The following is a 57,671-nucleotide window of genomic DNA, read 5'->3' on the forward strand; positions in this document are numbered from 1 at the left end:
GGCCCAAACAGGACCCGCGCTCACAGAACCTACCCAGGCCCAGTCTTTGGCGGGCATAACAGGGCCCATAGTCCCTGCCGAGGCTTGACTGGCCAACACACCAGCTCCTACTACAGAAATAAAGAAACGACAATTCATCAATGCTCCTTGCATAATAAAAACGAATGATTTAATGGAAATGAACAACAGTTAGCAGCAATTGATTGCAATCTCAAAGGAATGAGTGCGCTAATAAATTGCTCATTCCCTGTAGCGGCATCCTGTATATTATTTGATATTGAAAAACCATTTCATAAGATAGTACTTTGTTGATGATTTAAAAGCAAAAAATTTTGTCTATTTTATTCCGCAAGCTAATCCCAATTTTCGCGACACTGACAACTCCTATGGGCTATTGAAACTAGCGGTACTCTCGCTCTATTGCTTCAATTTCTTTAATAATCTGCTCACCCTCTTCATCGGTTTTAGTATTAAACCAGGCATCTAAAATTTCTTTTGCTAAATCTTGAGTTAACAGCCGATTGGATAAAGCTAAAACATTAGCTCGATTCCATATTCTTGCACCTTTTGCCGTTTGAGCATCCACACATAAAGCAGCTCTTATACCAGGTATTTTATTTGCCACAATTGAAATGCCCGTTCCAGTCCAACAAAAGAAAATACCTTCGTCACATTCTCCTTGATGAATCGCCTCAGCAGCAATTTGAGCGGTTTGAATCCACGGTTCACTGTGTCGTGATTTAATTGCGCCAAATAGAATAACCTCATGCCCTAACCGCTTTAGTTCTTCCACAACATAATCATTAACGGGATAGAGTGCATCGCTGCATACTGCTATTTTCATCGATTTACTACTCCTTGCATAAAAAAAGTCAAATTCTTATCAATACAGCTTATATTAAAAATTCACCAGACCAAAAACCGCTACTGAATACCAAACCAACCTCCGGTATCGCCTCCCGCCCAACACGCATTATTTTTACAGTCCTTAAATTTCTCAGAGCAGAGAAATTTGAATTTGTCTGCTTTACTGATGTCCATTCCCTTATATCCTTCAGGCTGGCAAATTCGTGCTACATATTCGCCCTTAACACGAATTTGCCCCATTACGTAAATATCTTCAGCAACAGGATAAATACCATGGTTATTATGCGAATAACATGCGATATAACATCCAGGGGACATAGTGTAGCTGTTATCTGTTGGTAAAAGCGCGCGTTCTGCACCAGGATAAGGATGATTAATGACCCCCTTATTTCCTAAAACATAAACAGGGTAAGGGGATGGCAATAAGGATTTATTTTCATCTGAATTCACTATAGGTGAGTTAAGTGCCAAAGTTTGTGTAACAAATAAGAATCCAATACTACTTAATAGTATTTTTTTCATTTTTGATTTCCTTGAGGGTTAGCTATTTAAAGTATAGGCAAATAAAACCATTTCCCGGTTTTATACTTACTTAATCCCCTTTAGCAAAAAACAGAAAAAGTCGAAATAAAATTTATTTCGACAGATTTTCAATTCCATTAAAATCAATGTCATAAGTTGATGCAGGATAAAACCCTTTCTTCACTCTGATTGCTCTACAAAGTACATTAAGCATCATCAATGTACTTTTTAATCGAAGCCAAGGATACGCTTTATGCTTTAATACATCATGTGCCCTTTGATAGTCTTTAATAAATTGACGTGGATTTTTTGGTATATATTTCAAGCAATGAAGCACCATTCCTTGCCCCAGCATGTGAGGCTGCATATTTTGCATATTGGGTATGTCATATTGCCTTTGCCCACTTAAAATAGTATGCCAGTCAATTTTATCTGTAAGTAAATGGAAGCCACTGGTTACTCTTGGGTTACACTCCAATACATAAGCTTTATCATTCGCCAAAATAAAATCAAAAGCAATTTGGCCACTGAATTCGAAACGTTTACAAAAAATCTTAATAAATTCACTGATTGGTTTTATTTCCGCAGGTTCAAAATAAATTCCAGTTGAACGACCCGCCTGATATTTGGAGTGATAACACGATTGAATCAGTACGTCGCCTTTATGGGCGATAGCATAAGTACTGTATTCTTTTCCTTGAATAAAGTGCTGCGCAATATAAGGTTCACTAATAGTAAGGTCGGAAATGATTTTTTGCGAAGGTTTAATTAACGTACGTGAACCAAAACGAGAAAACACAGGTTTTAAAACAAGCGCTTCATCCTTAGGAAGAATTTGTTTGTCCTCATCAGTATTCATTAACCAACTTTTAGGCGCGGTCAAACCATATTCACTGACAAGCTGATTAAACGCATATTTATTATGTAATTGACTCAAACGTTCAAAAGGCTCGCATAACAACTTAGTATGCTTCGACAATTCTTCATAGCCCTGACTTATATGAAAAATTTCTTCACATGTAGGAATAAGTAGATCAATTTTATATTGAATCACTATGTCTTTAATTGCTTTTAAAAATGCAGCCAAATCATCATTCGGTTTAGGAATAACAAAATGCTTTTTTATTCCTTTAACACATCGCGCAAGCGGATAAAGCATACTCTCAGCACCATAAACCTGATATCCCTGATTAATGAGACTACGTATAATATCCATGGTGGCCGGCGCCCTACCTCCAGTAACTAAAATGTTCATTTACATATTCCTTAAAAACCAATACCTACTTTAAAATCATGCAATCGTTAAGAACAGAATTTCCTTTTCTTAAATAATTTTTGACAGATGCTCATAAAAATTAAGCGGTGTTGCACTAACTAATAGTCGCTCCAGTCCATTGGCAAAAGCATAATGGTGCTCAGCAGAAATCATTTTTACAAGCAGTTCATTAATCATGTAAGCCATTTGCATGGAGTCACCTCCCATGTCGCCAAAAGTAACATGATTATCAATAACTTCAAGGGGTAATGATAGTACGCTTGCAAATAATTGACGAATTTGTGTTAATAAATCTTCATGCTTATCTATCTTAGGTAAAGTCGATTCAAAACTAGGTTTTGGTAGTTTTTTATAATCGATTTTCCCATTCACTGTGAGGGGCAACTCAATCAAAAAAATAAAATATCTTGGTACCATATAATATGGAAGTGTTTCAGATAATTTTTTCTGCAAATCAACTGCCTGTTCTTTTGAGTTCGATACCACATAGGCAATTAACTCGTTCTTTTCTCCCCCTATGGGGTAATTCAGTTTGATTAGCGTTACTACTGCTTGTGATATGTTATCCATTGCTAATAAAGCATTTTCTATTTCCGATAACTCAATACGATGACCACGAATTTTTATTTGTTGATCCTTTCTTCCTAAATAAATTAAGAGTCCATCTTCTCTATGTTTCGCTAAATCACCACTTTGATACATACGCTGGCCAGGGAAAAATGGATCACTCATAAAACGTTTATTGGTTAGTTCAAGATCGTTCAAATAACCAACCCCAACATTGCTCCCGGCAATATAAATTTCACCTTCTTCTTCAAGTCTGACTGGCTTAAATTGGCTATCAAGACAATAAATACGTGTATTTGCCATGGGAATACCAATAGGTACACTGCCGTGAAGATCATGTTTCGTATCATATTGATAAGTCATACAGCCTACTGTAGTTTCTGTAGGACCATATTCGTTAAATATTCGAGCGCCAGGTATTTTTTCCACAACTGATTTGGCCAACTTACAAGACAACTCTTCACCACCCACAACTAAAGTTACTTGGTGTTGCGCACTCATGGGTAAACTGCTTATCATTCTCAAGTGCGATGGGGTGAGCTTTAAAAAGTTGATCGCTTGATTTGCAAGTATTTTCTTTAATATCAGAGGGTTAATAGACTCAGGAATGAGCCTCATGCTGCCCCCCGTGAGTAAAGGCAAGTATAATGTTGTCACCGTCAAATCAAAAGCGATACTTGTAAATAACGCTGTATAATAAGGTTGATCATTATTTCGATATGCATCAACTGCCCAGGATAAATAATTCAACAATTGGCCATGACTAATCATTACTCCTTTGGGCTTACCTGTAGAGCCCGAAGTATAAATAATATAAGCCAACTGAGTGAGTAAATTTACACTTCTCTTTGGCATATTGGTACTCATGATGTGTAATGGAATGTGTGTACATAATCCCGAGTAACTTTTCCTTAGCTCTGCATACTGCTCCTGAACAACTAAAGTAGGTTGTGCATCTTCTAATAGAGTGAGAACCCAACCAACGGGTGATTTTATATCAATGGGAATATAAGCAGCACCTAAATACCAACAAGCCAGCATGGAGCAAACCATATCTTCATTTCTTGATAAATAAAGAGCAACATTATCTCCGCGGCATACACCTAAATCGGCAAAATAGCTGGCAATTTCCAAAACACGGTGACTCAATTGTTGATAAGTCAAAATCTGTTTTTTGGAAATTAAAGCATGTTCACAAGAATGTTCTCGTGCTTTCTCCCATATCTTTGTAAAAATAGTTTTTTCTTGAGAGTAGGCAATATCAGTTTGGTTATATACCGGCCATAGTGTGTCGCAATAGGCCCGATCATTATCTAAAGCGAACTCAGTTTCATTAACCAATTTTTTCAATTGATCAACTAAATGGGTACATTCTTCAAGTGTAGCGTGTGCGTTGGATACAGAGAAGCAGATTGTTGTTGCATCGTTGTGCTCTGTCACAATAAGGACAATAGGAGCAATAGGAACATTAATTGGCAAAAAATAACCATCAATGGCCTTGCTATCCTGTTCCGAATTGAAATTCGATAAATTAATTGATAGTTTCGATACGATTCCAGACATCATGTATCGATTTTTTTTGTTTTGATAATAAATCAGTGCATTAAGCAGGCCTTTTAACAAAGACAAAGGCAAATGACGCAAACAAGAATCATACTTCCCAACGTGTAGTTCATTTTGGTTACTGAGTTGCTTTACTATATCACTATAAATGACTGGCCAACTCGCCCCTTTTTTCGCCTCAATAAAAATTGGGTTTGCAAAATTAGCTGTGGTATTCCCATTAGGTACATGATGACGTAAATCTACCGGAAGCATGAAGCGAGCCTTTTCAGCACCTCGAGCCGTGCTGGCAGATAACAATATTTGGCAAATCTTGGCGGTTATGGCATTGATTTTTCCGGGAAGCGTTACCTTATGCCATAAATAATGAGTATGAGCAAAACCAGTATTTCCTGTTGGTGTAATACAATCCAATGGGAAATTTGGACGGCGTTTCATTTTTCTTTTTTGACTAAGGAATTCATAATCGGTCATCGCCAGATTCGTACCAATTAAAGGCTGTTTTCTCCATGCACGAAAAACATCGCTCGCCCAATGATATAAGCCCATACCATCCATTACCCCATGAAAAGCACGAAATACCAAAAAATGACGTGCTCCCTTTACATAAGTAACATGTGAAGCAGAATGTCCAGCATTAAATTGATGCCCATGGAAAAATGAGGCAGATTGAATATTATGACCATCCCATTCCATCTCTAAAATTTGAACAGGCTCAGAATTTATTGAAGTTTTTGAGGGGGCATACCAAATCGGATTAATATATTTTAACTTTGCGCATAAATGAACGTATGGATTCAATGCGTTCGTTTGAATAATAGCCTGACTGAGGGAAGATACATCCACTTCTGAATCCATTTCAAGCACCAGCTGCAGTGAAAAAGAATGATTCATCGTATCGCCAATAAGATACAGCTTTTCATTAGGTGTTATTGGGCGCTTAATTTTTTTATTGTATTGATGTGGCATAAATTAAGAGATGAGATGCATTTGTGTTCATAATCATACAAGATAGAGTGATAATTATACACTAAAAAGCCTTTTTAATGCCACAGGTTACCCCTCAGCCTACCTTATTAGTCCTTGTTCATTCCAAACAGGACTTGAGGTGATGACCTTCCTGAAGTTATAGCAGATACTGAGAAAACAAAAAAACGAGACATCGCCCGAGTATTGTCTTTACTGAATACCCAGGCTAAAAGTCGCATAGAATTGAATGTTTATGATGATTTTCTACGTTGCATAATTTGCGAAAAAAACTCAGGTTTATTGAGACCCATGGACGCAAAAATTTGAGGAACTCTATCCCAAGATCCTTCTTCCTCAATACTTGCGACAATTAACTCAAAACCCGTCTTCTTATCTGCTTCCAATCCCCATCCATTAATGAAACTAAGTCCCCTTAATCGTTTTGCAGCAATATGATTTAATGCGATTGCGGCTAATAAATATGCATGCGCTTCTTCAAAAAGCTGATTGCATTTCTTCAAATTAGCTTCACTTTTAAAAACACCTTCTTTTTCCAAATTCTGTCTGAATTTAGCTTCTTCAAGAATCATTTGTCCTAATTGATAATTCGCTTCTGCATTATCCAGCATTGCTGCTGCTCTATAACACTCCATGTACATGAGGTGTGCAAAAGGAAATTTTTTATTTCCTTTCAATTTGCTGTAAATGGCTGCCAATTCAAAATAATAGGCACTTTCTTTTTTCACCATTTCATCTCCGGGTTGATTATTTACCCGATTCGCTTGCATGGCTTTTATTTTCTTAACAATTCTTCTAATCTGCCAACGTTTTAAAAAGGCCATAAACTCTCCTGCCACTTATTATGATGTTGCTTGGATAAGATATTGTAATAAAAAAATCACGATTACAATGAGGATCATTAAACCAAGAATTTTTAGTCCAAAACCAGCGGACTCTTTTATTTCTTTACCAATTTGTTTACTGGGAGGATTTTCTGACTCTCCCTCCACGTACAATTCAGACTTGTAAAGATTGTTATCAATATAATTGGATACAAAATAGGAAATCAATCCAGTAATCACGCAGGGAACAAAAAATATTAACCAAACTATAAGTTTGCTTGCTCCCACAGTGTAGTTATAATCATCCTGCAATGAACTCAGCATGGTCAAAACCATATCAGGAACATTATAGTTCAATCCCCAAACAAGATAAGGTAAAATATATAAACTAAAGAAAAACAAGCCCAGAGAAAGTACTAAGCAAATCATACCCAAAATATAGAGCTTACTATTACTTCCGAATCGATCTTGTTCCATATTACCCCTATAATATCCTTTTCTTTAATTTAAGATAGCAGATGGATTTAAATAAGTACACTTACTGGTGATATTAACTAATTCATTTTAAAATAGAATATAGAGCATTTTTCTTATAAGGCAACTCATGAAACGTTATGTTTTTATGATCTCTGATGGTACAGGGATTACCGCTGAAACTTTAGGCCATAGTTTGATTACTCAATTTGAAAATACACAATTTGAACGGCTCACGATTCCCTACGTTGATTCTTTAAAAAAAGCAGAAGATGCCCTTCAACAAATTAACCATGCCTTCGAGGAACATGGAATCAAACCATTAGTATTTATGACGTTAATTGATCCCGAAATCAGAAATTACTTTAAAAAAGCACATGCTCGTGTATTTGACTTATTTAGTACTTTTATTGGTCCCATGGAAGAAGAGCTTAATGAAAAATCTTCTTATACAGTCGGAAGAACTCATGGTGTGGGTAACAGTAAACTTTATTTGCACCGACTTGAAGCAATAGATTTTGCATTATCTCATGATGATGGCGTGAAAACTCGAGGTTATGACAAGGCAGATATTATTCTCATTGGCGTTTCACGTTGCGGAAAAACACCAAGCTGCTTGTATATGGCACTTCAATATGGAATTTTGGCTGCTAATTATCCTTTTACTGAGGAAGATATTATTGGCTTTAGATTACCTGAGGTGTTAAAGCCTTATAAAAACAAACTGTTTGGATTAACCATTGACCCTCAGCGCCTGCAACACATCAGAGCAGAACGCAGACCCCATAGTAAATATGCTTCACCAGAACAATGTCGCCTGGAAGTAAATGAAGTTGAAGCCATGTACCAAAAGGAAAAAATTCCTTACATTAATTCGACAAAATATTCTATTGAGGAAATATCAACCAAAATACTGGCCGCGTCAGGTTTACACCGTAAAATATAGACAGGTACATTTTCCTTTCAATGTAGCCTGGGTGCAGCACAGCGGAACCCGGGTTTCGCTGTGCTGCACCCAGGCTACCGGAGCACTAGTTGGCAGCACTAGGAAAATCCGCATTACAATCATATCGGCTATCATTAGCTAAAAAAGTTTTGCAACTTTGACGAATAGTATATTTTACAGCAGTAGCATCAGGCACAGCAGCATTTTGCTGCTCAGACCATTGGAGAACTACGATACAACCCATAACTGCATAAAATCATGCACTTTCATTGCTGCAAGTGCATTCGTATCACTCATTGCCTGCATGATTCGTTCCACCTGCTCTACAGAAAACTGGGTGCTTAAGTTCTTTTTAAACTTGGATAATAAAACAGGAATACCTTCTTCACGTCTACGTTTGTGACCAATTGGATACTCTATGGTAATCAAATCACTCTCAGTACCATCTTTGAAAATTATTTTGATGCTGTTTGCAATTGAACGCTTTTCTGGATCATGGTAATCACGAGAAAAACGCTCATTTTCAGTAACATGCATTTTTTCACGTAGTAAATCGATTCTGGGATCTGCTGCAACATCATCTTCATAATGTTCGGCTTTTAAATCACCAAATAATAAGCCTATAGCAACCATATACTGTAAACAATGATCTCGATCAGCAGGATTATGCAGAGTACCTTGCTTACTAATAATTCGAATTGCCGACTCATGGGTCACTAAATCAATTCGTGTTATATCATCAAATCTGTGTTTGACAATAGGATGTAACATCACAGCACACTCAACCGCAGTTTGCGCATGAAACTCGGCAGGATAAGATAACTTAAACAAAACGTTTTCCATCACATAACTGCCATAAGGACGCTGAAATTTAAATATTTTTTTATCAAAAAGAACATCATAGAAACCCCAGGTCGGAGCACTTAATGCGCTTGGATAACCCATTTCTCCTGTTTTAGCAATTATCGCTAAGCGAACTGCTCTTGAGGTAGCATCTCCTGCCGCCCATGATTTTCTTGATCCAGCATTAGGTGCATGCCTATATGTTCTCAGACTTTGACCATCTACAAAAACTTGAGATAAAGTTCTTAACATCATGTCTTTATCAGCGCCAAAAAGCTGAGCTGCAACAGCAGCACTGGCAACTTTCACTAAAAAGACATGATCCAGCCCTACCCGGTTAAAACTGTTTTCCAATGCAAGGCAACCTTGAATTTCATGTGCCTTAATCATAGCGGTAAGCACATCCTGCATTAAAATTGGCGCATTACCCTTGTTGGCATAATTTTGTCGGGACATATAATCCGCTACAGCAAGAATGGCCCCTAAATTATCAGAAGGATGACCCCACTCTGCCGCAAGCCAGGTATCATTGAAATCCAGCCAACGTATCATAGCACCTATATTGAAGGCTGCCTGTACAGGCTCTAATTCATATGCTGTACCTGGAACTCGTGCCCCACCGGCCAGAGTAGCACCGGGAACAACTGGGCCTAAGAGCTTAGTACATTCAGCAAAATTTAACGCCAAAATACCACAACCTAGTGTATCCATAAGACATAAACGTGCCGTCTCATAGGCTAAAGCGCTATCAATTTTCTTGTTTAGCACATAATCCGCAATATCAATCATAACCTGATCGTAATCAGGTTTAATGTTATCTTCTACATAGCTGTGCATAATAACCTCTGTGCATTATTTATCTAGGTATTTGTTTCTCATCAGATTAACTCACTCAATCTTAGAAACTATCATTTAACAAATTACATCGTATCCTACCTCCCGCGGACAAGCCGCGGGAGGTTGATAGAGTGCTTTGCTCCTTAACTTAATGGCAGTACCACTCCGCCTTTCCCACTACTTTAATTTCATTCATCATATTAATGTTATAGACTGAACAATTACCCTCTCGTCTCAATAGCTGGGAATTTTTGGGGTTCAGGTCCAGTATACTCAGAGGTGGGTCTTATCAACTTATTATTCTCTCTTTGTTCAAATACATGTGCTGACCATCCTGTAATACGTGACATAACAAAAACTGGCGTGAACAAGAACGTAGGAATGCCACAATAGTGGTATGCCGAAGCACTATAAAAATCTAGATTTGGAAATAATTTTTTTTCATTCCACATGACTTCTTCAATGCGCTCTGAAATATGATATAAAAGAAGCTCGCCCTTCTCCTCACCCAAACGGAATGACCATTTTTTGATAATATCAGAACGTGGATCACTGGTCGTGTAGACTCGATGTCCGAATCCCATAATGAGTGCTTTATTAAGCAACATGTTCCTCAATTCAGTTTCAGCTTGATCAGGACTATCAAAACGTTCTATAAGCTCCATTGCTGCCTCATTAGCCCCTCCATGCAAAGGACCTCTTAAAGTACCAATAGCACTTGTGATTGCAGAATAAAAATCAGCCAATGTTGCAGCAGTAACTCGTGCAGCAAAAGTTGAGGCATTAAATTCATGCTCAGCATATAAAATCAATGATACATTCATCATTTGAGCTTCTAATTTGCTTGGCTTACGCCCATGTAATAATGCAAGAAAATGTGCCCCGGTTGTTTGCTCATCACTTAAACCAGAAATTTCTTTATTATGAAAATGCCATGCATACCAGTAGCACATTATTCCTGGGAATAAAGCGAGTAATCTATCTGCAATGTCATATTGTTGTGAAAAACTATTTTCTGGTTCGATTGTTCCCAAAAATGAACAACCCGTTCTCAGAACATCCATCGGATGTGTGTTTTTGGGAATTAGTTTAAGTACAGTCTTTAAAGTATCGGGTAATGCTCTAAGACTAACTAATTTTTTTGTATATGCATCCAATTCTTTTTGGGTAGGTAATCGTCCATAAAGTAATAAATAAGCTACTTCCTCAAACGTGGCATATTCTGCTAAATCATCAATTGAGTAACCTCTATAATTCAACCCTTTACCTGCTAGTCCAACTGTACAAATTGCTGATTGGCCAGCAACTACACCGGCTAAACCGCCGCTTTTAACACTCATTGTCTTCCTCCATCAATTGGTCTAGTTTTTGTTCGTATTGATAATAACCAAGCACCTCATAAAGTTCTTCCCGAGTTTGCATTTTATCGATCATGGACTGTTGTGTACCCTCTTGAAGAATTGCTTTATAAGTATTTAGCGCTGATTGGGACATCGCTCTAAATGCACTCAATGGGTACAAAATTAACGAGACACCAACCTGTTTCAGTTCTTCGCGATTAAATAAAGGGGTTTTGCCAAACTCAGTGATATTCGCCAATACAGGCACAGGAATTGCCTGAGTAAAGGTTTGATACTCCTCCAGACGAGTCATCGCCTCAGGAAATATCATATCAGCCCCTAATTCGACACAAAGCAATGCTCTTTCTATAGCTGCACTCATTCCTTCAACAGCATAGGCGTCCGTTCTCGCCATGATGACAAAATCAGGATCCTGACGTGCATCAACTGCTGATTTAATTCGGTCACCCATTTCTTTCAAAGACACAATCGCTTTATTGGGTCTGTGCCCACATCGTTTTGCCAGTACCTGATCTTCAATATGAATGGCTGCTACACCTGTTTTCTCCATAAGTTTTATGGTTCTAGCAATATTAAACGCATGCCCCCATCCTGTATCCACATCAACAAGAAGTGGTAAAGAACACGCTTCGGTAATTCGGCGTGCATCCTCAAGAACTTGCGATAGATTGGTCATACCAAGATCGGGTATACCATAAGAGGCATTCGCAACACCAGCTCCTGAAAGATATATTGCCTTAGCCCCAGAAAACTGCGCGAGCATAGCAGAATAAGCATTTATGGTTCCCAATACCGGTAGTGGTTTATTTTCTTTGACTGTCTGTTTGAAGGCTTTGCCCATGGAACTCGCCATTAGCTGTCACTCCTTGATCTTAAATATGATATGTGAACTATAGTAGCCTGGGTGCAGCGCAGCGGAACCCGGATTTCTTGCGTGGATTCCGGTATCTTGCTTCGCTCAAACTACCGGTTTAGTATTATGCTCTAATGAGAACCTCATCTCAATCGATTTTAATATCACCCCGAATTATATTTTTACGTAAGAAACGCGCGGGAGATAAAGCATAATGCAAATTTCTGGGCAAACAGCTTATTTCGTTATTGATTATCGAGGCGAGCCATTCTGCGCACAAAGGAATTGTTGTAAGGCCTCGAGAACCAAATCCGGCACAGGCATAAAGCCCAGGATAATAGGGACCACATTGAGCTATCCAACGCTTTGCATTCGTTTCCAATCGGATAAATTGCTCTACAAATTGTTCTGCTTTTGCAATTTTTCCAACTAAAGGAAGGTAATCAGGAGTTGATGCCCTGACTCCCGCCCAATGATTACTCACTTCATCAGACCATAAAATCTCTGGGGCTAATTGTTGAAGCTTAGCCAAATTACTCCGATCGTCCTGAGGTTTTATTTGAGATTCTGCTGATTTTAACTCATAGGTAGCGCCTAGATGATGAATACCCTCTATTGCAGGAAGCACGTGTCCCTGGCCACATAAAGGCAATTTTAAACAAGCGCTTTGTTCTGTTGACAAAATTGCTGTCATTTGCCCCCGAATGGGTTTAACAGGCAAATACTTTGTCTCTTTAAACGAATTGATTTTATGACCATTAGCTAAAATGAGAACATCCGTTTCCAAATCATTCACAACCCATCGCTTATCAAAAATCAATTGGTCAATTACCGTATTAGTCAATAAAGAAATACCTTCCGTATTAATTAAAAATTGACATAATTCTGGAGAGTTAATCCATCCTGATAGAGGAATATACAGACCAGGTTTATCTAACGCAAATCCTGCTAATTGCGAAGCGAGTTCTACATCTACGAGTCTACCCAACTCTGGATAATGAGCCAGCCAAGTACGTAAACTGGATTGAGCAGCTTTTTCCTTGTCAGAGTAAGACAGTAATAAAGAGCCACTCAACTCACCAATTTTTGTTTGCTTTAAGATGCATTGATAAGTTCGTACAGCATATAAAAATGCAGCTAACATAAATTGAGTCAAAGGAGAACTGTAAGCGGATAGTTTAGGAAATAAAACCGCTTGCTGATTCGCTGAGCCGCCGCTCCCTATTTGACTTAGCTCATCAATAATCGTTACGTTCCACCCTCGCTTATTAAGAGCATGCGCTGTAAAACAACCTGCAAGGCCAGCGCCTATAATTACAGCTGATTTGCTGGAGTACTTTTCTGGTTTCCCTACATGCCACGGAGTGTGACGCTTTGCAGCATTTTGTACTGATATCTGTGTAAAACGAGCGCAAACCATATGACGTTTTGGACCAAATCCTTTTCTTTTTTTAACAACAAATCCGTGCTGGCTTAAACTTGTTTTAACAGAACCTGCAGCTGTATAAGTTGCTAGAGTTGTTTCTTCTTTAGATAACAGAGCAATTACTTTCATTAAAGCATCAGACCACATATTTTGATTTTTGGCTGGAGCAAAACCATCAAGGAACCATGCGTCAATAAAAGCTGTTCTGAGTTGACTCTCAAGCGAGGACTCGCCACAAATTAATAGCTGTTCATAACATTCTAGTGCGTCTCCTAACATTAATGTCAGAGTCACTCTCCCATCACAAAATGAAAGATTATGATATCCGGGAGTTAATACAGGATAACTTGCTATGAGTTGCTGAGCTTGCTTTTCCAATTGTGGCCAGGAAGCAAGACTTTTCGTTAAGTCTGCACGTGACAAAGGATGCTTTTCACTGGAAATAAAATGTAATTGACATGATTTAGGAGCATATTGCTCCCACAAACTCCAACTTACAAGAAAATTCAAGCCAATTCCAAAACCAGTTTCTGCTATGGTAAATCGTTGCGGCGCATCAGGAGAAAAAGATTGCCAACGCTTGGTTAAGTCATTTCCCTCAATAAATACATAGAGTGCTTGCTCAATCCCACCTTCGGAAGAGTGATAAATATCATCATATTGTGTTGAGAAAGGCAGAGTTCCATGCCACTCTAACTCTGCCGTATTAATCGGTACAAAAAAATTACTCACATACAACCACTCGATTCGTAGCCATCCCGTTGGCTTCTTGTAATTCAATTGGCTTTTTTTCCTGGAGTAACTCCCGTAACTTGGGAACCATGATAAAAAGTACAATTGAAGAACCAATTGCAAATAAACCTAACATTAAAAACACATGGCTGTAACCATCATTAGTGACTAAAGGTGAAACACTCTCTTGTCCTTCAATCATCATGTTTGAACTGTAGCTAGACAAAGCAGCACCCACGCCCGTATTTAACATCCACATTCCCATCATCACACCTTGTAACGATGAAGGGGCTAAATATCCTATCATAGCATAACCAATTGGAGATATTAAAAGCTCGCCAATGCTCTGCAAAACGTAACTCAAGACAATCCAGCTGGGATTCACCAACCCTTCATAGTTGGCATAAGCGATACCAATAGGTAATATTGCAAAAGCAATACCAATAAAAAGCAATGCTAATGCAAATTGAGTAGGAATATTAATTTGCACCCCATTTTTGCGCATCCTATGCAGCAAAATACCTAATAATGGCCCCCCAATAACAATAGCTACTGTATTAATATTTTGAAACCATTGCGGTGGAATTACCCAGCTTGCATAATCACGCTGTACATTATGGTCGATAAAGACCGTAAGACCCATGGGCGCTATTTGATAAAGCATCCAAAAGACAGTCCCCACAATCATAAGTACAGCAAAAGCAACTATTTTATCTCTTGCTTCTTTTGTTGGTTGTTGTCTTGCCAAATACAAAATTACACCCAGCATTAAAAAGCCTGTTACCAATACCAATTTTTTAGCCCAATCTGCATATTGAAGCATTTGGCTTAAAAGAAATGGGAGCATCATTATCAGAAAAATACCTAAAAGAACGGCTTTTTTTTGGGACATCTTGTCTTTTCTAGAAAAAATCGTTTCTTTATCTGATAATTGTTGCCAACAATACAAACAAATAATCAATGCAATCAAATTTCCCAAGCTGCTAAGAAGGAAGAGTCGTTCATAGTTCTGAGTCAACTGAAATAATCCACTTAAGCTAAAACCAACAAAAAAACCAATATTCATACCCGCATAATTCATGAGAAATGCTGTTTCACGTCGAGTATCTTCTGGAGTGAAACGTTGGGTTAGCATGCAATTTAAACACGTCACGTTCAACCCAGAACCCGTTAAGAACGCTGCCAAGCCATAATAAAGAAATGAAATATCACCAAATGACAATAGGACACAACCTATAGTTTGTGCCACCATTCCTGCGCAAAACAATGCGCGATTAGAGAGCAACCGCCCTCCCCAAAAACCACCAAGCAAATGCAACCCGTAATTAAAAGCAATAAAAACGCCCATGACGCTGTTCGCAGTGCTGATTTGAAGCCCTAACCGCCCTTCCATGTACAAAACAAGCGTTGAATAAAGAACACTGAAGCTTAACGTAGAAACAATCTGAATAAAAAAAAGAGGAACAATTCCTTGCGGCATTGATTGTATAAATTCCTTTTTGTTTGCCATGCTCGACATCGTATTACTTCCTTGTTAAAGAACGTCTCTGAATATGACATGTGAAAAAATTACTGTCTAGGCATTTTAAAAAATTTATTTTTTATCTCTTTTTGTTCCATATTGTAGCCTGGGTGCAGCGCAGCGTAACCCGGGTTTGATAGGCTTATTCATATGTAGAAACCCGGGTTACGCTGCGCTGCACCCAGGCTACAAACACCTCGAAACTATTATTTTCTTAATTGAGTAAGAACTTCCTCAGCAGCCATTTGTGTTTTAATAATTTCGTTTTCTCCATGTGCACTGGAAACAAATCCAGCTTCATACATGGAAGGAGCAAAATAAACACCTTTTCCTAACATTCCATGATAAAACTTTTTAAATAAAACCTCATCTGACGCAGCAATGTCCGCATAATCAGCGATATGTTTTTTTTCTGTAAAACAAAAGCCAAACATTCCCCCTAATGAAGCACTAAAAAATGGGATATTTAGTGTTTCAGCGACAGATGCCAATGCCAGAGTTAACGCTTGAGTAGTCTGACTTAATTTGGCAAAAAATCCTGGCTTTTCAATTTCAGATAAAGTTGCAAGACCTGCAGCCATGGCTAATGGGTTACCAGATAGTGTGCCTGCTTGATATACAGGTCCCTCAGGAGCCAAAAAGGACATGATCTCTGCTCTGCCGCCCAACGCACCTACTGGCATGCCGCCACCAATCACTTTACCAAGGGTAGTAATATCAGGAGTAATTCCGAAGACCCCTTGAGCCCCTGTTAGTCCCACTCTAAATCCAGTCATTACCTCATCAAAAATCAATAAAGCGTTGTATTGATCACATAATTGACGCAATCCGTTCAGGAATTCGGGTTCAGGTAAAACAAACCCCATGTTTCCAGCTACAGGCTCCAATATTACTGCAGCAATATCATCAGGAAACTTTTCAAATAATTGTTCTGTTTGTTTTAGATCATTAAAATTCGCGGTTAGGGTATGCTCTGTAACACTTTGTGGAATTCCTGGAGTTGAAGGAATACCTAATGTAAGGAGACCAGATCCTGCTTTAACCAATAAACTGTCGCTATGCCCATGATAGCAACCATTAAATTTAATAAATTTATTTTTCTTGGTTACTCCGCGAGCCAGTCTGATCGCAGTCATTGTTGCCTCAGTACCGGAATTCACCATGCGTACTTTTTCAATCGAAGGAATTAAAGAGATAATTTTTTCAGCCAATTGTACTTCAAGTTCAGTAGGTGCTCCAAAACTCATACCACTATGAAGCACTTTACTCACTGCTTCAATTACAGCTGGATGGCAATGTCCAAGGATTAATGGTCCCCAAGATCCAACATAATCGATATATTCATTATTATCTACATCAACAAGATAAGCACCTTTACCTTGTTTAAAAAAAATAGGATCGCCGCCGACACCTTTAAACGCTCGTACTGGTGAATTAACGCCTCCAGGGATAAGCTTTTGGGCTTGATGAAATAAATCAGTTGAACGAATCATAAAAAATCTCCATAATTTTGCTGTATAATATTACAGTCATTCTTAAAAATTGGCAAAAAAAACACTTTATCTTTACATCGAAGCCCACAATAGCTAAATTACGCCCTTTTAAACGAGTATTATTATGCAAGAATATAAAAAATATATTTGTGTCATCTGTGGTTTTATTTATGATGAAGCCGAAGGATGGCCTGAAGATGGAATTGAACCTGGTACGCGATGGGAAGATGTACCAGAAAACTGGTTCTGCCCAGATTGCGGTGCTGGTAAAGAAGATTTTGATATGGTTGAAATGGAATAAGACATACGTAGGCTGGGTGCAGCGCAGCGGAACCCGGGTTTCTGATGTTTTATCAAGTCACAAGACCCGGGTTCCGCTGCGCTGCACCCAGGCTACAATTTTTACGGCTTTACCACAATTAAGATCACAATCCCTATCAACAACAAAGTCGGCAATTCATTATAAATACGAAAAAAACGAGTGCTTTTTTGATTTTTATCCTGGGCGAATGCCTTTAAATAATGCCCACATAGCACATGATAAATCCATAAAATAACTACAAGGCTCAATTTGGCATGCATCCATCCTGCTTTTAGGTAATAAGATGGATTATAGCTGAGAAGCCATAATCCCAATAAAGTTGTCCCTATTGCAGCAGGCCACGTTATTCCATAATAAAGTCTTTTTTCCATTATTTTAAAACGATTAAGACTTGTCTCATCATGAGTATCAGCATGATAAACAAATAATCTAGGTAAATAAAATAATCCGGCAAACCAGGCAACCATCGCAATAATATGAAATGCTTTAATATACAACACTGTTAATTTCCTGAACGCTGCTTTCGTTTTTTCCGGGCATGTTTTACCAAATTCAAAGCCTCTACTCCCAACGAAAAACCCATAGCAAAATAAATATATCCCCGTGGAATATGGAAAGCAAATCCATCAGCAACGAGTACCATACCAATTAGAATTAAGTAACTTAGCGCAAGCATTTTGATTGTAGGATATTCTTTAATGAATGCACTTACTGCTTCACTGGCAAAAACCATAATGAGAATAGCGCATGTAATCGCGACAGCCATTACCCAAAAGTGTGACGTTAATCCCACTGCAGTCAAGACACTATCTAAAGAAAAGATAATATCCATTAATGCAATTTGGAAAATAACCGCCTTAAAGGTTGTTTTAAATGCAGCAGTCTTTTCACCCGTTAATACCGGCTCCGAAGTCACATCTTGATGAATTTCTTCCGTTGCTTTCCAAATTAGAAAAGCACCGCCAGCTATGAGAAAAAAATCACGCGCAGAAAACGACATATGAGCCACAGAAAGTAACGGCTTGGTCAATTTGATGAGATCAACTGCTACGGCTAATAAAATCAAGCGCATAACCCAGGAAAGTGTAAGCCCCCAGCGCCTTGCTTTTTTCCTCTGTTTGGGAGGTAATCTTTCAGACAAAATAGATAAAATAACCAGATTGTCAATTCCCAAAACAATTTCCAATATGATTAAAACGATTAAGCCTGCTGTAACATCAATAAAATCCATCAAATCCTCTGATATCAGAAATTGAAAAACTATATAATATACTCTTAATCTGATATTTACCTATATTTTTCTGCAAAATCTACAGCATAAACTTTATTGAAAACCGATGTTTATAAAGGCAAATGATTCACTTTATTCTTTTGCTTCGATATAATATATCGCGTTATATTAATCTTGTGAGATACAGAGATCATCAAATTTATCAAAAAGCTGCTAAAGAGAAACAGAGCTCATGTGCAACCTGTTGCTTCAGCTTATATAATCCCAAGGAATAAACATTCCATATCTAAAGCGGACATTAGTAGCAATGCGCTCAAGGTGCTTAACCGCTTAATTGGTGCTGGATTTCAGGCATATATTGTTGGTGGTAGTGTCAGAGATTTGTTGCTGCATAAAGCTCCCAAAGATTTTGATGTAGCTACAGATGCCACACCCAATCAAGTTAAAAATTTATTTAGAAATGGACGAATTATAGGCCGTCGGTTCAAGCTGGTTCATATACTCTTCCATCGCGAAATTATTGAAGTTGCTACCTTTAGAAGTCATGTGGCTATTGATGAAAGTCAGCTAACAAATGAACGAGGTATGTTAGTTCGGGATAATGCTTATGGGTCCCTTGATGAAGATGCGTGGAGGCGCGATTTCACAATTAACTCACTGTACTACAATATTAGCGATTCATCGATTATTGATTTTACTGGTGGTGTAAACGATGTTGAAGAAAAACTCATTCGTATGATTGGTGATCCGATAAAGCGTTATCAAGAAGACCCTGTACGCATGCTGCGTGCAATTCGCTTTAGTGCAAAATTAAATTTCAAACTTGCGCGAGAAACTGAAGCACCCTTTCCTGAGATTAGTCATCTTATTACTCATGTTTCCAACTCACGTTTATTCGATGAAATGACTAAGCTATACCAATGTGGTAATGCAATAGCAGTGCAGGGATTGCTTATGCAATATGGCTTGTTTCAACATTTATTTCCTCAAACTCATGTCCTATTAAATAGCACTTATCCTGTAAATGCGTTATTAACAATCGCACTTGAAAATACAGATATTCGTATTCATGAGGAAAAACCAGTAACACCAGCATTTTTATTTGCGGTTCTTTTATGGTTTCCTATGATTGAATGTGCAAAGGAGTTACAAAAAACGGGAATAGATCCCCTTCCTTCTATAGAAAAAGCGATGTCACTTGTCCTTGCAGAGCAAAATAAAATAATTTCGATTCCTAAGCGCTATACGCAAATTGTTCGTGAAATCTGGTTGTTGCAGTATCGTTTTGTCAAGAGGCTTGGAGGCAGAGCCTTTAACCTCTTACAACACCCACGTTTTAGAGCAGCTTATGATTTTATGGCGTTACGTGCTCTTGCAGGTGACGAATCGATGGAACTTGCACAATGGTGGACAGCATTTCAGGATGCAGATGAGGCAGAGCAAACTAACATGGTAACGCAGCTTGCCCCTGACTTACCGAAACGAAAACGCCGTCGTAAAAAGCCTAAAAGCATTCAAGCTAGTGATGATTCACAATGAATATTTGTTATTTAGGGTTGGGATCAAATCAACACGTACCTGAGCGTCAACTGCGAAAAGCAATTAAATCAATCAAAGCGTTGCACTCTACTGTTGTTTCTAAAGTTTCATCCTTTTATTGGAACAAAGCTTGGGGATTACAAGGTCAACAAGACTTTTGCAATGCAGTGATCGAGCTCTTTACTCTTTTATCTCCCTTAGAATTACTTAACGCGTGCCAGAAAATTGAAAAAAAACAAGGGCGTATTCGGAAAAAACGCTGGGGGCCCAGAGTTATTGATATTGATATTCTATTGTATGCGGATCAAGTCATTCACTCTAAGAAATTGGTAATACCTCACCCATATATACAATCTAGAAATTTTGTTTTAATTCCTCTAATTGAAATAAATCCCAATTATAAACTAGAGCGAACACCGGGATTACTTACATAATCTTTTGCCAATTATCAAATTGGTTTATGTGAACGACCATTGTCTAAAAAAAATATTTAATATAATGCCATCAATTGTTCAAACAAAATTATTTCAAATTTTATGAAGTAAAATAGGTACTTATATCAAGGAATCGACTATTATTTAGAATGATAAACTCAATTGTGAGGCTGCTATGTATAAGAATATTTTATTTGCTACGGATTTGCTTAAAGAACATAATCATCTCACAGAAAAAGCAATCGCGATTGCGAAACAATTTGACGCTAAATTATACCTGTTACATGTTATTGAACTGCCTGCCAGTTTTCAATTGGCCCAAGGACTTGGTTTTACAGAATTAGCCAACCCTGCTAAAGACGATGCGCAGACAGTACTCGCTTTAATAGGAGAAAATTTTAATATTCCACGTGAGCAACAATTTGTTGAGGTAGGCTCAGTTAAAGAACATATTTTTAGTAAAGTGAAAGAACTCAATTGTCAGCTTATTATTATTGGCAGTCATTCTTCTTCTGGTTTGCACGCATTTTTGGGAAGTACGGCCCATGCAGCAGTCAATCATGCTCCATGTGATGTAGTAACATTACGGATTTAAATTACTTTAGAATGCCAGCGGAACATGGGTTTCGCTGCGCTGCACCCAGGCTACAATGCTTTTCATTGTCTTAAGTCTAGGACTAATACCTTAATCCAGGGAATACAGAACAACATCAAGCATATAAGAAATTTGTATATATATCATACAAATAATCAATTTTTCCTGCACAAAAAAAGATCTTACAATGGGTATATCGGAAAATTAATTATCAGACCCTATGAAAAGCAAAAAAGAAGAGAATCAAACTCTATTTAACTTGCTCCCTAATGAGCTCATTGCAACGATTGGTAATCATGTAGATGAAAATAAAAAACGAATAAAAAACAGCAACAGCTTTGTCTTGACTTGCTCTTTCTTTTATAACGCTTACCAACAAGAGCGATTGAAACACAAACAATTAATCATTAGCTTAGCCCAATCTGTTGCTGAAGGAGATCAAGAAAAGGCAGAATCAATACTACAAAAACATCCTGAATTGCTTCTGGCTAGAGTAACGATCGTCGATAAGTCAGGGCGGATTTTTAGAAACACCACCGTATGGGAATACACCCTATGGTCTTTGGATGTTCGCTATATGGCACCCATGATGCTTCAGTGCTTGCCCCACAATAAATATGGGGAAGAAATACGATTAACACTGGATAAGCAATTCGATGAGATTGAAACCCAAGGAGTGACTTATAAATTAAATGGAGTAATTCATCGAGAGAAACACTATGACTTTGCCATCATTACAGCGTTGAGCGAATATCTAAATAATTTTAATAAACAAGAATGGGCTGAACGGGATCAATGTTGGTCTACGAAGGTAGGCCAGGCACAAAGGTTAGTCCCTGCCCATGTGGCGCAACATTATTGTGACCCTGAGGAGGCGCTTGATCCAACACCGACGTTTAAAAAAGAAAAGTTTACTCGCTCACTTGAGTTCTATAATTGGGAAGATGAAGATCTGAGAAATTGGTTTTCAGATTCCGGATTAGGGGTTAACTTTGCAATGGACCGGGTATGGGGCAAAAAAACACAATCATCAAACCGGGGCTATTTTTTTGGCTCATCCTCGGCTCGAGATGCTATGATTGCTTTACAAAAAGCGAGAACAGAGGATCTAGCATTACTGAAACAGCAATTGCAAAAACCTCTACAACAATATGACGCTAAGCTGGAGCCGGTGCAAAGTGAAAAAAAATTATTAATACCTTAATTATCTTGCTAATATTTCTTTTTTTTCAGAGCGCTTCTATTTAAAGTGCACTTATCTAATGGAAAGATAAGTGACTCATAATTTATATATCCTTTCTACCAGATCTAGGCCTTACTAAGGTTATATTCACGATTGCTCCGTATTGTGTAGCCTGGGTGCAGCGCAGCAGAACCCGGGGTTTGCTCCGCTGAACCCAGGCTAAAATGCTTATGCGCCTACCAAATTATGAATCACTCAATTTTAATTTTAATCACATAGATGTTATAATGAACTAATATTAAAAATATAAGCTTCAGCATTTTAGATGTATGGAATATAAATACGATAAAAATAGTTTCACTTGCAAAAAACCTGAATTTTTCATGGCAGTATGTGGCTATAAAAATCATTCCTATATGATAATAGGAGTTAAAGACTCTGTAACACAAGAACAATTTGTAATTGGAATGCTTGGCCGCAGAGGTGGACTTATGGGAACATTTTTAACCAATGAACGAATGCCACAAAATAGTCAAAGCCTTATTGACATCCAAGCTTTTTCGATTTCACAAAATCAATATAAAAGTCTTATTCAATTCCTAAAGCAGATGAAAATATCTCATAAAGCCAATGCAGCAGCCTTCGCTGTCCCTTCAAATTGGCTAAATAATACCGGAGATCAACCAGAGAAAGATGAAGTAAGCTTTACCTGGTTAAGCCATATGGCAAACTCACAGACAAATAGAATTGAAGATCTAGATCTATCCGATTTAGATGAAAGTACTAGCTATGATCCAGAACAAATCAGACAAGGAATTTCATTAGATAACAACTGCAGAACAGCTGCAAAACATCTAACTCAAGCAACGATGAACGCAGAATCATTGCCTAATGTATCTTCATTTTTTCTTAGATCGCTTCCATTTAAAGCGCACTTAAGCCAAGGCATTATAAGTGATAAATTATTTATATACCCTCCACCTCCTCCAGTGCAGAAAAAATCTGAAAATGCGGTGGAGTGGGAAATTTTAAACCGCATGTATATAAGGTTAGATAAAATAGCGAAGTCTGCTTCAAGCAAGGGCATGGATGAAAGTTATAAAAAATTTGAGTTATTAAAGACTCTTTATCAACAACAATACGATAAATTAACAGATGGCAACCATAATTTACACGATTTAATGGATGATATTAAACAATACATTGAGCAAGAAGCAAATGCGGCAATTATTGATACACCACGAAACAGCTTTTTTCACTTTAAAACGTCTACGAGAAAAATGTTTGAGCAAATTCAAAAAGAAAATCCCTCTTCAGATTCTGGCCCCGCTAAGAAATAACCATGCTAAATTTAACGCAAAATAGCACTTATTTTTTTCTTTTTGATCTCTTTTTAACATGACTCATTAATCTTCTTTTTTTATTAACTTGTCGCTGTGATAATTTAACTTTTTTATTGGCGAAAGGATTTGTTCCACCTTTAAACTCCAGTTTTAAAGGAGTGCCAACTAATCCCAAATGTTTAATAAATTCATTGCTAAGATAACGCCTATAACTATCGGGCAAATCCGCCAATTGATTTCCATGAATTACGATTACTGGCGGATTATGGCCACCAAGATGGGCATACCTCAATTTTATCCTGCGTCCATTCACACAAGGAGGGGTATGTTTCGTACTGATATCTTGAAGTAAACGAGTTAATCGTGGTGTTGAAAAAGATTGAACGGCTGAAGCATAAGCTTCATTTATATCTTTAAATAATCCCCCCACACCGCTGCCATGCAAAGCCGATATAAATCGAATTTTTGCAAAATTCGCAAAATGCAATCTTCTGGATAATTCGCTTTTTACATTTTCCTTATGCTCTTCATCCAAACCATCCCATTTATTCACCGCAATAACTAAGGCTTTACCGGATTCGATAATGAAGCCAAGCAAATTCATATCCTGATCTGTAATGCCCTCTCGAGCATCCAGAACCTGCAAGCATACATTGGATTCTTCAATGGCTTGGAGCGTCTTGATCACAGAAAATTTTTCAATTTTTTCATCAACTCGGGATTTCCTACGTACACCCGCAGTATCAATCAAAATATAGTTCTGTTCATCCCTAAGAAAAGGAATCGCAATACTGTCTCGGGTTGTGCCAGGCATATCATAAACAACAACTCGTTCCTCACCCAAAATTCGATTAATTAAAGTTGATTTTCCGACATTAGGACGGCCAGCAAAGGCAATTTTAATTACATTATCTTCTTCAACTGTATCAACTTGAGCTATAAATGGTGATAAAACATCATCAAGCAAGCTTCTAATACCACTGCCATGCGATGAAGAAATAGAGTGAATATCAGTAATTCCTAAAGCATGAAAATCAGCACAAGCAACATCATCATCCAACCCTTCGGTTTTATTGATCACCAGGTGGACTTTCTTATTTAATTTACGCAAATTGCTAGCAATTTTTTCATCAATTCCAGTCAGGCCAGCTCGTCCATCAACCAAAAAAAGCACAATATCAGACTCATTAAGCGCTATCTCCGATTGTTTGGACATTAAATTATCAACAGCAATATCATCAACGCCTATACCACCAGTATCAACAACGATATAGTGTTTATTATCATGTTGAGCCTGTCCATACTGCCTGTCACGAGTTAAACCAGGAAAGTCAGCAACAAGGGCGTCTTGAGTCTTGGTAAGTCGATTAAATAAAGTAGACTTACCAACATTAGGACGTCCAACAAGTGCAATCACAGGGATCATTTATTAACTCACAGATAATTGATTAAGCATTCCGTTGTCTGTTAACACAAATAACTTTCTTCCAACTACGCTAGGAGAAATACTGACTCCCGCAGAAACCTTCGAGCGAGCTATAATTTCACCCGTTTGAGCATCAATAAAATGTAGATAACCGGTTTTATCACCAACTACTAAATCATTTTTAACTAACGCCGGTTCGGTTAATACTCTTGCTTTTAAACCAGTCTGCTTCCAATTAACTTGACCATTGCGTTTATCAATGGACCAAATGACATCATGACTGTCTGTTACATACAAGGTATTACCGCTCAAGACCATATTTTTATATACGGAACCTGGTTTTCTCCAAATAAATTGTCCATCTGACAAAGACAGTGCGCCTATATAACCTTGATAGCTAGCGAGATAAACTACATTATTTTCTACAATGGGATCTGCATCAATATCAACCAAACGCTCCACATCACTTGGGCCTGATGCGTAAGCAATGCTGCGCTGCCACATCACACGGCCTGTTTTTCCATCCAATGCATCTAGTTTTCCATCAGAAAAACCAATCAACACCAAATTTCCCATGGCTATGGGTGATGAGCTTGCCTTCAAGATTAAGCTGGGTGAACCATGCTCTGCCATCCATATTTGCTTGCCATCTGCTGCATTAAATGCATAAACTTTGCCGTCAATCGTCTTCACGATAACTTTTCCACCTAAAATAGCTGGTGGCGATAAAATTTCACCGGTAACCTTTTTTTGCCATAATTTAGTACCGTTGCTTTTATTTAATACAACTAATGACGAGTTATTGGTACCCACAACGATATATCCACTGGCTACAGCAGGGCCACTAACTAAGCCATGTTTCAATGCCGTAGTCCATTTCACCTCGCCATTACGCTTATTAATAGCACGAACTAATCCACTGGCATCAGCGGTATAAATAACCCCACTGTTAACCACTGGTTTCAGCCTTAAATATTCTTTATTTTTAGAGGACTTACCAGCAGCCACTGACCAGTTTTGCTCAACTTTAATTTTATCCTTTATTAATTTGAGCTCTTTAGGTTTGGGCGTGTTGTCTTTACCCAACATATAATCATCAAGTTTTGAACATCCTTGAACCAAAGCACAGAGAATTAAAATAAATAATTTCATTTTCATGAAAATTAAACCTCAATTTTTACAAAATATATCAATAAAAAATCATCTATTATGTCCACCAATATGGCTAATAATAGTAGTTACGCAGATTTTACTTTCTTATCTCCAGAAATCATTGAGTGCGATTTACTTGCTATCTCATTAGTTTTCATTTCTAAAAATAAATTACCCATTCCATTATTTTTTACTTCATCTAAAGCCAGTTTATAGGAGCTTATAGCCTCCTGATATTGGCCTGTAGCTCCATAAATATCGCCTTTTAGCTCATTAATAACTGGCAAATAAGTTTTATCATCAATACTGCTTAATTCTTTAAGAGCATTTGTATAAGACTTTTCTGCTGCAAAGATACGCGCCATACGAATTTTAGCAATTTGCTTTAAAGCCGGCATTTTACTATTTGTAGTAACCGCTTTCAGTTCATTTGCAGCGTTATCCAGTTTATTTTTTGATACATAAATTTTTGCAAGTGTCAGATGCGCAGCATCAGCATAAACTGTACTACTATGCTGATGAATCAATTCATTCGCATAAGCTCTAACCCCTTTGATATTTTGATTGGAAAGAGCAACCATCATTTGCTCATAAGCAACAGAAGCTTGTTGAGTAATTTTTGCTTGATGCCAATGTAAATATCGATAGCCGGCAATGCCTAAGAGTATAAGCGATAATACTACGGTGATAAGATTACCGTATTGTTTCCACCATTTCTTTATCGATTCTAGTTGTTCCTCTTCAGTCATATACACTGACATAACATTCTCCCGCACTCACTCTAAATAATCTTTCAAGACCTGATTAATCATATTTTGATCCACTGTAATTTGTTCAGCCTCATTACGTAAATCTTTGATACTAATTTGTTCTTTTACCAATTCATCTTCGCCTAAAATTAATGCCAAACGTGCACCGCTTTTATCTGCTTTTTTGAATTGGCTTTTAAAGCTGCCACCCGCAGTATTCACTGACACTTCTATCTTTGGATAAGCCTTACGTATCCATTCGGAAATCACAAGCCCCCTTACCACAGCCTGATCATTTGTCGCAATAAGATATAAGGCGTTCTTTTTACTCTCTTGCTGCAGAAGACTTAAGGTTTCCATAAGCAGGTATATTCTTTCGATACCTAATGCAAAACCTACTGCAGGAGTTGGGTTGCCACCTAGTTGTTCGATTAATATATCGTATCGTCCCCCGGCACATACTGTAGATTGGCTTCCTAATTTATCTGTAACCCATTCGAACACTGTATGTCCGTAATAATCTAGACCTCGCACCAAAACAGGATTAATTACGTAAGGTATCTTTAATGCATCTAAGCCATCACAAAAAGACTGAAAATGTGCACGACTTTTTTCACCAAGAACATCAATCAGTTTAGGTGCATTAGCCAATAACTGTTGCATTTCCGGGTTTTTACTGTCCAAAATTCGCAATGGATTTCGGGTTAACCTGCGTTTGCTGTCTTCATCCAACTGACTTTCATGCTTGGTCAAATACTCAACGAGAGTTTCTTTATATTGCTGGCGCTCGGTTAGCTCACCTAAAGTATTCACTTGTAATTGAACAAAATCTGCAAATCCTAATTGTTCCCAAAACTTACGACATATGGAAATCAATTCCAACTCAACCATCGCGCCAGGCATACCAAACGCTTCAACACCTAATTGATTGAACTGTCTATATCGTCCTTTCTGTGGTCTTTCATGGCGAAACATTGGTCCCATATACCACAATTTTTGTTGCTGATTATGCAAAAGCCCATTTTGCAGGCAAGCACGAACACAACCAGCTGTTCCCTCGGGCCTTAAGGTAATACTATCCCCGTTTAAGTCATTAAAAGTATACATTTCTTTTTCGACTATATCAGTTACTTCACCTATAGTTCGCTTAAATAGCTGGGTACTTTCAATAAGCGGAAAACGTATTTCCTGATAACCATAACTGGACAATACGTTCACAAAAATCCGTTCAATGGAACGCCAAAATACCATGGTCTCAGGCAAAATATCATTCATTCCACGTATTGCTTGAATTCGCTCAGTCACCTATCTTCTCCATAGGAGACATTTCCGGTTTTGGGTTTAACATAGAATGCATTTTTGATATGTCAGTGAGTTTAAGTTCTTTAGTTTCAATTGTTGACGTTTGATTTAATGATAAATCCACAGGAGTCGTCTTTGTCGGAAATATCTGTTGTGTATCTCTGTTTTTTTGCCACCAAATTCCTACAGCCACAATCACACCTAAGGCAAATAAAATCGTAAACCAACGAATAATATGTTCCGCTTTATGTGATTCACGTTTACTTTGCTGCCATAAGAGGGCTCGATCAGATTTTTTCTCGACAACAAACTGAGCATTAAATATTGCCAGATAAGGCTCTGGAGAAGTTCCGAGCAATTTAGCATACGCACGTAAATATCCTTTAACAAAAACAGGCTCAGGTAACAAATGAAATTCATTATTTTCAATTAATTCAATAATACGAGCCCTTAAATGTAATTTATTGGCAACATACTCAACTGTGTACCCTTTTTGTTCGCGTATACTGGCAAGTTGCTCGCCTGGATTCTTATCATGCTCTACTATATTCTCATCCAGTGTGGTGGTTGTTATAGTCATTATTTACTCCACTATTATCGATATTGGAATTCAAATTATTCATGCTTTGTTCATATTCTGCAGCTAAAGCGTGTTGCCCAACTTTATCAGAAACCTCTTTGGCTAAAGATAATAATACCCTATCATTCAAAATTAAATCAGAATGCTTTTGTACTAAAGCAAATGCCTCTGCATCACGATTGGCTTTAATTTCAAGTTTTAGTAATTCATAAAAGGACACTTTTCGTGAAGGATCCTGATTTAATGCTTTTGCGAAATACAGCTTAGCCTTATCATTATTAGGGGTTGATAAAGCACAAAGTCCTGCATTTTCATAGGCTGCAGCAGTATTCAAATACTTTAAATCATTCACTGCTTTTAAAAAATAAGTTTCAGCTCTTTTATAATCACCTTTTCGACATAAAAAAGCACCGTAATTGTTAAGCTGCGCGCCTCCATTTTTTGCCAGTGATATGGCTTTTGAATAATATTTCTCTGCCTGATCTAATTCTTTAGTTTGTTCAAAATAATAAGCCATTGCCGAATTCACATCAGGTGAAGAAGGCTCTTGCTCCAATGCAGTAAGGATCTTTTTTTTCGCTCTTGGCCTATCACCCTGTTTTAAATACCCTAATCCTAACTGAACATTATATGATGCAGCCTTGCTGAGATCGGGTTTTTTAAAATTTTGTTTTTCACTTTCTTCATCATGTGTACATGCCTGCAAAAACAGGCAAGTCATAACAAGCAAGAGATAAACCTTTTTCAACACAGTATTTTCACACTAAGGTTAGAAATGATTGCGCATTATAACCGCTTATAAATAAATTAAAAATAATTTGTCACAAATAATGAATTTATTGTAGTTCTCGAATTGATAACCTTGTTAAACCAAAGGCATATTTCATTATTCTGCTGCTTGCTGCTCTTGGTTTTTTTTAGGTATAAAATGCAATTTTTGCCATTTTTGAGAACGGCTTGTTCTATCTTTAACCTCTCCAGCTAATTGCCCGCATGCTGCATCAATATCGTCACCTCGCGTTTTTCGCGTAATCGTATTAATGCCACGAGCGATTAACCTATCTCTAAATGCATCAATAGTTTCCTGGGATGAGCGCTCATATTGTGTCATTGGAAAAGGATTAAAAGGGATTAAATTGACTTTGGCTGGAACATTTCGCAACAGCTTTATCAATTGATTTGCATGCTCTGGTTGATCATTAACTCCTTTGAGCATTACATATTCAAAAGTTACTTTTCTTCGCGGCTCATTCTTAAAATAGTTTTTGCATAAAGCCATTAATTGAGCCAACGGATATTTCTTATTTATAGGAACAAGTTCATTTCTTAACTCATCATTCGGTGCATGCAGCGAGACAGCCAAAGCAACAGGACTAATTTCTCTTAAACGTTCCAGATCAGGTAAAACACCTGAGGTACTTAAAGTAACACGACGTTTCGATAATCCATAAGCAAAATCATCCATCATAATATTCATTGCTGATACAACATTATCAAAATTAAGCAAGGGTTCTCCCATGCCCATCATGACCACATTTGTTATTTTTTTGTCATGAATTCCTTCTTGTTGTGATAATTCACGAACAGCCAACCAAACTTGGCCGATAATTTCTGCTGTAGATAAATTACGATTAAAACCTTGTTTTGCGGTAGAGCAAAAGGAACAATTCAAAGCACAGCCCACTTGCGAGGAAACACACAAAGTTCCGCGATTGCTTTCTGGAATAAATACCGTCTCGATGCAATTACCACATTCCAGTTTCAAGAGCCATTTATGGGTACCATCACTGGATTTTTGACACGCAACAATTTCTGGTAACTTAATACATGAGCGCTGTGTCAATTTTTCTCTTAAGACTTTGCTAAGATTTGACATTTTTGTGAAATCGGTAAAGCCGGCCTGATGAATCCATTGTATTATCTGCTGAGCTCGGTAAGGTTGCTCTCCCCAGCTGTTTAGAAGTTCACGCATTTGTTGATAATTGTAATCAAGCAGATTTACTTTTTCTGTCATTTTTGCTCCAAATTTAATGACATGAGTTAATAATGTAGTGAAAATGCAAAAACCGTAACCTGGGTGCAGCGCAGCGAAACCAGGGTTTTCTTTTTAAAGCCTAGCATTACCGGGTTTCGCTGCGCTGCACCCAAGCTACGTTAGCTACAAAATCCTCGTGTCATTAGATATCAAAACTGATTCTTATCGCTCACAAATTTCGTGTGGTTCAAAGAAAAAGGCAATTTCACGAACTGCATTTTCAAGGCTGTCTGAACCATGTACTGCATTAGCATCAATACTATCGGCAAAATCAGCACGTATGGTTCCAGCTGCAGCTTCTTTCGGGTTTGTTGCACCCATAATTTCTCTATTTTTCATTACTGCATTTTCACCTTGCAATGCCTGAATCATTACTGGACCAGAGATCATAAACTCAACTAAATCTTTGAAGAAAGGACGTGCACGGTGTATGTCATAAAAATTCTCTGCTTGTTCACGAGAAAGTTGCATCATTTTTGCAGCGATTATGTTTAGGCCCGCATTTTCAAAACGAGTATAGATTTGACCAATAACAGATTTAGCTACTGCATCAGGTTTAATAATTGACAACGTTGTTTCTTTTGCCATCATGCACTCCATAGGGGTTTAGTTAAAGTGCAACATTATACATGAAATGCAATCTATATGGCTAATATAAATTCATTTTTATATCAATTATAGTCTCGATGCTCTAAGTAAAACCGAAGTACATACATCATTTCTGATGCTCTATGTATTTACCCATACATGGAAGTCATAATGCCCCAATGTTCTTATCAAAGTATAAAGGCTCTCTATTAATAGCATCTTGTTCCGGATCAATCTTGTATTCAGGTAATGATTTTAACAATTCGACTACGCGCAGAATCGTCTCATAAAATAAATTGCGGTACGAATTAGCCGACCTACTTAATTCTTCGGTTTGTGCGGCAAAATCACTTATCTGCTCATCAAAATCCATATCCATTTGCAAGATTTCGGACAAGATGGTTATAGTTTTCTCCTTTAAATCCTCCGATAGTGATGCATTAAGAACTTCGTTCATTTTATCTATAAAAAGATATTTATTGTTTTGGACTTCGGCCATATTGCAATAAATCAAAGCATGATTAATTGCCTGTCGAATTTTGCTTTTTTTCTCTGAAGAACCAGAACTCTTAAGCACTTTTTTTAATGAGCTGATTGCTTTTTCCAACTCCGTATTAAATATTTGAGCTATTTTTATCAAAGCAGCCTGACTGGAAGCAATCAAATGATCATGTTCTCCCTGCACATTATTAAATTCATCCCCTAATGCGACTAATTGCTGTCGTTCTTTTTCTATAGCCTCACGTGTTGAAGCACCTTGCGCTTCTTCACCTTTAGAATTTTCTCCGGACAATAAATAATCAATAAATAATTTCTGCACATAAACATGATAGTCATTGGCTTGTTGCAAAATGATTCCATTAAGTACACTTTTTAGTGGAATCTGCAACATTCGATGATAAAAACTAAATGGACTTTTAATTGCTTCCACTAATTCGCTTTGTGCCAGATTGACTTTGTACCTGCCCAATATACGCTCAGCCGTTATTACTCCATAAGTTGAAAACCAATGGCTTAATTCATTATCAATTTCTTCCCCGTTCATTTTTCATCCAATTCAAATTTTTAAAAATATAGGGCCTGTTTTACAATTCGCTAGGCCTTACGGCCAAAAAGGGTAGAATTGTAAAAAGGTCCTATGATATAAGACAATTTATTTGATAAGTATAGTGTATTTCACAGATGTTAAAACGATTAGATATTGATTTACAATTATTAAATGACTTCCTCCAAGTAAAAACACCGCAAGTATGGTTGGATTTCGCTGCAGAGCATATTCCTTTATTATTAATTGATCATGCGCATTGTGAGCGTAAAGCAGCGGCAACAGCTATTAATTTTATCAGCAAATATCCGGAAAAAAAGGAATTGGTTGAGGTGATGTCGCCTTTAGCCCGTGAGGAGTTACTTCATTTTGAAAAAGTCATTAACCTGATGACGCAAAAAGAAATTCAATTTTGTCCCTTACAACCATCAGGATATGCGACGCACATGCATAGGCAGGTCACCAGCAGGAATGTCCTTCAACGCTTATGTGATCAACTGATTATTGGTGCCATTATTGAAGCCCGTTCTTGTGAGCGCTTTTATGCAATTATCCCCTATCTTGAGGATCAGGACTTAGTAAAGTTTTACGCTACTTTAATTCGTTCGGAAGCACGTCACTTTGAGGACTATCTGCGTTTAGCAAAATTATACGGTGGGGATATAGAACAACGTCTAAAGGTGTTTTTATCTTTGGAAAATGATTTTATTTTAGCAACTGATACGGTATTTCGCTTTCATAGCGGAATACCGCAATCTATAGAACAGTAAAATTTAACAAAAATTAGTCAGGAGTTAATCCTGGTTGCTGCTCATTTTCCACTTGCTCCTCAAATTTAAATTTGGCATTAGCATCTAGAAACTTCGCTAAATTTGTATTTGCTTGAGGATCATTCAATCTATTAAATGCATCCTGATCCAATACGGTACCATTCTCAAGATGAACATAACTACCATCTTTTTGAGGACTAGGTGCATATTTATTTTCCAGTAACCAAATTTCAACAAGTTTGTTAAATGCTTTATTTGCCTTATCTTCACCTTTTAAAGGGATGCCATCATCTGCATAAGTTAAAGGGGCGACTTTAACTTTTCCATCGTCAAATGTAACTTTCTGTTTGAAAGACTCAACATTAAACTCACCTGGGCCTTTAACTGCATGAAGTATGGCTGACTTAACTTTTTGATACATAAATTCATCAGGGTGAGTTATCGCTCGGACAATAGGTATTTCATGAGTGGCCTGCTTGATAAGATTTAATCCTTCAGCTGCAACTTGATTTGACGATACATTGATTGCTTTATTAAGTTTCGCAAAAAAATTCAACAAGGACATCATATTAGATCGCCAGTCATTGATGGAGGTTTGTTCTGCATTAATTACATCGTCAGCTAACTTCTTTACTTGCTCCCAAAGAGTTGTTTCTTTACCTGTTCTCTCATCCATGATTTTATCGCTTTTTCTCACTCCATCCAGCCAGGATCTGAATTTATTTTGAGTTTCTCTTTGTCTCGCCTTAAAATCGTCTTCTTTATCTTTAATGAATTGTTCTTTACGCAGTTGCTCTGCTTTTTCTACTAAAAGATCATTCGCCTCTTTGACTTTGATATCTTTGTCAGTCATAACCAGTCTCTCTAAAAATCACAAATGAGCAAAATAGAGCCCTTTTGTATTATGATAACACAATGCTTGGGGTTTGTCATCCCAATCGCTCAATACATAGCGTTTAAATTTTTGTGAGTTACTTTGATAAAAAATTATACCCGGTTTATGGGTATGACCATGAATTAAATGGGTTACTTTATAGCGTACCATATGCTTAATGACCTCTTCAGCAACTACATCCATTTCTTCCATCGTTTTACTGTGATTCATCTGACTTCGATAGCGCACTTGGTTCACTAATCGCTCACGATATTTTAATGGTAAGCTCAAAAATAGAATAGGAAATATTTTGTTTCGGGTTAAAAAACGGAACCGCTGATGCGCTAAATCTTTAGTACAATACCGATCGCCATGCACTAACAAGATTTTTTCTGGACCTAATTGGATTACAGTCGGTTCAGACAAAATGGTCCATCCCGCCAGGCGTGCAAAAGTTTTTCCCAATAAGAAATCACGATTACCATGCATGTAAAATAAGTTAATTCCTTGTCTTTTTAAAGAAAATAACTGATGAGCAATGCCCCTGCTCCAATCATCGATTGCATCATCACCTGCCCACGCATGAAAAAAATCACCCAGAATATAAATATTTTTAACAGAAACTCGTGCCCATTCAAGAAAATGATTAAAGCGTTCCTGAATGGCCTGATCTTCTGGATGCAAATGAAGATCAGAGATAAAAACAACGTCTATCATAAGGGCTCTATTTGAATGTGTTCATCGACTAAATAAATTTGACAAGGACCATTATAAGGTTCGATCGCATCACTTAAGCGATAAAATCCGGCAATTGACACCAATTCTGCCTCCAAGGAGTGGCAAAAAATTCGTGCCTCTTTATCTCCAGAAATTCCAGCCAATGCTCTGCCCCTTAAAGCGCCATATACATGGATACAACCGTCTGCCAGTAATTCTGCGCCATGGCTTACTGAGGAAGTCACCACGAGATCGGCCCCTTTTGCCACTACTTGTTGTCCTGAACGTACAGGTGTAGTAATTAATTTTGTTGTTGATTTTGTTGATTCGTAATGACTGTTTTCGATGGGTTGCTCAATTATGGGTTTATCTTGTGTTGAAGATGCATGCAATACTGCCAAATCATGACATTGTGCCAAAGTATTATGTAATGCGCTTCCTCCTTGAATAGCAACAGGAATCATACCATGCGCACGCGCACTCTGGAGTAAAGACTGCAAATCAAATTCTAATTGTTGTACGGAAGACAGGTCAAAAACAACAGGAGTATGCTCAAATAATTTAGGAGCTTTGGCAATAGTATCATCAAGTTGTTGCGAAAAAACATCAGCGTTCGTATTTAATACATGTAACACAGTAAATGTATAAAGACGACCTTTTAACTTAAATGCTTGAGTTTGCGTTGTATTTTCACCCATGAGTATCATATCCATAACCGATATTTTTGTTTATACTAACATGTGAGAACCAATAACAGAAGGATATTAAGGTGGATAAACGGTGGTTTGAACAATATCAGAAAGGAGTCCCACATGAAATTGACGCAAGTCAGTATTCTTCCCTCGTAGATTTGTTTAAAGAATCCTGCTCGCGTTATGCTAAAAAAACCGCATATACCAATTTAGGTACTGGTATAACTTTTGGTGAACTAAACGAGCTAAGCCGAGATTTTGCTGCGTATCTTCAACAGCTCAAACTGGAGAAAGGGGCTCGGGTAGCGATCATGCTTCCCAATGTTCTTCAATACCCAGTAGCCTTATTCGGTATCTTGCGTGCAGGTTATATTGTTGTTAATACAAATCCACTCTACACCACAGACGAGCTAATTCATCAAATGAATGACTCAGGTGCTGAAGCAATTATTGTACTTGCTAATTTTGCAAAAACTGTAGAAAAAGCTTTAAGCTCCATTCCTACATTAAAACATGTTATTGTGACTGAAATAGCAGATCTATTTCCAACTCCGAAACGAATCATTATCAATTCGATAATTAAATATATTAAAAAAATGGTACCTTCTTTTAATATCCCTCATGCAGTGACATTTAATTATACTTTGCTTGAAGGAAAACAATCGACGTTACATCATGTAGCGTTAGGTCATGACGATATCGCATTCTTGCAATATACCGGTGGTACAACAGGTGTAGCAAAAGGGGCTATTTTAACTCATAGCAATATGATCTCCAATGTGCTGCAAGCTGAAGCGTGGATTAAACCCGTAGTAGGGTTAAATGGTGATGAAACGATTATTACAGCGATACCTCTTTATCATATTTTCTCTCTTACTGCGAATTGTTTGACCTTTTTAAAACAAGGAGCACAAAATGTCCTGATCACAAATCCCCGTGACATGAAGCACTTTGTTAAAGAAATTAAAAAAGTGCGTTTTACAGCAATTACGGGTGTTAATACCTTGTTTAATGGTTTACTAAACCAGCCTAAATTTAAAGAAGTTGATTTTAGCAACCTAAAAATTTCGCTTGCAGGAGGTATGGCATTGCAAAAAAGTGTGGCGCTTAAATGGCGTGAAGTCACCAAAACACCTGTATTAGAAGCATATGGATTAACTGAAACCAGTCCTGCTGCCATTATGAATCCTATGAATCTGACTGAATATAATGGAAGTATAGGAGTACCTATCCCCTCTACAGATGTCATTATTCTTGATGACGAGGAACATGAAGTATCAATAGGTACAAGCGGGGAAATTTGCATTAAGGGACCACAAGTAACCCCAGGATATTGGAAGCGACCTGATGAAACCGCTTTAGTGTTCACTAAGAATGGTTATTTAAAAACCGGAGACATTGGTAAAATGGATGAAGAAGGTTTTATTTACCTAGTCGATCGAAAAAAAGACATGTTACTTGTCTCAGGATTTAACGTTTATCCAAATGAAGTAGAACAAGTAATTGCTATGCATCCTGGCGTTTTGGAAGTAGGAGTTGTTGGTGTCTTTGATAAGGAATCGGGTGAGCGCGTTAAAGCATGCATTGTAAAAAAAGATCCTGATCTAACCGAAGAACAAGTGATTGCTTATTGTCGAGAACACCTGACTGCTTATAAAGTTCCCAGGCTGGTTGAATTTTACAACGAGCTTCCTAAAACAAATGTGGGAAAAATTCTTCGTCGAGCACTTAAAGATTCTCATGCTGCATCACCAAGCCTCTCGGAGAAAAAACCAACTGTTGCTATATAAAATATGTAGCCTGGGTGCAGCGCAGCGAAACCCGGGTTCTGCTGCGCTGCACCCAGGCTACACTATACGAAGCAAATGCGTAAAACACAACCTTTTCTTGGTAGAAGGTGATCTAATACAATTATTTTACCAATTGTTTCATTATGCGAGCAGTCGCACCCCATACCCAATCTTTATTTGCAGTGAATTCACAAGTAACATAACGACGACCATTCCGTTCAATTATAAAATCTTTGTAATTTTGGACATCTTGAACTAATGCCATTGGAATCGATATTAAACGAGTTACTTCTTGAGCATTTAATTGGTAAGGATGAACCGTTTCGATACGTGCAAACCAAGGATGAATAATCTTCCCTAAAAGGGTTTTTTGAGTATTTAATTCTTTTATCAAAGTGATACGGTCTGGGGTAATACCTAACTCCTCATACAACTCTCTCAATGCAGTAGCATAATAGTTTTCATCCCCCTCTTCCCAAATACCTCCTGGGAAACAGATTTCTCCCGGATGTGCTCTCAGTTTATCGCTACGTTGTGTCAGAATTAATGAATCAGATAATTGCTCATACAAGACAACCACACCAGAATGTGCCAGCTTTTTCCCTTTAATTTCATTTAAGTCCATTAATAACCGCTGCTATTTTGATAAAACATTCACGATATTCATCTTCCCAGTTTGAGTCAATAACTATTCCACCACCAGCAGCTAAATGCAACATATTCTCTTTAGCTGTAACCGTACGAATAGCAATGTTCGTATCAAAACGCCCATGTCGGGAAAAATAACCTATAGAGCCACAGTAAATGCCTCGTGCATAAGATTCCTGTTCATGAATAATTCGCATAGACTCAATTTTCGGCGCTCCTGTAATAGAACCACCAGGGAAACACGATAAAAATGCATCAAATGGTGGAACTGTAGCAAGACATTGGGCTTCAATTGTACTTACTAAATGATGTACTGAATTATAGCTTTGCACCTCACATAAACTCGTTACGTGTACTGAACCTGGTTGAGCAATTTTACCTAAGTCGTTTCTTAACAAATCAACTATCATGACATTCTCAGCTCGATTTTTTTCACATGATGTCAATTTATTTTTTAATTCTTCATCTTCCATATGACTAGTAGAGCGGCCTATTGTCCCTTTAATAGGAGATGTTACTAATTTACCCTCTTCATGGAAAAGAAAACGTTCAGGGGAGAAACTTAAAATATCCGCATGCGCTGTTCGTAGAAAAGCAGCAAAAGGAACAGGGTTTTTCAAACAAATTTTTTTATAAAAAGTCCAACTGTCTCCTTCATAAGCAACGTGAAATGGCTGAGTCAGATTGACCTGATAACTTCTTCCTTCTTTTAAAAATTGATAAACAGAAGAAAATGCTTTGATGTAATTTTGTTTGCTCATCAAAGGAGTAAAATCACCTTTAATGGCCGCATTGTGCTGTTGTTTAGTAGGGTTATTCCACAGCGCCAATACTTCATCAACTATTTTAGTAGTTGATTGATGTGTATTTGCCGCAAATACGGTTACAGTTTTATCATGATGGTCTACAATAATTGCCCAATCATACAAACCAAGATCTAATAAAGGCATATTTTCTAATGTTGGTTGGATGCAGGAATCTATTCCTAATAACTTTGCTCCAAGATCATAAGAAATATAACCCAGAGCGCCGCCTTGAAAAGGAAGATCCGCCACAGAAGGTATTGGCGATAAGAGTTGGCTTATTTTTTTTAATAAACCCGGTAAATCCTCAGCATTTTGATTGATTTGGATAAAATCATAAGGGTAGGCACTAATAATGTCATAACGTCCATAAGCGCGATCGGTACTTTCTAAAAGAACAAAACCTGGCAAATGAACTAATTTTTGGTAATACTCATGCAGCGAATCATGATAGTCTAATGAATATAATACAAATTGGCTCAAAATATTCCTCTTAAGTAATGATTATAAAACTTATATTCGTAGCCTGGGTGTAGCACAGCAAAACCCGGGGATTAATTCTTAACGATTCCGGGGGTCCGCGGCACCGCACTAGGCGACAAATACTTCATTCTGTAACGCGAATTCGACACTAATTCTCTGGTTTTTGAATTAATTTGTGAGTATGCTATGCAAACGCTTTATTGACAAGGAGCCCTTGTATGGCAACAGTTGCTCAATTTGACATTACATATACTCAATTTTTAAATGAACATGGAAAATTGGTCGGACAACTACCTTCTTTTGCCCATGATCATTCTGTGCTTAAAGAACTTTATAAAATTATGGTTCTGACACGGACTTTTGATAAAAAAGCTATCGCTTTACAAAGAACAGGAAAAATGGGAACTTATGCTCCGATTAATGGTCAGGAAGCAATTTCAGCCGCTATAGGTCATGCAATGCGCCCTGAGGATGTACTTGTACCCTATTACCGCGATTATGCTGCGCAATTTCAACGCGGTGTAAAAATGTCTGAAATACTCGCTTTCTGGGGTGGTGACGAGCGTGGCAGTCAATTTTCCTGTAATTCAGAAGACTTACCAATCTGTGTTCCGATTGCCTCTCAATGCTTGCATGCAACAGGTGTTGCATTTGCCTTTAAATACAGAAATCAGCCTCGTGTCGCCGTAGTGTGTCTTGGCGAGGGCGGTACTTCGGAAGGCGATTTTTATGAAGCGATGAATGTCGCGGGTACATGGAATTTACCTGTCGTTTTCGTGGTCAATAATAACCAATGGGCAATTTCTGTCCCTAGAGATCAACAGACCGGTACCCAAACTATTGCACAAAAGGCCGTAGCCGCTGGCTTTACAGGCATGCAAATTGACGGTAATGACATTTTAGCAACAAGACACGTTATTGGCGATGCAATTGAAAAAGCACGTCATGGTGAAGGACCTACTTTAATTGAAGCCATGTCTTATCGTTTATCGGATCATACAACAGCTGACGATGCAACTCGCTATCAACCTGGCGATGAAGTTGAAAAGGCCAAACCTAAAGAACCCATATCACGATTTAAAGAATTTCTTATAGAACAAAAAATATGGAATTCGCAAGACGAAGAAAACTTAGTAATTCAATGTTCTGAAGAAGTAGAAAAGGCAGTTAATGAATACTTGAGTATGGAACCACAACCAATCAGCAGTATTTTTGATTACCATTATGCCGAACTACCTGAGTATTTAGTGGAACAACGTGCAATAGCTATGGAGGAAGCAACTCATGCCTGATATTACTTTAATCGAGGCAGTAACTCAGGCTTTGGCTTATGAGTTAGCTCATGATGAAAATGTTGTAGTTTTTGGAGAGGATGTGGGTAAAAATGGTGGTGTCTTTCGCGCCACGGTAGGATTACAAGAGCGTTTTGGTGAAAAAAGAGTTTTTGATACTCCCCTGGCAGAGTCTATGATTGCCGGATTAGCAATTGGTATGTCAATACAAGGATTGAAGCCGGTTGCTGAGTTTCAATTTATGGGGTTTATCTATCCAGCAATGAATCAAATTATTTCTCATGCTGCTCGGATGCGTAATAGAACACGCGGACGACTCCATTGCCCTCTCGTTTTTCGTGCACCTTTTGGTGGCGGCATTCGCGCTCCAGAACATCATTCTGAAAGCACCGAGGCACTATTTGCTCATATTCCTGGTTTACAAGTTGTGATTCCCTCCTCGCCACGGCGTGCTTATGGCCTGCTTTTAGCCGCCATGCGTAATCCAGATCCAGTTGTTTTTCTCGAGCCTAAACGTATTTATCGTTTGGTCAAGCAGCCTGTAGAAGATAACGGTGAAGCACTTCCTATCGGTAAGTGTTTTACGCTACAACAAGGTGATGACGTCACATTAATAAGCTGGGGAGCCAGCATCCACGAAACACAACAAGCTGCTAAGCAATTAGGCAACGAAGGAATTTCTTGCGAAGTCATTGATGTGGCAACAATTAAACCACTGGATATTGAAACAATTTTAGCCTCAGTAGAGAAAACAGGACGGTGTATTATCGTTCATGAGGGAGCGAAAACGTGTGGCGTTGGTGCCGAAATTTCAGCACAGATTATGGAAAATTCTATGGCTGATTTAATGGCTCCAGTCCAACGGGTAACCGGATATGATACTGTAATGCCCTATTTCCAGCTGGAAAAACAGTACATCCCTAGTGTTGCACGGATTAAAAACAGTGTTATGAGCATAATGGAGTAATAATGAATATTTTCAATCTACCTGATTTGGGTGAAGGCCTACCAGATGCTGAGATTCATGAATGGTTTGTTAAAGAAGGGGATACTGTAATCGCAGATCAACCATTGGTTTCTATGGAAACTGCAAAAGCTGTAGTTGATGTACCCTGTCCTCAGTCTGGAATTATTAGCAAATTATATGGTAAGCCTGGAGACGTAATTAAAACAGGTGAACCTTTGGTAGCTTTTAAATCAACAAGTGCTAAAACGGAAGACAAAGGAACAGTAGTCGGCAATTTAGAAGAAAGCAGTGAAGTCTTTGAAGATAATTTTACTGTCGGCATCCAACACGCAACTAAAAATCGTATCAAGGCAACCCCTGCAGTAAAGATGCTTGCTAAAAAACTTAATGTCGATTTATCTACAGTTAAAGGAACTGGAGAGTTCGGCATAATCACTCGCGATGATGTTCAGGCACAAGCAGACAAAAACTCAGAAGTACCTGCGGGTTTTGAGCCTCTGCGCGGGGTAAGACGAGCAATGCTCAATAGCATGACACAATCTCATGCAGAAGTAGTACCTGTAAGTATTTTTGATGAAGCCGATATCAGTACTTGGAAGCCTGGTACTGATATTACGATTCGCCTAATCCGGGCAATAGTCTACGCTGCTAAAAAAGAGCCTGCCCTGAATGCATGGTTTGATACAAAACATGGTGCGCGCCAGTGTTTTAATGAGGTGCATCTTGGTTTAGCGATGGATAATGAGGAAGGATTATTTGTGCCTGTTATTCATAACGCCGCGAAGCTTTCCGATGGTGATCTACGAAAAATAATCAATGAGTTTAAAGAATCTGTGAGCAAACGAGAAATTACTGCAGATAAATTGAAGGGAGCTACCATAACTCTTTCTAATTTTGGAAAATTTGCTGGCCGCTTTGCTAGTCCAATTATTGTTCCGCCGATGGTTGCTATCTTAGCCGTAGGCAGACTCTATCAGGGAGCTGTTGTCAATACTCAAGGAGCATTAGAAGCACATAATATACTTCCCTTATCATTAAGTTTTGACCATAGAGCTGTTACTGGAGGCGAAGCAACTCGCTTCTTAGGTGCTGTGATGGAGTCGTTGCAAAAGGAATAAGATAAAAGTTTCTCTCCCTTCAGGGAGAGGAATTAGTTCTTTTTACAATTCTACTTTCTTGAGCCAAAATGCTTCGATTTTCTGTGCTCCTATACTCACATACTTCGTGTATGCTCCGTTCCGGTGCTCTAAAATCGAAGCATTTTGGCTCAAGATAGCGAATTGTAAACTGACCTAATGTTATTGCTGCATTTTTTCTTGCATTTTACTTTTTATTTTTTCGGCTAACTTCATTTTGCATTGCTGCAATTGTTCTGGACTGAAATTTGTATTTGGTAATTGTTTCTTACCCATGGCTACAGGTAAAACACAGTCTTTGACTAATTCTTTACCTGCATTTTCCCCACCTTTAAAGTAACCATTTTGCATACAAGTGATTGCAATAGCTTTGCAGGGCCCTGATTCTGCCCAACCATATAATGAAACACTCATTAGTATGCTAACTATACCAATCTTTGCAAATAATTTATTCATTTTTATAATTCCTTTTGTTGAGGATGGCGATCCCATTTATTAAACAATTGCATCTAAAATATAGCACAGTCTTTATATTTTGCTTTTATGAGTAATTTAAAGTTTAAATTCAGTACATTGCATTAAGTAGGTGGTACCCGAATCAAGTTATTTTGGTACAGGAGTAAGACACACTCTCTCTATTTCCCGGGCTACAGTATCGCGTTTTAAAAGTACTGAATTAGCACGATCTGTTTGCGTCAAAGAGATTGCATAAGGACCTACAAAAAATGCGTCACTATGAATCACATTACTTCCCACTTTCATTGTATATCCAAAAGGAATTTCAAAGCTTGCAAAATCAAAATAGCCATCCGATCTGTCTATACCAAGAATTAAAGCACCACCGCATTTTGGTGACAAAGGTATAAACACATGTGGAAATGGATGGGTTTCAACAAACACCCCTCCACCGCCTCGAGGGTTTAATGCATATTCTTCAATATATTCTTGATCCCATATATATTCTACAAGAAATAAAGATTTTAATTCTTCATGCGCCACATCATCCAATTTGAAGGATTGATGCAATGCAATAAGTTCTGCGCCATATTTTTTCAGAAAAGATTTAGGTACAGCTAATGCATTCATTTTAGGAATATCAACAAAGCGTACATCTTTTGATATAGCTAGAACACCTAGATTACCAAAAACACTTGCATCACCGCCGCATTGTGCTTGTTCTTTACTTTTATCCAGCCATTTTGCCTCTAAAGTTAGCTCTCTTGGCACTACTTGCTTAATGTCTTTTGCATGAGGTAAATCTTTTTTTCTAATTCCCGTTGCAACTAACATGTTCACGGTTACACCTGTGTGCAAAATAGCATGAACCTTTTTAGACAGCATGAGAGGTCTTACTGGGCTATCAGGATTTCTCCTGTCGATCATTATGGATTGGAGTGCGTGATAATGCTTATATACTTCCTTGGTAGGAATTTTAGTAGAAATAAATAAAAAACAATGACCCATCGAAAAGCGAAGTGAGGCAACCGCGGATCCTCCTTTAGTAGCCTCATCACTCGATGCATCCATACTTAGTATCTCCATCTTCTTATCATTTGGTGAGTGCATAAGAATAAAACCAAGTCTATTAGTACTATTTTAATACATTTAAATAAACTTGTGATTAGAAACTTAGATTTAAGGCTCCTATACCTGACCTAAAGAAGAGGTTTGACAAAAAATATTTTTTTTGATAAAATTTTTTATATTTTGCTTTAAAATTTAACTAAATGCGATCTGTTCTCTTCGTCTGGATGATAGAAGGACTGGTTTTCTTACCAAGTTTTAATGATTAAACGGGTTGGTCGCTGAGGTAAAGAACGAGTTATTTGTATCTTTAGTTCAGCGGACAATTACACCTCTCTTTTTGCCTCAAGAAAAAACTTTATAAAGTAAATTAGGGTTTCACTTAACTCGAGGTAATCTAATGAAAAATCGTTTTGAAATTAATTTCAATCGATCAAAATTTTTGCAAGAGCAAACAAAAAATATCTTTCAAGAATATCAAACACATGTGATTGATTTGGAAAAGATTACTCAACCTTCTCAGGAAAAATCGGGTTTTCCTCTTATTGTGAATGATACACCAACAGACTTAGCCTTCATCAAAATTAGACCTGAAAGTATATGCATATAATCGTCATTGACCTATCAGGGAAGATGAATGCAATCAAGGAAAATATAGTAAATAATCCACTTGAATTTCAAACGTTCATTGCGCATAGAAATCGTGCTGGTGATCATGTGATCATTGTTAAAAACGAAAATGCCATTAATGATGCAGATTTAATCGATATTATCAGTAAGGATCTAAACAATTTATCCGAGCAGCATCAAATAAAGCTGGCGAATCAATACGTGCGCATCTATAGTCCATGGAATGATCCGGGTCAAGGATATTATTTCCCCATGTATCTGGAATCAGATCCTGATTCTGAAATTGACGTACCATTTGAATATATGGATATAAAGAATATAAACAATCCTAATTATTGGAGTATTCAGGATCAATTCTATACGACGTATGATTCATCTTCAGCTATCATACAAAAAAAACTAGTACAGTGTATTTCATATAGAAAGTTAAGAGAACATTGGAATAATTATGTTGTAAATGGAGAAACGCTATTTCGTTCATCAGAAAGATATCATCTATATGATCAGCGGTTTAGTGAGTTATCTCATATAATCAGCAACAGTGATGAATGCCTTTCTGATAAAGAGCTAATGACTTCAATCAAAACATTTCACAGTCGATGGGGCAATAACATTGCCATGAAAAATTCATCTATGGCGGCTCAAATGTATGTAGACATTGAAAACCAATACCATCTCAATCATTTAGAAGAAACTTATTTATACTTTAGAAGTGAGATAAAGCACCACAACCGTCAATTACTCTTATCTTACATAGGAACATTTGCAACCGAATATTATAAAAAATACGGTAAGCAATTAAAACTAGTGCAGTGTGTGCCCATTGATTTCGATTTTCATGAATTAAAATCTATTCTCAATTCCAATGTAAAAACAGTTAGTGTTCATGAAGAGAATGAGGTGTCTCAATTTACTAGCAGAGATCATTATATTCTAGTTTACGAAAGTGTAGCTGAAGCCTCTATGATGTTTGAAAAAATCCAAAAACTTGGATTATTACCGACTCCGCATAAAATGTATCATCGAATCAACCAATTCACTGATGATTCTTCTCTAATACCAGTAGTAGATAGACATGGGAAAAGTATATATAGGCGGGAACAGCCGCCAGAATTTGCTTCCTTGGAAGAGCTGATAAATTGTACAGTTTACCAAAAATACAAAAAACTTGCCGGGATAAACAATCCCGAGTTGCCGTTTTTACCGATCCATGTCAATGCAATTACCAGTATGCTTGAAGCTTTGAATAATCATATTAAAAATCAATCAGTAGCTTCCCATAGACGGGAACTATTAAAACACAGTTATCAGTTTATTTTTGAGTATATGATGTTTGCCACATTATATTTCAAGGATCATCGCAGATGGGTTAATACTTATGAATGGTTGATGGAAGAACTAAATTTTATTCTCGCTGTACTGGAACCTTATGGAATGGATGATTTCCAGTTTATTATGCGTGACAACATGAAACACTGTCACTCTGATCCTGCTCTTTTACGCCCTATTGATCATAATGAAATGACCTATCACTTCGGATTGTATAACTCGGGAATGCGAGCATGCTTTGAGGCCGTGTCAGCAGCGAGACAAACTTGCAAATCAAGTACTCCAAGCATAGTTTATTTGGATAACATATATTATGAAACCGCTGAAGCATTGACATTATTTCATGCTGAAAAATGTTCCTATCGTGCTCAAGGTAAAATCAATAATCCAGACGCTGATATTTATGTTATGAATATGGAGGCTTCTCTTGCTCTAAGTGAAGAAAATATTTATTCCGTTGATGTGAATCATTTCATAGATGAACTATTTTTAAAAAGAACTAATAAATTGCCTGTAACTTTGATTCTTGATTCAACCTTGGTCGATATTGGTGGTCAGAAAGTTACAAACATATTGTTACAACATCAGAATAAAATCATGGATGGATCACTCAATTTAGTATTCGTGCATAGCCTACAAAAATATGGCCTGCTGGGTTCAGATAAAGTTGAAGCAGGTATGGTTTGGTCAATCAATAATCCACAATTTTTTTCAAATTATAATACCTTGATTTCAAGTGCTGAACGTCAAAATCATTATTTTGATAGGCAGTTAGTTTGTCATATTGCGAAACATGCTTTTCAACCACTTAAACAGGCGATGTTAACCAGTTTTAAAAATGGTAAAATCATTCGCAACATTTTGCGACATAATCAACATAGTTATGCAATTGACGAATTAAAGGACTCACCATTTTATTTCAGTAAAACTTCTGTACCTAATACTAGTCCCTATCGATATTTCTTATGTAGAAGCAGTTTTGGATTTCCACATTCGGTAGCAACAAGAATCTCAAATACACCTGGAACGACTTTTTTTTATGACCGCATTGCAGCAGGAATGGAAGGTGAATCAAAGCTTAACTTGCTAACCACCATGGCTGATTATCCTCATAAAGGTAGAGCTGCATTAATCGAGTTCATAAATTTACTCTGTATTTCCGAAAAATATGCGAATACGGATTCGTTTGCTCATTTATTAGAGAAAGTTGTCAACGTAATTAGTGAACCGCGATTTCGTAACCTTTTGTGCGAGCAATATTGTAAGGTAATCGCATGCATTAACGGTATTATTGAATATGATAATACTGTGGATAGTTTACCGCATAAAATTCATTTGTTTCACTTATTAAACATTGTATTACGTCTTCATGCAGTTCCACTTCCTCCTGAAATATATAACAAACTGCACAGTGAAATGAATCGAATTAAAACGCTAACGATAGATAAAATGAGTGATAAATTATTTTCTCTTTCATCGTTACCTTTATCAAGATTCATTCATGTTAGCAAAAATAAAATAGATATTGAGATATCCTATTTAGAAGGATTACAACAAATACTAACTTTATATGTAAATAAGCAGAACCAAATGATCATACGTTCTGCTTTACAGGCAATTGATGATTATCTTTTAACGCAAAACCATGCCAAATTCCAGGAACTACCAAAAAAAATGGATCTTGTATTCAAAATCTGCGATTCGATAAACGCTATCTGTACAGAAAAGCACTTATATGATGATTTGAAAAAGAGATTATCCACAATAAAGCGATCCAGTATGGATAATCGGAATCAACCCCTGATTATTGTGGAAAATTCATGCCACAATGCAAATCGTTCAGTGCATGTTTTTTTTGACACGCTTACCGATACCATGGACTTTGTCAAAATGGCGGGTATTGATAATGGCAAGATGAAACTTGTAGATCTCATTGATGCAGAGCGTAGATATTCAAAAGATCCCTTGATTGCAAGTATGTATTCTCGTTATGTGATCAATATATCAATAGAAAAATATGTAGACTTGCTTTTACACGATACGAATCAACCTCAGGAAAAGCGAATTCTGCCAATACATAATTCAAAGAAAATACTTACACATTGCCAGGAAGCAAAACAGTATTACCAAAATACGATGGCGCGTGATGTGGCGTCAGAGCAAACGGTTAATACCTATCTTGGTGCATGAACGAACATCTCAAACTGGATTCCGCTGCGCTGCCCAAGCTTCAATTATCCTTGGGCGATTTTATTGAGTAATGTTGCCAGCCTGCATCCTGCATACACAACCTGTTTTTGAACTAATAGCTGCGCATTTTCTTGATATTTATCACTAGGGGTTTCATTAGGATTCATCTGATAAACATTTTTTATGGCCAACTTATGGGACATTTTTGCCCATTTAGCAGGTTTTAATTCTGTACCAATCATCGAGCAGGGTATTTTTTGTTCCAATTGCTGTGCTGTATTTTTTATTCGAGCCTCATCAAACTGTCCAAGAAAAAAGCCCCCTCCATTATCCCAGTACTGATGCAAATTACTGCCTACTGGATTTTTCCCTAACACGAATAAATTGCCCCCTAAATCGCCCTTAGGATGTTGCGCACTGACTCGAGTTATCGCGTGTAATGGTTGGTGAATATCACCTGTAATATGAATTAACATGCGTAATGCAAGTTTTTTATCTGCTGGGTTCGTCTTTTTAGAAGAAAGTACGGCGGTTGCTTGTTTTATTGTTCTTATTGCATTGGTACTTTCAACTGGAGGCAGGTGCGTTCCATCACTGGAAAAAGGAATATCGATATAATGCATAACATCATACCAATATACTTCCCTCCATCTAATTTCATCCATCCAGGTTGAAGAGCTAACAAAACTTGAATTGGGTGTGTTATGTGTGCGTGAACGTAGGTATTTATAACACATGGCTTTGGCTTTTGGCGATAAATTATCGTAGGCTATTTGTGCCACCACCTTGTGGCCTGCTGCATTCCAAGCATAGCTGTTTACAGTCACCAAGCAAAAAACAAGTATATACCCGGCTATATAAATAATTCGTGACATCATTTAACCCAAATAAGGAGACCACGCAGGCTCTTGTACATCTCCTTCACGTGCTGGAAGTCTCATTCGTATTCTACCGTCGAGAGAAACGATACCTAATACACCTTTATCCTCATTGTGGGTCGCATAAAGAATTAAACGACCATTTGGCGCAACGGATGGAGACTCATCACGTCCAGAAAAAGTTAGACTGACGATTGGCCCACCACTTGCACTTTGCAATCCTATATTAAATTGCTTGTCATCTCGATGCAACATAATGATATTTTTCATATCCGGCGTATAGGAAGCACGTGCATTATAATTACCTTCAAAAGTGACACGGCTCACTTGTCCATTGGCTAAAGAGAGGCGATATATTTGTGGTGACCCCCCTCTTCCTGAAGTAAATAATAAACTTTTACCATCCGGAGCATAGCGTGGTTCAGTATCAATAGCATCACCAAAAGTCAATTGCTTCATGGTGCCAGTACTGATGTCTACGCGGTAAATTTTGGGTGTGCCACTTTTAGATAAAACCACAGCCAACTCTCTTCCGTCAGGAGACCATGCTGGGGCCCCGTTAATTCCAGGGAAACTGGTAATTAAGCGTCTTTGACCTGTCTCAACCGAAACGGTAAATATTTGTGCTCTTTTTTTCTCGAAAGAGACATAAGAAATGCTTTTACCATCTGGAGCCCAAGCTGGAGACATGATAGGCTCGGTAGAAATCAATAAGCTTTGTGGATTATGTCCATCTGCATCAGCAACCTCAAGTGAATAACGAGTGCTCTTTAGAGTTCTTTGAACAGAAATATAGGCAATACGAGTGGAAAAAACGCCTCTCTCTCCTGTTAATTTTTGGTATATCTCATCACTGATATGATGTGCTAATGGTCTGACTTGATTCGCATTAATTTGAAACGTTTTTGTCAATAGAGTCGCCCCATTCGCTACAGCATCAGTTAAGGTAAAGCTCACTTCATAATGATTTCCTGCCCTAATGACATGCCCCGTTACAACACTATCTGCCCCCAATTGCTTGAGCGTGCTTACTGCCGCTTGCGCATTGGGACCTTGTGGACCAGAAACAATACGAAATTGTCCTGAGAAATTTAAATCACCTTCAATAACTTGTCCGATTTCTTGAGCGGCACCATCTGAACCGAAAGAATTAATCGCAATAGGCAAAGCTGAATTAATCCCTTGGGTTAACTCTAAATCAAGAGCAAAAATTTGCTGTGTAAAAAGCAATAAAAAAAGTGTAATAATTCGATTAATCACGAGTTTTACCCCCTCACTTGTTCTGGTCGAACGGTTAAACTTATATCACGAAACAGATTAAATGTTTCTGCATCTGCAGGCACAGGCAGTGGCGATGCTTTATAAATAGCTGTTTGTGCTGAGCGGTCAAGCAATGGGTCACCACTGCTGCGAGTTAAAGTAACTTCTAATACCATTCCATCAGGAGCAAGACGTATTCTGAACTGACTCGATAAGCTACTATCAACATTTTCAGGCAATATCCAGTTTCTACCAATGGCATTTACAATGAGCGCTTTATATTTATCAACTTCACCAGCGATACGTGCCTGCTTTTCAGCATTCTTTGCTGCTTGTGCTTGTTTTGCGGCAGCTTCTGCCTCCGCTTGTTTTTTTCTTTCCGCTTCTGCTTTTGCAAGCTCGGCTTTTTCTTTTTCAGCTTGGGCCTTTTCCGCCATTTTTTTCTTATTTAAATCAGCAAGTTTTTTAACCTCCAATTGCTGTTGCTTTACCAACTCTTCTTTTTGTTTTTTTAAATCTTCAATACGTTTCGCTTCCAATGCTTTTTGCTCTTCAAGCTTCTTTAAGCGTTTTTTCTCTTCTTCAGCTTGCTTTTTACGAGCAATAGCAATCTTATTCGCCTCTTCTTTAAGTCGAGCAAGTTGTTGCTGTTCTTTTATTCTCTGCTGTTTTGCAACTTCTGCCTGCCGTTTGAGTTCGTTTTGTCGGTTAATTTCAGCTTTTTTTTGTTGTTCCCGTTCCTGTTTTAAGCGATTTACTGTTTCCATAACTTGCTTATTATCGACGCTTACTGCTTTCACCACTTCAGTTTGAGGTGTAACGGCAATAGGTTGCTCTACTCCAGGTGTATTTTTAGTTTCCGCGGTTAAAACAGGCCTCTGACTTGAGTTATCTGTTAAAAGCATCACGATTAAAAAAAGATGTAAGCCAAGTGCGGCAAAAAAAGCTTTACGATAACTGGGATTATTTATCATGCTTGCCCCTCTGATATTTCTTGGGATGAATCAGTCAATAATCCTACCTGCTCTGCTCCTGCTTGCTTGAGCAATGCCATTGCCTGAACAACTTTACCATATGCAACCCCCTGGTCTCCCTTAACTAAAACATTAAGTTTTTGGTTTGATTGTTGTGCCAACTCCAACTCTGCAGCAACACGAACAACTAAAGCTTGGGATTCTATAGGCTCTGCAGGAGTACTGCTAATATTAAGAAAATAAGTGCCTTGCTGGTTCACTGACACAATAATGGGTTCTCTATCTGTAGGTGCCAAAGTTTGGCTTGCAGCTTTAGGCAAGTCCACAGTTACTCCTTGGCTCAACATAGGTGCTGTAATCATAAAAATTACAAGTAAAACCAACATCACATCAATATATGGTACAACATTAATTTCTGATATGGGACGCTCACGCTTGGATTTTGCTCTGATCATTTCAAATTTTACCCTCTTACAGTATCACTGTTTTGTTGTTCTATAAGCGATATTAATTCTTCCTGAAATAAATCAAATCGATTTAATAAATCATTAGCACGTGTTGTATATCGGTTATATGCAATAACCGCTGGTATCGCAGTAAATAAACCCAAAGCAGTAGCTACCAACGCTTCAGAAATACCTGGAGCTACCATAGCAATTGTTGCTTGTTGGGCATGCCCTAATGCCTGAAAGGAGGTCATTATACCCCAAACGGTACCAAATAATCCTACATAAGGTGCAATAGAACCTACAGAAGCAAAAAAAGGCAAATGTTTTTCCAGTTTCTCTGCTTCTTTTGTATGAGTAATTTGCATTACTCGTTGTATCGGTTCAATAACTACATTACCTTGTTTTCTGGCCCGTACAAACTCCTTAAAGCCCGCATGAAAAATAGCTGCCATACCTTGTCGTTCATCCGAATTACTATCGATATCGGCATAAAGTCTACTTAAATCACCACTATCCCAGAATCTTTGATTAAAAGCATCTGTAAGCTGTTTTTTACGGTTAAAAAACCAGGCTCGTTGAAATATTAATGTCCAAGAAGTAATGGATGCAGCAGCGAGTAATATCATAACCGATTTAACAACCATACCTGCTTGCATAAAATACATTAATACATTTGCTTGATTACCCATCTATATATCTCCAGTACCATTTTCGTGCTGTGGTTTTACTACACAAATTACAATAACAATTCTTTTATTCAATGTGGAAATCGTTTTGGCTTCAAATTACTATCCACGCATACCACTTGAATTTTGGCTTCACAAATTATTTTTTCCTGCTCATTTTGCATACTCTGATCAAATAAAAAACTACAAGCCCCTAAGTGCTGTACTTGAGTTTTAATTGTTAGTAAATCATCCAATCGAGCGGGTGCTTTATAACGAAGATGCGCATCATATATTGCAAAAAGGGTATCCTGCTTCATCAAATCCGAGAGAATCAAATTATTTTGCCTTAACATTTCTGTGCGCGCGCGCTCAAAATAACAAAGATAATTCGCATGATAAACAATTCCCATATAATCTACGTCTTCAGCGTAAACACGAAAAGAGTGTTGATGCGTGATTGTGGCATCCATTGATTAATCCTGCTCTACTGTATTTAAACCAAAATGCTGATACGCTCTTGGTGTGGCTATTCTACCTCTTGGCGTGCGCATAAGGAATCCTTGTTGTATTAAAAATGGCTCCAAAACATCTTCAATTGTACCTTTTTCCTCACCAATTGCTGCCGCAATGCTATCAACACCTACCGGCCCCCCGTTAAATTGCTCAATTACTGCTAACAACAATTTTCTATCCATGAGATCAAATCCATGTTGATCTACATCTAACATTTCCAAAGCTTTTTGTGCAATATCAACACTTATAATTCCGCTACCCTTAACTTCGGCGTAATCTCGAACACGTCGTAGTAAACGATTTGCAATACGTGGCGTTCCTCTTGATCGTAATGCGATTTCTCGTGCTCCCTCGGGTTTGGTTTTTACATTGAGCAATAGTGCCGAACGGGCAACAATTTGTGTTAATGAATCAACAGAGTAATATTCCAGACGTTGTACAATACCAAATCGATCCCTAAGGGGTGAAGTAAGCAATCCAGCTCGTGTCGTTGCGCCAATTAGAGTAAAAGGAGGCAATTCCAGTTTAATAGAACGCGCAGCCGGCCCTTCACCGATCATAATATCCAACTTATAATCTTCCATTGCTGGATAGAGTATTTCCTCAATTACAGGACTAAGCCTATGAATTTCATCAATAAATAGAACGTCATTTGCTTGCAAGTTAGTAAGTATCGCTGCAATATCCCCTGCTCTCTCAATCACTGGACCCGAGGTTTGACGCAGATTAACACCCATTTCATGAGCAATAATATTAGCTAAAGTAGTTTTACCAAGACCAGGTGGACCAAAGATTAAGACATGATCCAGAGCATCGCTTCGCTTTTTTGCTGCATCGATAAAAATTTGCATCTGCGAGCTCACTGCATCCTGCCCTATATATTCACTAAGTCTTAGAGGTCTAATAGCGCGATCGATAGCCTCTTCTGCGGTAGTACTTTGAGTACTGATTAAGCGGTCACTTTCCAGCATAAAGTTCTTTTAACAGTTCAGATGAATGTAGCATTTTATCATATGTTTTTTGAATAGCAGCTTATTTGTTAACAGATATTTATAAGCTGCAGAAAAGTAATGTCCCATTAGGCCCGGATTAAAGTTTTACCCTCACCCGGGCCCTTATTCACCAAGCTTAATATAGAAAATCATACCTAAACTAATTGAGGATACAATCCTTCTTTTTGCTGGAATTCATCATGGCCAGATACGATAGATGGAGATTCTTCAGGAGACGATACAGCAGGTTTAAAGAATAATATTAAATTTTTTTCTCGTTCAAACTCTTCCTCAACTGGAGTGAACGATTTAAATTCATCAATGCAATTGAAAAAGCGAACTGTTGCGCATATTGCCGCCATACAAGAAACCGATAATACAGCAAGCGCAAAAAAAGGATTAAACGCTACTAATGGGGCAGCCATAAGAACACAATATGAGAAGAATGTACTTGAGAGTGCGGCCCAGAATAATAATTCCAATGAAGTAAGAATATTCTCAAGAACGATCCCCGTTTTTCTTAACGACCGTATTTCTTCAATTTCTTTTAAAACTTCTTTAGCATTTAGCGCTCCATTTTTTATATTCTCAAGACCTAGTACAAGAAGTTCATAGAGTTTAATGGATTCCTTTTCTAATTCATCATCAAGCGCGTCAATATATAACGTGTGATAATAAGCTTTAAGCGCTTTTAATTGTCTTTCAATTTCTGCATTGAGCTCCACTCCTTGAAACAATGTATCGATTTTTTTATCGCATTCCTTTAAACGTTTTTCCATTACACTCGACATAATTCATCCCTAAATTTAATAAAAGAAAAATGGCATTTATATTGATCAGTAAATAATCAAGGTCGTTTTATAACATAATTGAAAAAACAGTTAAAGTTAAGATAACTTACCCTTAGAGTTAATTTAATCCAGTGCTTTCGCAATATGATAAAAAAAATCAAAAAATGTCCATTTAAACAAATTGACCGATTGATTCAATTACTAATTTTCGAGCCCTGAAAATACGAGATCGGACTGTTCCAACTGGGCAATCCATTTTTTTTGCAATATCCTCATACGATTGACCATCTAGGATATACATTCCGTAACAAAGACGTAACTCATCGGATAAAGTAGAAAGAATTGTCTCCAGTTGCTCACCAAACTCCATATTAATCAATAGATATTCTGGAGACAGCTGCACTGAAGGATAATAATTATCAGCATATTCTGCTTCCATATCCATACGTAAATTAGCTGCACGATAATGATTTTTAATGGTATTTTGTGTAATTCGATACAACCAAGTGGAAAATTGACTTTTCTCTTTAAAATAATGTAAATAGCGATAAACTTTAATTAATACTTCTTGTGCCAGATCACTAACATTGGCCCTATCTTGAATATGTAAGTAAATAATTTGCTGTATTTTATTGTTATACCGTGACAACAACAGATTATAAGCTTCCATGTCTCCTTGTCTCGCTAGATTAATCAAGTCCTCATCACTATAAGAAGTTTCTTTATTCATCACTTCCTCATAATTCCATTATAAGAATGACTGGTCTTTTGTTGCGCTATATGTGTAATTATATACTACTTTGGCTTATTTTGAGATGTAATAACCGTAATTGATAGTTTGTGATCTGATCAAGAAATAAAACAATACGCTTTTTTTGATTTGAATTCGCAAATTCAATAAGTTGAAAAAAAGGATTGTGAATAAGAATAACGGCTTGAGTATAAGTCTGCTTCTCATCCTGATGTATTTCCAAAACCCACGCATTGCCTATAAATTGAATTTTTTTAATCGATGAGCATGGACTCTGATTAGCCCAATCAACTTTCAGCAAGATAAAAATAAAGCCAAGTAAAATGAGTTTGATAAAAAGAGCTATCGATGAATAAAGAATCAAAATGACGGTAATGAGGTAAGTCACTAAAATCAAACGCAAATAAGTCTTTGATTTTCCTGGCTCAATTACTATTTCGGATAATGGTGACAATTTTTTTTAACTCTTTATCTTGAGGATCTTCATGGCCCATTAACCAAGCGTACAACTCTGGATCAGTGCAACTTAATAGTGAATTAAAAGCCTCAAGTTCTTTTGTAGACAAATGCACAAGGTGATGCTCAAGAAAACGTTGCAAAATAAGATCCAATTCGAGCATTCCTCGGCGGCAATGCCATGCAAGTCTTGCTTTTTCCTTGGTGTCCAAATCCAACATAGGTAAATCTCTTGATGATCAGCTTACGGGCACCATAATACACTACTGTCTTTGTAAACGGAAATCATTAAGCACTAGGGTCTATTTCCATTTCGATAGATTGAGTCAAAATGACCAGATTATCAAGCACCGAAGCGCAGCATACATGGAGTATGTGAGCATCGGAGCGCAGAAAATCAGATCATTTTGACCAAGATAGTAGAAATGGAAACAGCCCTACTATGGCGAGCTTAAAAAATCAGATAAACTCTGTAATATTTCAATTCACGGTTACCTCAAATAGAGAGTAATCGTTTTTCAGGCTTAAAATAATGAGTACAACTTTTACACATTTAATCAATGACAGAACTTTAACGACCTTCAAAACATTAGAAGAGGAATTAGTCCTTATACCTCAAAAAAATTATTTATTTGATTTATCTTATCTTGCAGTTATTGATGTTGAGGGTAATAAAGCCATTGATTTTCTTCAGGGGCAATTAACTTGCGACTTAAACTCCATATCTGACATACAAATGATAGAAGGTGCTCAGTGTAATCTTAAAGGACGAGTTCTCACTTTAATGGATATTATTAGCTGGCAAGGGGTTAAGTTAGTACTGCCCCAAGATTTACAAGAAAGTACAATTAATTCATTAAGCAAGTATGCATTACTGTCTCGCGTTGTACTCAAAAAAAACACCCGTTTTCATATTTTTGGATTTTATTTACAAAATCATGAAGATATTATTCCTGATACAGAATTTTTTCCTAATTCACTTTATGCACAAACATATACCGACCATTCTTGTTTATATCATTTAGGTAATGGATTTTATGTTTTTCTAGTCCTGAGTGACCATGCACACTCGATTCAAGAGCGCTTTATGAAAAATGACCAATTCCTTGGTTCCTTAACCTGGCACACTTTAAGATTATTCCAACAACAAATAGAAATTTATCCGGAATCTCGAGGCTTATTTTTACCTCATAGACTTGGTTTACAACAAACCCCTTACATTAGTTTCAATAAAGGATGCTATAAAGGTCAAGAAATTATTGCTCGAATGCACTATAAAGCGACGATAAAACATCAATTGAAAATTTATGAAATTGCAACGGAGCAAAAAATTTATTCCGGACAAAAATTATTAAATAAACCTGAAGGGTCAGAAGTTGGTGAATTAGTTGATTTTTCTATTCTGAGATCTGGACAGTATTTGATTGCTGTAAGTATATTGAAAGAAGCGGAGCAAACAGTTTTTTTTGAAGGGCAT

At 37.5% G+C, this 57,671-nt stretch carries 56 protein-coding genes (1 of these 56 running past the window's edge); 15 read left to right on the forward strand and 41 right to left on the reverse strand.

All coding sequences use genetic code 11. From position 1 onward, the window contains the following. Positions 1-400 precede the first annotated feature (400 nt). The 6 genes from Lani_RS08490 to Lani_RS08515 all read right to left on the reverse strand — a co-directional run bounded on the left by Lani_RS08490 (position 401) and on the right by Lani_RS08515 (position 7,083). The gene (locus Lani_RS08490) at positions 401-844 is read right to left on the reverse strand and encodes an RpiB/LacA/LacB family sugar-phosphate isomerase (protein WP_019232386.1); all 444 of its coding nucleotides are present in this window, start codon (positions 842-844) and stop codon (positions 401-403) included. An 80-nt stretch (positions 845-924) separates the two neighbouring features. Next, positions 925-1,389, reverse strand: coding sequence for a hypothetical protein (locus Lani_RS08495; protein ID WP_019232387.1), 465 nt, complete (start codon positions 1,387-1,389; stop codon positions 925-927). A gap of 112 nt (positions 1,390-1,501) precedes the next feature. Continuing rightward, positions 1,502-2,644, reverse strand: coding sequence for an ATP-grasp domain-containing protein (locus Lani_RS08500; protein ID WP_019232388.1), 1,143 nt, complete (start codon positions 2,642-2,644; stop codon positions 1,502-1,504). A 69-nt stretch (positions 2,645-2,713) separates the two neighbouring features. Next, complete coding sequence (locus Lani_RS08505; protein ID WP_160163600.1) at positions 2,714-5,689, reverse strand: non-ribosomal peptide synthetase; 2,976 nt, start codon at positions 5,687-5,689, stop codon at positions 2,714-2,716. 326 nt (positions 5,690-6,015) lie between these two features. Next, complete coding sequence (locus tag Lani_RS08510; protein WP_019232390.1) at positions 6,016-6,606, reverse strand: SEL1-like repeat protein; 591 nt, start codon at positions 6,604-6,606, stop codon at positions 6,016-6,018. 18 nt (positions 6,607-6,624) lie between these two features. Next, positions 6,625-7,083 carry a membrane protein gene (locus Lani_RS08515; protein WP_019232391.1) on the reverse strand — a complete coding sequence of 153 codons (459 nt, stop codon included), beginning with the start codon at positions 7,081-7,083 and terminating at the stop codon, positions 6,625-6,627. A gap of 127 nt (positions 7,084-7,210) precedes the next feature. Here Lani_RS08515 and ppsR point away from each other — a divergent pair, with 127 nt between their 5' ends. Further along, a complete protein-coding gene (gene ppsR / locus Lani_RS08520) occupies positions 7,211-8,026 on the forward strand; it encodes a posphoenolpyruvate synthetase regulatory kinase/phosphorylase PpsR (protein WP_019232392.1) in 816 nt (271 codons plus the stop codon). Between the two features lie 228 nt (positions 8,027-8,254). On the opposite strand, the gene Lani_RS08525 is transcribed toward ppsR, so the two are convergent. The 6 genes from Lani_RS08525 to hemL all read right to left on the reverse strand — a co-directional run bounded on the left by Lani_RS08525 (position 8,255) and on the right by hemL (position 17,093). After that, positions 8,255-9,706 carry a bifunctional 2-methylcitrate dehydratase/aconitate hydratase gene (locus Lani_RS08525; RefSeq protein WP_019232394.1) on the reverse strand — a complete coding sequence of 484 codons (1,452 nt, stop codon included), beginning with the start codon at positions 9,704-9,706 and terminating at the stop codon, positions 8,255-8,257. A gap of 221 nt (positions 9,707-9,927) precedes the next feature. Beyond that, complete coding sequence (prpC, locus tag Lani_RS08530; RefSeq protein ID WP_019232395.1) at positions 9,928-11,046, reverse strand: bifunctional 2-methylcitrate synthase/citrate synthase; 1,119 nt, start codon at positions 11,044-11,046, stop codon at positions 9,928-9,930. After that, entirely contained in the window at positions 11,036-11,920 is an 885-nt protein-coding gene (gene prpB / locus Lani_RS08535) for a methylisocitrate lyase (RefSeq protein WP_019232396.1), read from the reverse strand. Before prpB ends, prpC begins: the two co-directional genes overlap by 11 nt. Positions 11,921-12,068: 148 nt before the next feature. Continuing rightward, positions 12,069-14,078, reverse strand: coding sequence for a bifunctional tRNA (5-methylaminomethyl-2-thiouridine)(34)-methyltransferase MnmC2/FAD-dependent 5-carboxymethylaminomethyl-2-thiouridine(34) oxidoreductase MnmC1 (gene mnmC / locus Lani_RS08540; RefSeq protein ID WP_019232397.1), 2,010 nt, complete (start codon positions 14,076-14,078; stop codon positions 12,069-12,071). Then, positions 14,071-15,597 (reverse strand): peptide MFS transporter, encoded by a 1,527-nt coding sequence (locus Lani_RS08545; protein WP_019232398.1) that lies wholly within the window; start codon positions 15,595-15,597, stop codon positions 14,071-14,073. The genes mnmC and Lani_RS08545 overlap by 8 nt, the downstream gene beginning before the upstream one ends. 209 nt (positions 15,598-15,806) lie before the next feature. Further along, a complete protein-coding gene (gene hemL / locus Lani_RS08550) occupies positions 15,807-17,093 on the reverse strand; it encodes a glutamate-1-semialdehyde 2,1-aminomutase (RefSeq protein ID WP_019232399.1) in 1,287 nt (428 codons plus the stop codon). A gap of 124 nt (positions 17,094-17,217) precedes the next feature. Between hemL and Lani_RS08555 the strand changes: the two genes are divergently transcribed. After that, on the forward strand, positions 17,218-17,394 hold the full coding sequence (locus Lani_RS08555; protein ID WP_019232400.1) for a rubredoxin: 177 nt from the start codon (positions 17,218-17,220) through the stop codon (positions 17,392-17,394). 101 nt (positions 17,395-17,495) lie between these two features. Here Lani_RS08555 and hemJ read toward each other — a convergent pair whose 3' ends face one another. Continuing rightward, positions 17,496-17,915, reverse strand: a complete 420-nt coding sequence (hemJ, locus tag Lani_RS08560; RefSeq protein ID WP_019232401.1) for a protoporphyrinogen oxidase HemJ — start codon at positions 17,913-17,915, stop codon at positions 17,496-17,498. Positions 17,916-17,917: 2 nt separating this feature from the next. After that, positions 17,918-18,646 (reverse strand): TerC family protein, encoded by a 729-nt coding sequence (locus Lani_RS08565; protein WP_019232402.1) that lies wholly within the window; start codon positions 18,644-18,646, stop codon positions 17,918-17,920. A 210-nt stretch (positions 18,647-18,856) separates the two neighbouring features. Here Lani_RS08565 and pcnB point away from each other — a divergent pair, with 210 nt between their 5' ends. From pcnB to Lani_RS08590, 5 genes are all read left to right on the forward strand, one after another. After that, the gene (gene pcnB / locus Lani_RS08570; protein ID WP_051045683.1) at positions 18,857-20,185 is read left to right on the forward strand and encodes a polynucleotide adenylyltransferase PcnB; all 1,329 of its coding nucleotides are present in this window, start codon (positions 18,857-18,859) and stop codon (positions 20,183-20,185) included. Next, positions 20,182-20,619, forward strand: coding sequence for a 2-amino-4-hydroxy-6-hydroxymethyldihydropteridine diphosphokinase (gene folK, locus Lani_RS08575; RefSeq protein WP_019232404.1), 438 nt, complete (start codon positions 20,182-20,184; stop codon positions 20,617-20,619). The genes pcnB and folK overlap by 4 nt, the downstream gene beginning before the upstream one ends. A 175-nt stretch (positions 20,620-20,794) precedes the next feature. Then, positions 20,795-21,214 carry a universal stress protein gene (locus tag Lani_RS08580; protein WP_019232405.1) on the forward strand — a complete coding sequence of 140 codons (420 nt, stop codon included), beginning with the start codon at positions 20,795-20,797 and terminating at the stop codon, positions 21,212-21,214. 220 nt (positions 21,215-21,434) lie between these two features. Continuing rightward, positions 21,435-22,418 carry a hypothetical protein gene (locus tag Lani_RS08585; protein ID WP_019232406.1) on the forward strand — a complete coding sequence of 328 codons (984 nt, stop codon included), beginning with the start codon at positions 21,435-21,437 and terminating at the stop codon, positions 22,416-22,418. 308 nt (positions 22,419-22,726) lie between these two features. Then, positions 22,727-23,737 (forward strand): hypothetical protein, encoded by a 1,011-nt coding sequence (locus Lani_RS08590; RefSeq protein ID WP_019232407.1) that lies wholly within the window; start codon positions 22,727-22,729, stop codon positions 23,735-23,737. Between the two features lie 28 nt (positions 23,738-23,765). On the opposite strand, the gene der is transcribed toward Lani_RS08590, so the two are convergent. From der to Lani_RS08635, 9 genes are all read right to left on the reverse strand, one after another. Further along, complete coding sequence (gene der / locus Lani_RS08595; RefSeq protein WP_058388506.1) at positions 23,766-25,166, reverse strand: ribosome biogenesis GTPase Der; 1,401 nt, start codon at positions 25,164-25,166, stop codon at positions 23,766-23,768. A gap of 3 nt (positions 25,167-25,169) precedes the next feature. Beyond that, positions 25,170-26,324 (reverse strand): outer membrane protein assembly factor BamB, encoded by a 1,155-nt coding sequence (bamB, locus tag Lani_RS08600; RefSeq protein WP_019232409.1) that lies wholly within the window; start codon positions 26,322-26,324, stop codon positions 25,170-25,172. 80 nt (positions 26,325-26,404) lie between these two features. Continuing rightward, positions 26,405-27,079, reverse strand: coding sequence for a YfgM family protein (locus Lani_RS08605; RefSeq protein WP_019232410.1), 675 nt, complete (start codon positions 27,077-27,079; stop codon positions 26,405-26,407). A 15-nt stretch (positions 27,080-27,094) separates the two neighbouring features. Beyond that, complete coding sequence (gene hisS, locus Lani_RS08610; protein ID WP_019232411.1) at positions 27,095-28,372, reverse strand: histidine--tRNA ligase; 1,278 nt, start codon at positions 28,370-28,372, stop codon at positions 27,095-27,097. Then, positions 28,365-28,949, reverse strand: coding sequence for a helix-turn-helix domain-containing protein (locus tag Lani_RS08615; RefSeq protein ID WP_019232412.1), 585 nt, complete (start codon positions 28,947-28,949; stop codon positions 28,365-28,367). Before Lani_RS08615 ends, hisS begins: the two co-directional genes overlap by 8 nt. Next, a complete protein-coding gene (pilW, locus tag Lani_RS08620) occupies positions 28,921-29,700 on the reverse strand; it encodes a type IV pilus biogenesis/stability protein PilW (RefSeq protein ID WP_040522005.1) in 780 nt (259 codons plus the stop codon). Before pilW ends, Lani_RS08615 begins: the two co-directional genes overlap by 29 nt. 135 nt (positions 29,701-29,835) lie before the next feature. After that, a complete protein-coding gene (rlmN, locus tag Lani_RS08625; RefSeq protein ID WP_019232414.1) occupies positions 29,836-30,963 on the reverse strand; it encodes a dual-specificity RNA methyltransferase RlmN in 1,128 nt (375 codons plus the stop codon). Between the two features lie 183 nt (positions 30,964-31,146). After that, positions 31,147-31,572: a nucleoside-diphosphate kinase gene (gene ndk / locus Lani_RS08630; RefSeq protein WP_019232415.1), complete on the reverse strand. Its 426-nt coding sequence runs from the start codon at positions 31,570-31,572 to the stop codon at positions 31,147-31,149. A 166-nt stretch (positions 31,573-31,738) separates the two neighbouring features. Beyond that, a complete protein-coding gene (locus tag Lani_RS08635) occupies positions 31,739-32,617 on the reverse strand; it encodes a hypothetical protein (RefSeq protein WP_019232416.1) in 879 nt (292 codons plus the stop codon). A 137-nt stretch (positions 32,618-32,754) separates the two neighbouring features. Between Lani_RS08635 and Lani_RS08640 the strand changes: the two genes are divergently transcribed. Beyond that, positions 32,755-33,387, forward strand: coding sequence for a MiaE family protein (locus Lani_RS08640; RefSeq protein ID WP_019232417.1), 633 nt, complete (start codon positions 32,755-32,757; stop codon positions 33,385-33,387). Positions 33,388-33,400: 13 nt separating this feature from the next. Here the strand turns inward: Lani_RS08640 and Lani_RS08645 are convergent, their stop codons facing one another. The 3 genes from Lani_RS08645 to minC are packed head-to-tail and all read right to left on the reverse strand — an operon-like array spanning position 33,401 to position 35,676. After that, a complete protein-coding gene (locus tag Lani_RS08645) occupies positions 33,401-34,240 on the reverse strand; it encodes a hypothetical protein (RefSeq protein WP_019232418.1) in 840 nt (279 codons plus the stop codon). Positions 34,241-34,258: 18 nt separating this feature from the next. After that, a complete protein-coding gene (locus tag Lani_RS08650; RefSeq protein WP_019232419.1) occupies positions 34,259-34,978 on the reverse strand; it encodes a UDP-2,3-diacylglucosamine diphosphatase in 720 nt (239 codons plus the stop codon). Further along, positions 34,975-35,676, reverse strand: coding sequence for a septum site-determining protein MinC (gene minC / locus Lani_RS08655; protein ID WP_019232420.1), 702 nt, complete (start codon positions 35,674-35,676; stop codon positions 34,975-34,977). The genes Lani_RS08650 and minC overlap by 4 nt, the downstream gene beginning before the upstream one ends. Before the next feature lie 71 nt (positions 35,677-35,747). Between minC and Lani_RS08660 the strand changes: the two genes are divergently transcribed. Then, positions 35,748-37,460 carry an AMP-binding protein gene (locus Lani_RS08660; RefSeq protein ID WP_019232421.1) on the forward strand — a complete coding sequence of 571 codons (1,713 nt, stop codon included), beginning with the start codon at positions 35,748-35,750 and terminating at the stop codon, positions 37,458-37,460. A gap of 121 nt (positions 37,461-37,581) precedes the next feature. On the opposite strand, the gene Lani_RS08665 is transcribed toward Lani_RS08660, so the two are convergent. Both Lani_RS08665 and pabB read right to left on the reverse strand, forming a co-directional pair. Continuing rightward, the gene (locus Lani_RS08665; protein ID WP_019232422.1) at positions 37,582-38,085 is read right to left on the reverse strand and encodes an NUDIX hydrolase; all 504 of its coding nucleotides are present in this window, start codon (positions 38,083-38,085) and stop codon (positions 37,582-37,584) included. Next, complete coding sequence (gene pabB / locus Lani_RS08670) at positions 38,072-39,394, reverse strand: aminodeoxychorismate synthase component I (RefSeq protein WP_019232423.1); 1,323 nt, start codon at positions 39,392-39,394, stop codon at positions 38,072-38,074. The genes Lani_RS08665 and pabB overlap by 14 nt, the downstream gene beginning before the upstream one ends. Before the next feature lie 218 nt (positions 39,395-39,612). Here pabB and pdhA point away from each other — a divergent pair, with 218 nt between their 5' ends. From pdhA to Lani_RS08685, 3 genes are read left to right on the forward strand one after another with little or no spacing between them, the layout of a single operon-like run. After that, complete coding sequence (gene pdhA / locus Lani_RS08675) at positions 39,613-40,686, forward strand: pyruvate dehydrogenase (acetyl-transferring) E1 component subunit alpha (RefSeq protein ID WP_019232424.1); 1,074 nt, start codon at positions 39,613-39,615, stop codon at positions 40,684-40,686. After that, the gene (locus Lani_RS08680) at positions 40,679-41,653 is read left to right on the forward strand and encodes an alpha-ketoacid dehydrogenase subunit beta (protein ID WP_019232425.1); all 975 of its coding nucleotides are present in this window, start codon (positions 40,679-40,681) and stop codon (positions 41,651-41,653) included. The genes pdhA and Lani_RS08680 overlap by 8 nt, the downstream gene beginning before the upstream one ends. A 2-nt stretch (positions 41,654-41,655) precedes the next feature. Then, positions 41,656-42,771 carry a dihydrolipoamide acetyltransferase family protein gene (locus tag Lani_RS08685; protein WP_019232426.1) on the forward strand — a complete coding sequence of 372 codons (1,116 nt, stop codon included), beginning with the start codon at positions 41,656-41,658 and terminating at the stop codon, positions 42,769-42,771. 180 nt (positions 42,772-42,951) lie between these two features. On the opposite strand, the gene Lani_RS08690 is transcribed toward Lani_RS08685, so the two are convergent. Both Lani_RS08690 and Lani_RS08695 read right to left on the reverse strand, forming a co-directional pair. Beyond that, on the reverse strand, positions 42,952-43,245 hold the full coding sequence (locus Lani_RS08690) for a hypothetical protein (RefSeq protein ID WP_019232427.1): 294 nt from the start codon (positions 43,243-43,245) through the stop codon (positions 42,952-42,954). 147 nt (positions 43,246-43,392) lie between these two features. Further along, positions 43,393-44,316, reverse strand: coding sequence for a hypothetical protein (locus Lani_RS08695; protein WP_019232428.1), 924 nt, complete (start codon positions 44,314-44,316; stop codon positions 43,393-43,395). Positions 44,317-44,713: 397 nt separating this feature from the next. Here Lani_RS08695 and Lani_RS08700 point away from each other — a divergent pair, with 397 nt between their 5' ends. Beyond that, complete coding sequence (locus Lani_RS08700; RefSeq protein WP_019232429.1) at positions 44,714-44,923, forward strand: hypothetical protein; 210 nt, start codon at positions 44,714-44,716, stop codon at positions 44,921-44,923. 23 nt (positions 44,924-44,946) lie between these two features. After that, on the forward strand, positions 44,947-48,462 hold the full coding sequence (locus tag Lani_RS08705; protein ID WP_019232430.1) for a hypothetical protein: 3,516 nt from the start codon (positions 44,947-44,949) through the stop codon (positions 48,460-48,462). Positions 48,463-48,506: 44 nt separating this feature from the next. On the opposite strand, the gene Lani_RS08710 is transcribed toward Lani_RS08705, so the two are convergent. The 11 genes from Lani_RS08710 to Lani_RS08760 all read right to left on the reverse strand — a co-directional run bounded on the left by Lani_RS08710 (position 48,507) and on the right by Lani_RS08760 (position 56,415). Beyond that, on the reverse strand, positions 48,507-49,340 hold the full coding sequence (locus tag Lani_RS08710) for a S1/P1 nuclease (RefSeq protein ID WP_019232431.1): 834 nt from the start codon (positions 49,338-49,340) through the stop codon (positions 48,507-48,509). Then, positions 49,341-50,600 carry a Tol-Pal system beta propeller repeat protein TolB gene (gene tolB / locus Lani_RS08715; RefSeq protein WP_019232432.1) on the reverse strand — a complete coding sequence of 420 codons (1,260 nt, stop codon included), beginning with the start codon at positions 50,598-50,600 and terminating at the stop codon, positions 49,341-49,343. A gap of 5 nt (positions 50,601-50,605) precedes the next feature. Then, entirely contained in the window at positions 50,606-51,574 is a 969-nt protein-coding gene (tolA, locus tag Lani_RS08720) for a cell envelope integrity protein TolA (RefSeq protein WP_019232433.1), read from the reverse strand. Then, on the reverse strand, positions 51,571-52,029 hold the full coding sequence (tolR, locus tag Lani_RS08725; protein WP_019232434.1) for a protein TolR: 459 nt from the start codon (positions 52,027-52,029) through the stop codon (positions 51,571-51,573). Before tolR ends, tolA begins: the two co-directional genes overlap by 4 nt. Before the next feature lie 8 nt (positions 52,030-52,037). Beyond that, entirely contained in the window at positions 52,038-52,712 is a 675-nt protein-coding gene (tolQ, locus tag Lani_RS08730) for a protein TolQ (RefSeq protein ID WP_019232435.1), read from the reverse strand. A gap of 68 nt (positions 52,713-52,780) precedes the next feature. Then, a complete protein-coding gene (locus Lani_RS08735) occupies positions 52,781-53,161 on the reverse strand; it encodes a YbgC/FadM family acyl-CoA thioesterase (protein WP_019232436.1) in 381 nt (126 codons plus the stop codon). Between the two features lie 3 nt (positions 53,162-53,164). Then, a complete protein-coding gene (gene ruvB, locus Lani_RS08740) occupies positions 53,165-54,175 on the reverse strand; it encodes a Holliday junction branch migration DNA helicase RuvB (RefSeq protein WP_019232437.1) in 1,011 nt (336 codons plus the stop codon). Between the two features lie 176 nt (positions 54,176-54,351). Then, on the reverse strand, positions 54,352-54,987 hold the full coding sequence (locus tag Lani_RS08745; protein WP_019232438.1) for a DUF5638 domain-containing protein: 636 nt from the start codon (positions 54,985-54,987) through the stop codon (positions 54,352-54,354). 172 nt (positions 54,988-55,159) lie between these two features. Then, a complete protein-coding gene (locus Lani_RS08750) occupies positions 55,160-55,717 on the reverse strand; it encodes a sigma-70 family RNA polymerase sigma factor (protein WP_019232439.1) in 558 nt (185 codons plus the stop codon). Between the two features lie 58 nt (positions 55,718-55,775). Then, positions 55,776-56,192, reverse strand: coding sequence for a hypothetical protein (locus tag Lani_RS08755; protein WP_019232440.1), 417 nt, complete (start codon positions 56,190-56,192; stop codon positions 55,776-55,778). Continuing rightward, positions 56,164-56,415, reverse strand: coding sequence for an FAD assembly factor SdhE (locus Lani_RS08760; protein WP_019232441.1), 252 nt, complete (start codon positions 56,413-56,415; stop codon positions 56,164-56,166). Before Lani_RS08760 ends, Lani_RS08755 begins: the two co-directional genes overlap by 29 nt. Positions 56,416-56,726: 311 nt before the next feature. On the opposite strand from Lani_RS08760, the gene ygfZ reads away from it, so the two are divergent. Beyond that, on the forward strand, positions 56,727-57,671 hold the 5' portion of the coding sequence (gene ygfZ, locus Lani_RS08765) for a CAF17-like 4Fe-4S cluster assembly/insertion protein YgfZ (RefSeq protein WP_019232442.1). 57 nt of this gene lie beyond the right edge of the window; only the first 945 of its 1,002 coding nucleotides appear in the window; its start codon is at positions 56,727-56,729; its stop codon lies off the right edge, out of view.

Source organism: Legionella anisa (assembly GCF_001467525.1).
Classification (GTDB): domain Bacteria; phylum Pseudomonadota; class Gammaproteobacteria; order Legionellales; family Legionellaceae; genus Legionella; species Legionella anisa.

Bases quoted from the DNA above. Each gene is read 5' to 3' on its own strand.
- prpC (WP_019232395.1), bottom strand. From the start codon at position 11,046: ATGAGTGTTAAAAGCGGCGGTTTAGCCGGTGTAGTTGCTGGCCAATCA.
- Lani_RS08580 (WP_019232405.1), top strand. From the start codon at position 20,795: ATGTATAAGAATATTTTATTTGCTACGGATTTGCTTAAAGAACATAAT.
- tolQ (WP_019232435.1), bottom strand. From the start codon at position 52,712: ATGGGTAATCAAGCAAATGTATTAATGTATTTTATGCAAGCAGGTATG.
- Lani_RS08685 (WP_019232426.1), top strand. From the start codon at position 41,656: ATGAATATTTTCAATCTACCTGATTTGGGTGAAGGCCTACCAGATGCT.
- ppsR (WP_019232392.1), top strand. From the start codon at position 7,211: ATGAAACGTTATGTTTTTATGATCTCTGATGGTACAGGGATTACCGCT.
- Lani_RS08735 (WP_019232436.1), bottom strand. From the start codon at position 53,161: ATGGATGCCACAATCACGCATCAACACTCTTTTCGTGTTTACGCTGAA.
- Lani_RS08745 (WP_019232438.1), bottom strand. From the start codon at position 54,987: ATGTCGAGTGTAATGGAAAAACGTTTAAAGGAATGCGATAAAAAAATC.
- Lani_RS08555 (WP_019232400.1), top strand. From the start codon at position 17,218: ATGCAAGAATATAAAAAATATATTTGTGTCATCTGTGGTTTTATTTAT.
- Lani_RS08640 (WP_019232417.1), top strand. From the start codon at position 32,755: ATGTTAAAACGATTAGATATTGATTTACAATTATTAAATGACTTCCTC.
- Lani_RS08590 (WP_019232407.1), top strand. From the start codon at position 22,727: ATGGAATATAAATACGATAAAAATAGTTTCACTTGCAAAAAACCTGAA.
- tolR (WP_019232434.1), bottom strand. From the start codon at position 52,029: ATGATCAGAGCAAAATCCAAGCGTGAGCGTCCCATATCAGAAATTAAT.
- Lani_RS08710 (WP_019232431.1), bottom strand. From the start codon at position 49,340: ATGATGTCACGAATTATTTATATAGCCGGGTATATACTTGTTTTTTGC.
- Lani_RS08605 (WP_019232410.1), bottom strand. From the start codon at position 27,079: ATGTCAGTGTATATGACTGAAGAGGAACAACTAGAATCGATAAAGAAA.
- Lani_RS08650 (WP_019232419.1), bottom strand. From the start codon at position 34,978: ATGATAGACGTTGTTTTTATCTCTGATCTTCATTTGCATCCAGAAGAT.
- Lani_RS08615 (WP_019232412.1), bottom strand. From the start codon at position 28,949: ATGACTATAACAACCACCACACTGGATGAGAATATAGTAGAGCATGAT.
- prpB (WP_019232396.1), bottom strand. From the start codon at position 11,920: ATGGCGAGTTCCATGGGCAAAGCCTTCAAACAGACAGTCAAAGAAAAT.
- Lani_RS08645 (WP_019232418.1), bottom strand. From the start codon at position 34,240: ATGACTGACAAAGATATCAAAGTCAAAGAGGCGAATGATCTTTTAGTA.
- Lani_RS08545 (WP_019232398.1), bottom strand. From the start codon at position 15,597: ATGTCGAGCATGGCAAACAAAAAGGAATTTATACAATCAATGCCGCAA.
- Lani_RS08495 (WP_019232387.1), bottom strand. From the start codon at position 1,389: ATGAAAAAAATACTATTAAGTAGTATTGGATTCTTATTTGTTACACAA.
- Lani_RS08705 (WP_019232430.1), top strand. From the start codon at position 44,947: ATGAATGCAATCAAGGAAAATATAGTAAATAATCCACTTGAATTTCAA.
- Lani_RS08490 (WP_019232386.1), bottom strand. From the start codon at position 844: ATGAAAATAGCAGTATGCAGCGATGCACTCTATCCCGTTAATGATTAT.
- Lani_RS08695 (WP_019232428.1), bottom strand. From the start codon at position 44,316: ATGGATGCATCGAGTGATGAGGCTACTAAAGGAGGATCCGCGGTTGCC.
- Lani_RS08585 (WP_019232406.1), top strand. From the start codon at position 21,435: ATGAAAAGCAAAAAAGAAGAGAATCAAACTCTATTTAACTTGCTCCCT.
- Lani_RS08690 (WP_019232427.1), bottom strand. From the start codon at position 43,245: ATGAATAAATTATTTGCAAAGATTGGTATAGTTAGCATACTAATGAGT.
- der (WP_058388506.1), bottom strand. From the start codon at position 25,166: ATGATCCCTGTGATTGCACTTGTTGGACGTCCTAATGTTGGTAAGTCT.
- Lani_RS08680 (WP_019232425.1), top strand. From the start codon at position 40,679: ATGCCTGATATTACTTTAATCGAGGCAGTAACTCAGGCTTTGGCTTAT.
- Lani_RS08760 (WP_019232441.1), bottom strand. From the start codon at position 56,415: ATGTTGGATTTGGACACCAAGGAAAAAGCAAGACTTGCATGGCATTGC.
- Lani_RS08635 (WP_019232416.1), bottom strand. From the start codon at position 32,617: ATGAACGGGGAAGAAATTGATAATGAATTAAGCCATTGGTTTTCAACT.
- folK (WP_019232404.1), top strand. From the start codon at position 20,182: ATGAATATTTGTTATTTAGGGTTGGGATCAAATCAACACGTACCTGAG.
- Lani_RS08515 (WP_019232391.1), bottom strand. From the start codon at position 7,083: ATGGAACAAGATCGATTCGGAAGTAATAGTAAGCTCTATATTTTGGGT.
- Lani_RS08700 (WP_019232429.1), top strand. From the start codon at position 44,714: ATGAAAAATCGTTTTGAAATTAATTTCAATCGATCAAAATTTTTGCAA.
- Lani_RS08525 (WP_019232394.1), bottom strand. From the start codon at position 9,706: ATGCACAGCTATGTAGAAGATAACATTAAACCTGATTACGATCAGGTT.
- Lani_RS08565 (WP_019232402.1), bottom strand. From the start codon at position 18,646: ATGGATTTTATTGATGTTACAGCAGGCTTAATCGTTTTAATCATATTG.
- ndk (WP_019232415.1), bottom strand. From the start codon at position 31,572: ATGGCAAAAGAAACAACGTTGTCAATTATTAAACCTGATGCAGTAGCT.
- hemL (WP_019232399.1), bottom strand. From the start codon at position 17,093: ATGATTCGTTCAACTGATTTATTTCATCAAGCCCAAAAGCTTATCCCT.
- tolA (WP_019232433.1), bottom strand. From the start codon at position 51,574: ATGATAAATAATCCCAGTTATCGTAAAGCTTTTTTTGCCGCACTTGGC.
- Lani_RS08505 (WP_160163600.1), bottom strand. From the start codon at position 5,689: ATGAATCATTCTTTTTCACTGCAGCTGGTGCTTGAAATGGATTCAGAA.
- rlmN (WP_019232414.1), bottom strand. From the start codon at position 30,963: ATGACAGAAAAAGTAAATCTGCTTGATTACAATTATCAACAAATGCGT.
- ruvB (WP_019232437.1), bottom strand. From the start codon at position 54,175: ATGCTGGAAAGTGACCGCTTAATCAGTACTCAAAGTACTACCGCAGAA.
- Lani_RS08500 (WP_019232388.1), bottom strand. From the start codon at position 2,644: ATGAACATTTTAGTTACTGGAGGTAGGGCGCCGGCCACCATGGATATT.
- Lani_RS08750 (WP_019232439.1), bottom strand. From the start codon at position 55,717: ATGAATAAAGAAACTTCTTATAGTGATGAGGACTTGATTAATCTAGCG.
- Lani_RS08665 (WP_019232422.1), bottom strand. From the start codon at position 38,085: ATGGACTTAAATGAAATTAAAGGGAAAAAGCTGGCACATTCTGGTGTG.
- minC (WP_019232420.1), bottom strand. From the start codon at position 35,676: ATGGGTGAAAATACAACGCAAACTCAAGCATTTAAGTTAAAAGGTCGT.
- Lani_RS08510 (WP_019232390.1), bottom strand. From the start codon at position 6,606: ATGGCCTTTTTAAAACGTTGGCAGATTAGAAGAATTGTTAAGAAAATA.
- bamB (WP_019232409.1), bottom strand. From the start codon at position 26,324: ATGAAAATGAAATTATTTATTTTAATTCTCTGTGCTTTGGTTCAAGGA.
- pdhA (WP_019232424.1), top strand. From the start codon at position 39,613: ATGGCAACAGTTGCTCAATTTGACATTACATATACTCAATTTTTAAAT.